Source organism: Brevibacterium sp. MGP-B1, assembly GCF_057766545.1.
The window spans coordinates 749,731-807,401 of sequence record NZ_CM173407.1; the positions used below are offsets into that span (position 1 = coordinate 749,731).

48 protein-coding genes (2 of these 48 only partly in view) are annotated in these 57,671 nt (G+C 65.6%); 31 read left to right on the forward strand and 17 right to left on the reverse strand.

Annotation, left to right across the window (positions count from 1 at the left end; genetic code table 11):
* Positions 1–41, reverse strand: the 5' end (the start) of a protein-coding gene (locus tag AC3CD9_RS03415) for a bifunctional acetate--CoA ligase family protein/GNAT family N-acetyltransferase (protein WP_488366299.1). 2,632 nt of this gene lie to the left of the window's left edge; the window shows 41 of its 2,673 coding nt (coding positions 1–41); it begins with the start codon at positions 39–41; its stop codon lies beyond the left edge, outside the window.
* Positions 42–121: 80 nt separating this feature from the next.
* Here AC3CD9_RS03415 and AC3CD9_RS03420 point away from each other — a divergent pair, with 80 nt between their 5' ends.
* The 9 genes from AC3CD9_RS03420 to manA all read left to right on the forward strand — a co-directional run bounded on the left by AC3CD9_RS03420 (position 122) and on the right by manA (position 12,761).
* Positions 122–709, forward strand: coding sequence for a DUF5998 family protein (locus AC3CD9_RS03420; RefSeq protein ID WP_101546592.1), 588 nt, complete (start codon positions 122–124; stop codon positions 707–709).
* A complete protein-coding gene (locus AC3CD9_RS03425; protein WP_488366300.1) occupies positions 709–1,899 on the forward strand; it encodes an alkaline phosphatase family protein in 1,191 nt (396 codons plus the stop codon). The genes AC3CD9_RS03420 and AC3CD9_RS03425 overlap by 1 nt, the downstream gene beginning before the upstream one ends.
* Positions 1,900–1,952: 53 nt before the next feature.
* Positions 1,953–3,224 carry a methyltransferase gene (locus AC3CD9_RS03430; protein WP_488366301.1) on the forward strand — a complete coding sequence of 424 codons (1,272 nt, stop codon included), beginning with the start codon at positions 1,953–1,955 and terminating at the stop codon, positions 3,222–3,224.
* Between the two features lie 66 nt (positions 3,225–3,290).
* A complete protein-coding gene (locus tag AC3CD9_RS03435) occupies positions 3,291–4,493 on the forward strand; it encodes a 5-(carboxyamino)imidazole ribonucleotide synthase (protein ID WP_488366302.1) in 1,203 nt (400 codons plus the stop codon).
* Positions 4,494–4,571: 78 nt separating this feature from the next.
* Positions 4,572–5,099 carry a 5-(carboxyamino)imidazole ribonucleotide mutase gene (gene purE, locus AC3CD9_RS03440; RefSeq protein WP_488366303.1) on the forward strand — a complete coding sequence of 176 codons (528 nt, stop codon included), beginning with the start codon at positions 4,572–4,574 and terminating at the stop codon, positions 5,097–5,099.
* A 35-nt stretch (positions 5,100–5,134) separates the two neighbouring features.
* Positions 5,135–6,286 carry an acyl-CoA dehydrogenase family protein gene (locus AC3CD9_RS03445; protein ID WP_488366304.1) on the forward strand — a complete coding sequence of 384 codons (1,152 nt, stop codon included), beginning with the start codon at positions 5,135–5,137 and terminating at the stop codon, positions 6,284–6,286.
* A gap of 344 nt (positions 6,287–6,630) precedes the next feature.
* On the forward strand, positions 6,631–8,151 hold the full coding sequence (locus tag AC3CD9_RS03450) for an LCP family protein (protein ID WP_488366305.1): 1,521 nt from the start codon (positions 6,631–6,633) through the stop codon (positions 8,149–8,151).
* A gap of 265 nt (positions 8,152–8,416) precedes the next feature.
* A complete protein-coding gene (locus AC3CD9_RS03455; protein ID WP_488366306.1) occupies positions 8,417–11,152 on the forward strand; it encodes an NlpC/P60 family protein in 2,736 nt (911 codons plus the stop codon).
* A 289-nt stretch (positions 11,153–11,441) separates the two neighbouring features.
* Complete coding sequence (manA, locus tag AC3CD9_RS03460; protein ID WP_488366307.1) at positions 11,442–12,761, forward strand: mannose-6-phosphate isomerase, class I; 1,320 nt, start codon at positions 11,442–11,444, stop codon at positions 12,759–12,761.
* A gap of 439 nt (positions 12,762–13,200) precedes the next feature.
* On the opposite strand, the gene AC3CD9_RS03465 is transcribed toward manA, so the two are convergent.
* The 4 genes from AC3CD9_RS03465 to AC3CD9_RS03480 are packed head-to-tail and all read right to left on the reverse strand — an operon-like array spanning position 13,201 to position 16,498.
* The gene (locus AC3CD9_RS03465; RefSeq protein WP_101546544.1) at positions 13,201–13,863 is read right to left on the reverse strand and encodes a CoA transferase subunit B; all 663 of its coding nucleotides are present in this window, start codon (positions 13,861–13,863) and stop codon (positions 13,201–13,203) included.
* Between the two features lie 12 nt (positions 13,864–13,875).
* Positions 13,876–14,646 carry a CoA transferase subunit A gene (locus AC3CD9_RS03470; RefSeq protein ID WP_488366309.1) on the reverse strand — a complete coding sequence of 257 codons (771 nt, stop codon included), beginning with the start codon at positions 14,644–14,646 and terminating at the stop codon, positions 13,876–13,878.
* Positions 14,634–15,326 carry a hypothetical protein gene (locus AC3CD9_RS03475; protein WP_488366310.1) on the reverse strand — a complete coding sequence of 231 codons (693 nt, stop codon included), beginning with the start codon at positions 15,324–15,326 and terminating at the stop codon, positions 14,634–14,636. The genes AC3CD9_RS03470 and AC3CD9_RS03475 overlap by 13 nt, the downstream gene beginning before the upstream one ends.
* Before the next feature lie 44 nt (positions 15,327–15,370).
* Positions 15,371–16,498 (reverse strand): coenzyme F420-0:L-glutamate ligase, encoded by a 1,128-nt coding sequence (locus AC3CD9_RS03480; protein ID WP_488366311.1) that lies wholly within the window; start codon positions 16,496–16,498, stop codon positions 15,371–15,373.
* Positions 16,499–16,847: 349 nt separating this feature from the next.
* Between AC3CD9_RS03480 and AC3CD9_RS03485 the strand changes: the two genes are divergently transcribed.
* Genes AC3CD9_RS03485 through AC3CD9_RS03495 form a run of 3 tightly spaced genes read left to right on the forward strand, consistent with a single transcriptional unit; the run spans position 16,848 to position 21,840 of the window.
* Entirely contained in the window at positions 16,848–17,288 is a 441-nt protein-coding gene (locus tag AC3CD9_RS03485) for a WhiB family transcriptional regulator (protein ID WP_488366313.1), read from the forward strand.
* A complete protein-coding gene (locus AC3CD9_RS03490) occupies positions 17,285–20,386 on the forward strand; it encodes a glycosyltransferase family protein (protein ID WP_488366314.1) in 3,102 nt (1,033 codons plus the stop codon). Before AC3CD9_RS03485 ends, AC3CD9_RS03490 begins: the two co-directional genes overlap by 4 nt.
* A complete protein-coding gene (locus AC3CD9_RS03495) occupies positions 20,383–21,840 on the forward strand; it encodes a DUF5719 family protein (protein ID WP_488366315.1) in 1,458 nt (485 codons plus the stop codon). Before AC3CD9_RS03490 ends, AC3CD9_RS03495 begins: the two co-directional genes overlap by 4 nt.
* Positions 21,841–21,877: 37 nt before the next feature.
* On the opposite strand, the gene AC3CD9_RS03500 is transcribed toward AC3CD9_RS03495, so the two are convergent.
* Positions 21,878–22,240, reverse strand: coding sequence for a metallopeptidase family protein (locus AC3CD9_RS03500; RefSeq protein WP_488366316.1), 363 nt, complete (start codon positions 22,238–22,240; stop codon positions 21,878–21,880).
* Positions 22,241–22,328: 88 nt separating this feature from the next.
* Between AC3CD9_RS03500 and AC3CD9_RS03505 the strand changes: the two genes are divergently transcribed.
* The 3 genes from AC3CD9_RS03505 to ahcY all read left to right on the forward strand — a co-directional run bounded on the left by AC3CD9_RS03505 (position 22,329) and on the right by ahcY (position 25,798).
* The gene (locus AC3CD9_RS03505) at positions 22,329–22,685 is read left to right on the forward strand and encodes a DUF3499 domain-containing protein (RefSeq protein ID WP_216656773.1); all 357 of its coding nucleotides are present in this window, start codon (positions 22,329–22,331) and stop codon (positions 22,683–22,685) included.
* A complete protein-coding gene (locus tag AC3CD9_RS03510; RefSeq protein ID WP_488366317.1) occupies positions 22,682–24,166 on the forward strand; it encodes a phosphohexomutase domain-containing protein in 1,485 nt (494 codons plus the stop codon). The genes AC3CD9_RS03505 and AC3CD9_RS03510 overlap by 4 nt, the downstream gene beginning before the upstream one ends.
* 171 nt (positions 24,167–24,337) lie before the next feature.
* A complete protein-coding gene (ahcY, locus tag AC3CD9_RS03515) occupies positions 24,338–25,798 on the forward strand; it encodes an adenosylhomocysteinase (RefSeq protein ID WP_488366318.1) in 1,461 nt (486 codons plus the stop codon).
* Between the two features lie 167 nt (positions 25,799–25,965).
* Here ahcY and AC3CD9_RS03520 read toward each other — a convergent pair whose 3' ends face one another.
* The gene (locus AC3CD9_RS03520) at positions 25,966–26,790 is read right to left on the reverse strand and encodes an RDD family protein (protein ID WP_488366319.1); all 825 of its coding nucleotides are present in this window, start codon (positions 26,788–26,790) and stop codon (positions 25,966–25,968) included.
* Between the two features lie 113 nt (positions 26,791–26,903).
* On the opposite strand from AC3CD9_RS03520, the gene AC3CD9_RS03525 reads away from it, so the two are divergent.
* Positions 26,904–27,902: a stage II sporulation protein M gene (locus tag AC3CD9_RS03525; RefSeq protein WP_488366321.1), complete on the forward strand. Its 999-nt coding sequence runs from the start codon at positions 26,904–26,906 to the stop codon at positions 27,900–27,902.
* Between the two features lie 12 nt (positions 27,903–27,914).
* On the opposite strand, the gene AC3CD9_RS03530 is transcribed toward AC3CD9_RS03525, so the two are convergent.
* Genes AC3CD9_RS03530 through AC3CD9_RS03550 form a run of 5 tightly spaced genes read right to left on the reverse strand, consistent with a single transcriptional unit; the run spans position 27,915 to position 33,305 of the window.
* Positions 27,915–29,201 carry a DUF58 domain-containing protein gene (locus tag AC3CD9_RS03530; RefSeq protein WP_488366322.1) on the reverse strand — a complete coding sequence of 429 codons (1,287 nt, stop codon included), beginning with the start codon at positions 29,199–29,201 and terminating at the stop codon, positions 27,915–27,917.
* Positions 29,202–30,278 carry an AAA family ATPase gene (locus AC3CD9_RS03535; RefSeq protein WP_488366323.1) on the reverse strand — a complete coding sequence of 359 codons (1,077 nt, stop codon included), beginning with the start codon at positions 30,276–30,278 and terminating at the stop codon, positions 29,202–29,204.
* Positions 30,275–31,534: a DUF4350 domain-containing protein gene (locus AC3CD9_RS03540; protein ID WP_488366324.1), complete on the reverse strand. Its 1,260-nt coding sequence runs from the start codon at positions 31,532–31,534 to the stop codon at positions 30,275–30,277. The genes AC3CD9_RS03535 and AC3CD9_RS03540 overlap by 4 nt, the downstream gene beginning before the upstream one ends.
* The gene (locus tag AC3CD9_RS03545; protein ID WP_488366325.1) at positions 31,531–32,259 is read right to left on the reverse strand and encodes a DUF4129 domain-containing protein; all 729 of its coding nucleotides are present in this window, start codon (positions 32,257–32,259) and stop codon (positions 31,531–31,533) included. Before AC3CD9_RS03545 ends, AC3CD9_RS03540 begins: the two co-directional genes overlap by 4 nt.
* A complete protein-coding gene (locus AC3CD9_RS03550) occupies positions 32,256–33,305 on the reverse strand; it encodes a DUF7847 domain-containing protein (RefSeq protein ID WP_488366326.1) in 1,050 nt (349 codons plus the stop codon). The genes AC3CD9_RS03545 and AC3CD9_RS03550 overlap by 4 nt, the downstream gene beginning before the upstream one ends.
* A gap of 332 nt (positions 33,306–33,637) precedes the next feature.
* Here AC3CD9_RS03550 and mtrA point away from each other — a divergent pair, with 332 nt between their 5' ends.
* The 7 genes from mtrA (at position 33,638) to secA (ending at position 43,648) form a co-directional block, all read left to right on the forward strand.
* Entirely contained in the window at positions 33,638–34,318 is a 681-nt protein-coding gene (mtrA, locus tag AC3CD9_RS03555) for an MtrAB system response regulator MtrA (protein ID WP_062861422.1), read from the forward strand.
* Positions 34,315–36,258 carry an MtrAB system histidine kinase MtrB gene (gene mtrB, locus AC3CD9_RS03560; RefSeq protein ID WP_488366327.1) on the forward strand — a complete coding sequence of 648 codons (1,944 nt, stop codon included), beginning with the start codon at positions 34,315–34,317 and terminating at the stop codon, positions 36,256–36,258. The genes mtrA and mtrB overlap by 4 nt, the downstream gene beginning before the upstream one ends.
* Positions 36,255–37,985 (forward strand): LpqB family beta-propeller domain-containing protein, encoded by a 1,731-nt coding sequence (locus AC3CD9_RS03565; protein ID WP_488366328.1) that lies wholly within the window; start codon positions 36,255–36,257, stop codon positions 37,983–37,985. Before mtrB ends, AC3CD9_RS03565 begins: the two co-directional genes overlap by 4 nt.
* A gap of 138 nt (positions 37,986–38,123) precedes the next feature.
* A complete protein-coding gene (locus AC3CD9_RS03570) occupies positions 38,124–38,846 on the forward strand; it encodes a ComF family protein (RefSeq protein WP_488366329.1) in 723 nt (240 codons plus the stop codon).
* Between the two features lie 66 nt (positions 38,847–38,912).
* Positions 38,913–39,575: a ribosome hibernation-promoting factor, HPF/YfiA family gene (gene hpf / locus AC3CD9_RS03575; protein ID WP_488366330.1), complete on the forward strand. Its 663-nt coding sequence runs from the start codon at positions 38,913–38,915 to the stop codon at positions 39,573–39,575.
* Between the two features lie 86 nt (positions 39,576–39,661).
* The gene (locus AC3CD9_RS03580) at positions 39,662–40,903 is read left to right on the forward strand and encodes a winged helix-turn-helix domain-containing protein (RefSeq protein WP_488366331.1); all 1,242 of its coding nucleotides are present in this window, start codon (positions 39,662–39,664) and stop codon (positions 40,901–40,903) included.
* A gap of 54 nt (positions 40,904–40,957) precedes the next feature.
* Positions 40,958–43,648 (forward strand): preprotein translocase subunit SecA, encoded by a 2,691-nt coding sequence (gene secA, locus AC3CD9_RS03585; protein ID WP_488366332.1) that lies wholly within the window; start codon positions 40,958–40,960, stop codon positions 43,646–43,648.
* Positions 43,649–43,666: 18 nt separating this feature from the next.
* Here secA and AC3CD9_RS03590 read toward each other — a convergent pair whose 3' ends face one another.
* Both AC3CD9_RS03590 and AC3CD9_RS03595 read right to left on the reverse strand, forming a co-directional pair.
* Positions 43,667–44,137 carry an Rv3235 family protein gene (locus tag AC3CD9_RS03590; protein ID WP_488366333.1) on the reverse strand — a complete coding sequence of 157 codons (471 nt, stop codon included), beginning with the start codon at positions 44,135–44,137 and terminating at the stop codon, positions 43,667–43,669.
* The gene (locus AC3CD9_RS03595; RefSeq protein ID WP_488366335.1) at positions 44,134–45,006 is read right to left on the reverse strand and encodes a LysM peptidoglycan-binding domain-containing protein; all 873 of its coding nucleotides are present in this window, start codon (positions 45,004–45,006) and stop codon (positions 44,134–44,136) included. Before AC3CD9_RS03595 ends, AC3CD9_RS03590 begins: the two co-directional genes overlap by 4 nt.
* 149 nt (positions 45,007–45,155) lie before the next feature.
* Between AC3CD9_RS03595 and AC3CD9_RS03600 the strand changes: the two genes are divergently transcribed.
* Positions 45,156–45,671: a hypothetical protein gene (locus tag AC3CD9_RS03600; protein WP_488366336.1), complete on the forward strand. Its 516-nt coding sequence runs from the start codon at positions 45,156–45,158 to the stop codon at positions 45,669–45,671.
* 37 nt (positions 45,672–45,708) lie between these two features.
* On the opposite strand, the gene AC3CD9_RS03605 is transcribed toward AC3CD9_RS03600, so the two are convergent.
* The gene (locus AC3CD9_RS03605) at positions 45,709–45,930 is read right to left on the reverse strand and encodes a helix-turn-helix domain-containing protein (RefSeq protein ID WP_025780784.1); all 222 of its coding nucleotides are present in this window, start codon (positions 45,928–45,930) and stop codon (positions 45,709–45,711) included.
* Between the two features lie 159 nt (positions 45,931–46,089).
* On the opposite strand from AC3CD9_RS03605, the gene AC3CD9_RS03610 reads away from it, so the two are divergent.
* The 3 genes from AC3CD9_RS03610 to AC3CD9_RS03620 are packed head-to-tail and all read left to right on the forward strand — an operon-like array spanning position 46,090 to position 48,501.
* Positions 46,090–46,737, forward strand: coding sequence for a hypothetical protein (locus AC3CD9_RS03610; protein ID WP_488366338.1), 648 nt, complete (start codon positions 46,090–46,092; stop codon positions 46,735–46,737).
* A complete protein-coding gene (locus AC3CD9_RS03615; RefSeq protein ID WP_488366339.1) occupies positions 46,737–48,014 on the forward strand; it encodes a CpaE/TadZ family protein in 1,278 nt (425 codons plus the stop codon). The genes AC3CD9_RS03610 and AC3CD9_RS03615 overlap by 1 nt, the downstream gene beginning before the upstream one ends.
* A 10-nt stretch (positions 48,015–48,024) precedes the next feature.
* On the forward strand, positions 48,025–48,501 hold the full coding sequence (locus AC3CD9_RS03620; RefSeq protein ID WP_488366341.1) for a DUF6912 family protein: 477 nt from the start codon (positions 48,025–48,027) through the stop codon (positions 48,499–48,501).
* A 17-nt stretch (positions 48,502–48,518) separates the two neighbouring features.
* On the opposite strand, the gene AC3CD9_RS03625 is transcribed toward AC3CD9_RS03620, so the two are convergent.
* On the reverse strand, positions 48,519–48,983 hold the full coding sequence (locus AC3CD9_RS03625; RefSeq protein ID WP_488366342.1) for a DUF2505 domain-containing protein: 465 nt from the start codon (positions 48,981–48,983) through the stop codon (positions 48,519–48,521).
* 141 nt (positions 48,984–49,124) lie between these two features.
* On the opposite strand from AC3CD9_RS03625, the gene AC3CD9_RS03630 reads away from it, so the two are divergent.
* Both AC3CD9_RS03630 and AC3CD9_RS03635 read left to right on the forward strand, forming a co-directional pair.
* Positions 49,125–54,005, forward strand: coding sequence for an NAD-glutamate dehydrogenase (locus tag AC3CD9_RS03630; RefSeq protein ID WP_488366343.1), 4,881 nt, complete (start codon positions 49,125–49,127; stop codon positions 54,003–54,005).
* A 234-nt stretch (positions 54,006–54,239) separates the two neighbouring features.
* On the forward strand, positions 54,240–55,757 hold the full coding sequence (locus AC3CD9_RS03635; RefSeq protein WP_488366344.1) for a sensor histidine kinase: 1,518 nt from the start codon (positions 54,240–54,242) through the stop codon (positions 55,755–55,757).
* Positions 55,758–55,987: 230 nt separating this feature from the next.
* Here the strand turns inward: AC3CD9_RS03635 and AC3CD9_RS03640 are convergent, their stop codons facing one another.
* Entirely contained in the window at positions 55,988–56,236 is a 249-nt protein-coding gene (locus tag AC3CD9_RS03640) for a WhiB family transcriptional regulator (RefSeq protein WP_009374875.1), read from the reverse strand.
* A gap of 283 nt (positions 56,237–56,519) precedes the next feature.
* On the opposite strand from AC3CD9_RS03640, the gene AC3CD9_RS03645 reads away from it, so the two are divergent.
* Both AC3CD9_RS03645 and AC3CD9_RS03650 read left to right on the forward strand, forming a co-directional pair.
* Complete coding sequence (locus AC3CD9_RS03645) at positions 56,520–57,071, forward strand: gamma carbonic anhydrase family protein (RefSeq protein ID WP_488366345.1); 552 nt, start codon at positions 56,520–56,522, stop codon at positions 57,069–57,071.
* Positions 57,072–57,197: 126 nt separating this feature from the next.
* Positions 57,198–57,671: the 5' end (the start) of an NAD(P)H-quinone dehydrogenase gene (locus AC3CD9_RS03650; RefSeq protein WP_488366346.1), read on the forward strand. Its footprint extends 951 nt past the window's final position; the window shows 474 of its 1,425 coding nt (coding positions 1–474); it begins with the start codon at positions 57,198–57,200; its stop codon lies beyond the right edge, outside the window.

The following is a 57,671-nucleotide window of genomic DNA, read 5'->3' on the forward strand; positions in this document are numbered from 1 at the left end:
AGGACGACATCGGCTTCCCACCCGGCAGGATAGTCTTCCATGGTCCCAGCATATGCGTCGGGCGTCCGGATATGGCCGACCTCGCTGGGACAAGTCAGAGGAGTGGGGCACAATGGTGGGCATGGCATTACCCGAAGTTCTCGTTCACGATCTGCAGTCGGCCGGCTACTATCCCCAGCTCACTCAGGGCATCCTCGCCGACTCGCTCTACGACGAACCGGTCTTGGCCCACTTCGTCCACATCGACACACATGTCGACATCGAATCCATCCACCGGCATGTCACCGCCTTCGTCCTCACCGAGACCCGGCTCCTGCTGGCTCACGTCGATGACGATCCGAACGCGGAACCCGGCGCCAAACCCCGCGCCGTCACGAGCAGCGAGGACATCGAACTCGATCGCCTGGGCACCGTGATGGTCGGCCGCACCTTCGCCGATCCCGCCGCCTACAAGCCCGGCGACAAGCCCGTCGAGGTCTCGCTGACCATGTCCTGGGGCGCGTCGAAGCGCATCGAGGCCTTCCCCGAGACCTGCGGAGATCCGAACTGCATGGGCGATCACGGATACGGTGGATCGATCTTCGCCGAGGATGTCATGCTCCGGGTCTCGGCCGAGGCCGAAGGGCAGGCCGCCGTCGACCGAATGGCCGACTTCGCCGGGAAGCTGCGTGCCGCAGTCTTCCACGCCCGGCTGCGGTCGCGCCGCTGATGAGCGAGGACTCGACGAGTCAAAGGCAGCAGTTCCCATCCGGTGCTGGGCCCCTGGGGCCCCCGGACTATGCGGGTCCCATGCTCTCCGATGTCGTTCCCGCCGCAGCGCTGAGCCTCGGTGCGGCCGACGCACTCGATGTGCCGATGTCCGATCGTGCGCGAACGCTCGGACTCGACCGGGAGTCCCGGGCGACGATCGTCGTGCTCATCGACGGTCTCGGGGAGCAGCAGCTGCGTCGCTACAGCGGATACACTCCCTTCTTCCGGGCACAGGCCGGAACACGCCGCACCCTGTCCGCCGGATTCCCGTCGACGACGGCGAACTCTCTGTCGTCGTTGGCCACGGGCCGCCTGCCCGGCGCCCACGGCGTGGTCGGCTACCGCGTCCTCGACCCGGAGAAGGATGCGGTGTTCAACCAGCTGACGTGGAACCTCGACGTCGACCCCGTCGCCTGGGTCCCCGATGCGACGCTCTTCGAACGCCTCACCGACGCCGGAATCGATGTGGTCAGCCTCGGAGAGAAGAAGTTCGCCGGACGCGGCCTCAACCGGGCCTCGCTGCGCGGCGGCAGATTCCGGGACTCGAAGACCCTGGAGGAGCGCTGTGCCCAGGCCCTGGCCGAGGCGAAGGCTCCGGGCCGCCGCCTCGTCTACCTCTATTGGGGCAATCTCGACAAGACCGGTCATGTGCACGGTGCGGACTCCGCGGCTTGGACCGAAGAGCTCGAACGCGTCGATCTCGCCCTGTCCCGACTCGCCTCCGACCTGCCGCAGGACGCGACCATGCTCATCACCGCCGACCACGGGATGGTCGACGTCGACCACGAACGCCGTTTCGACCTCGCTGAGCTCCCCGAGCTCAAGGCCGGCCTGCGACATGTCGGCGGAGAGCCGCGCGCACTGCATCTCTACGCCGCCGAGGGCGCGGAGGCGGACGTGCTCGCGGTCTGGCAGGAGACGCTCGGCGACCGCGGACTCATCCTGCCGAAGGCCTCGGCGATCGACCGCGGCTATTTCGGTCCTGTCGCCCCGCACGTCCATCCGCGGATCGGGGATTTCCTCGTCATCTGCACCGATGGCTTCGCCGTGGTCGATTCGGACGTGGAATCCGCCTCGGCGCTGGCTCTCATCGGTCACCACGGTTCCACCACGGAGCAGGAGCTGCAGATCCCGCTGCTCGTCGTGTGAGCGGTGCCGACTGCAGCCGAGATGACTCACCACCGACCTTCTGGGAGCACCCGTTGACGACGATCCGCTGGACCGAGGACGGCATCGGCCGCGCAGCCGACTGGCATTCGGAGAACGGGGCGCCGCCTCCCGCGACTGTGCAGATCATCGGAGACGAGACAACCGCCGACGAAGCCTGCCGGTTGGCACGTGCCGGAGTGGGACTGCTGTGGCGCGGAGACTTCCACAACGGCCGTCAACTCGTCCAGGCGATGAGCCGTCGGCTCAGAGGCGACCGAGGCGGAAACCGTGAAACCCCAGGGGGTCGACGTTCCGGCGGCCGTCGCGGCGGCCGGGGTCGAGCCCGCGACAGACGGGGCAGAGACCAATTCGTGGGATCCGGGGACAGCGATGGCCCTGCTCTCGACCCCGCTCTGTCATTCTTCGCGGAACGTGACGCCATCGAGCAGCGGGCCCGGCTGCTCGGCAGAGTCGTCGTCGAGCTCGGCCCGGACTTCGACCTCGCCCTGCGCCGTGCCCCCGACGTCGCCGCCGCCTGCCGCGCCGCCTACGGCCCGGCCGACGGACCGGTCTGCGTGTCGCTCACCGAACTCGGCGGAGTGCTCAGCGCTTATGAATGGCAGCTGCGAGGAGTCGAGATCCCGGCTCTGGGCGATTCCGTCCATCCGCGCTACGGCGTCTTCTCGCCTGTGCGGGGAGAGTACCTCGATCTCGTCGCGCAGACGCCCCTGCCGTGGGGAAGGAATGCCGGTTCGGTGTCGATCGGCACGGATTCCGCGCGGACGACCGGCACCGCATTCGACCTCGGAACGGGGACCGGAGTCCTCGCCGCGATCCTGCTGCGGCGCGGCGCTGCGACAGTGGTGGCCACCGACATCAACCCGCGCGCCGTCGCCTGCGCCAGTGAGAACCTCGACCGTCTCTGTCCTGGTGCCGATGTGAGCGTGATCGAGGGCGACCTGTTTCCGCCTGGTCGTGCCGACCTCATCGTGTGCAATCCGCCGTGGCTGCCGGCCCAGCCGACCTCGGCACTCGAGATCGGCATCTACGATCCGGACTCCGCTGTCCTCCATCGCTTCGTCGAGAGGCTGACCGACCACCTCACACCGGCTGGGGAGGGATGGCTGATCATCTCCGACCTCGCCGAACGATTGGGCCTCAGGCCCTCAGGTGAACTCCGCGAACGCATCGAGGCGGCAGGACTGCGCGTGCTCGAACGCATCGACACGGTGCCCCGCCATCCCCGCGCCGCTGATACCGCCGACGCGCTCCACGCTGCCCGCAGCGCCGAAGTGACCTCACTGTGGCGACTGGGACTGAGATGAGCTGCCGACCGCTCGGCCGATCCACGATATGACCGCAGTCGATCCGCGACAGGCGCGGAAGATAGGATGGAACACGTGACTTTTCCTCGAATCGGTGTCATTGGCGGCGGACAACTGGCACGCATGCTCGCCCCCGCCGCAGAAGCCCTCGGCGTCCGCTTCTCCGTTCTCGCGGAGACCGCCGACGCCCCCGCCACACAGGTCATCAACGAGGTGACCGTCGGTGACTATACGGACTATTCGACGCTCAAGGCCTTCGCCGAGACCGTCGACGTCATCACCTTCGACCACGAACACGTCCCACCGGAGCACCTGCAGGCTCTCGTCGAGGCCGGACACGCAGTGCGCCCCGGACCCGATGCCCTTATCTTCGCCCAGGACAAGATCCGGATGCGCACGAAGATGGACGAGCTCGGTCTGCCCAACCCCGCATGGGCGGAGATCACCTCGGCCGCCGATGTCGAAGCGTTCGCCGCTCGCGTCGGATACCCCTTCATCCTCAAGACGCCCCGCGGAGGCTATGACGGCAAGGGTGTGCGCGTCATCGACAGCCTCGACGAGGCCGTCGAGTGGCTGAACGAGGTTCCCCAGCTGCTCGCCGAGGAGAAGGTCGACTTCACCCGGGAGCTCGCCGTCATGGTTGGAAGGTCGCCGATGGGACAGACCGCAGTGTGGCCGGTCGTCGAGACCTGGCAGCAGAACGGGGTGTGCAAGGAGGCCATCGCCCCGGCTCCCGATCTGCGTGATGAGAAGGCGCGGGCCATCACCGAAGCGATCCTCACTGTCGCCGGCACCCTCGAGGTCACCGGCGTTATGGCGATGGAGATGTTCGAGACTGCCGAGGGCTTCCTCATCAACGAATTCGCGATGCGTCCGCACAATACCGGGCACTGGACCCAGGACGGAGCGGTGACGAGCCAGTTCGAGCAGCACCTCCGCGCGGTTCTCGATCTTCCCCTCGGCAGCCCCGCGGCACGGGAGGACGTGTCCGTGATGGTCAACATCCTCGGCGCCGATCACGAGGACCTCTATCTGCCGTACCTGCACGTCATGGCTCACGACCCGGCGGTCAAGGTCCACCTCTACGGCAAGGGGGTGCGCCCGGGTCGGAAGGTCGGCCACGTGAATGCCTACGGCGAAGATCGGCAGCTCGTGCTCGCCCGAGCGCGGCATGCCGCCGATTTCATCGCCGGCGTCGACGTCGATCCGCATCCGCAGATGCCCACTCCGGAGAACCTCCGGGCCGAGAGCGAATCCGGCGCACGCTGAACCCCTGCGCCGACTGCACCCCGGACCCATCCGACACCCATCCGCGGGTATCAATCGCCTGCAACGAAGGAAGCACAGATGACCACAGCGAATGAAGACTCCACTCCGACGGCGGCTCAGGTCGGCATCGTGATGGGTTCGGACTCGGATTGGCCGACGATGAAAGCCGCCGCCGACGCGCTCGACGAACTCGGCATCGAATCGAGCGCCGAGGTGGTCTCGGCCCACCGCATGCCCGAGGACATGGTCGACTGGGCGAAGTCAGCGGCCGCTCGCGGCGTCCGAGTGATCATCGCCGGAGCCGGGGGAGCGGCCCATCTGCCCGGAATGATCGCGTCGATGACCTCGCTTCCGGTCATCGGAGTCCCCGTGCCCCTGAAGTACCTCGACGGAATGGACTCGCTGCTGTCCATCGTGCAGATGCCCGGAGGGGTTCCCGTGGCCACCGTTTCGATCGGCGGCGCCAAGAACGCCGGCCTGCTGGCGGCGCGCATCCTCGGGGCCGGGCAGGGCGCCGAAGCCGAGGCTGTGCGCACGCGTCTCGACGACTATCGGAGCCAGCTGCGGCAGGTCGCTCTCGACAAAGGCCGGGCACTGCAGGAATAATAGGGCTTGCTGAACGTTTGATAAGTTTGAGGAGAATGATGTTCGACCTGTACCAGCCCAGCGAAGAGCACGAAGAGATCCGCGCCGCGGTCCGCAATGTCGTCGAGAAGAAGATCGCGCCGTTCGCGGCCGAGGTCGACGCGGACTCCCGCTACCCGCAGGAGGCGCACGACGCCCTCGTCGAGACGGATTTCTTCGCCGCGCACATCCCCGAAGAGTACGGGGGCATGGGCGCTGATGCGCTGGCAGTGGCGATCATCATCGAAGAGGTCGCACGCGGCTGCGTCTCGTCCTCGCTCATTCCGGCTGTGAACAAACTCGGCAGCATGCCCGTCCAGCTCGGAGGCAGCGAAGAGATCAAGAAGAAGTACTTCCCGTCCGTGGCCGCTGGAGAAGCAGGATTCTCCTACGGACTGTCCGAGCGCGAAGCCGGATCCGACACCGCATCGATGAAGACCCGCGCCGAACGTGACGGCGACGACTGGATCCTCAATGGTGTCAAGACCTGGATCACGAACGCCGGGGAGTCCGAGTACTACACGGTCATGGCCGTGACCGACCCCGACGGAGCGCGTGGACGCAACATCTCCGCCTTCGTCGTCGAGAAGTCCGATGAGGGCTTCACCTTCGGTGAGAAGGAGCGCAAGCTCGGCATCAAGGGCTCGCCCACCCGCGAGCTCCTCTTCGACAATGTCCGCCTGCCCGGCGACCGCATCGTCGGTGAGCCCGGGGAGGGTCTGAAGATCGCCCTGCGCACACTCGACCACACTCGAGTCACGATCGCTGCGCAGGCCGTCGGCGTCGCTCAGGGCGCGCTCGACTACGCCCTGGCCTACGTCAAGGATCGGCAGCAGTTCGGCAAGTCGATCGCCGATAATCAGGCGGTCCAGTTCATGCTCGCCGATATGGGCATGAAGCTCGAGGCTGCACGCCAGCTCACCTACACCGCTGCCGCCAAGAGCGAACGCGGCGACGACGACCTCACGTACTTCGGCGCCGCGGCGAAGGCCTTCGCCTCAGATGCCGCGATGGAGATCACCACGGACGCCGTGCAGCTGCTCGGTGGTGCCGGCTACGTCGTCGACCACCCGGTCGAGCGGATGATGCGCGATGCGAAGATCACGCAGATCTACGAAGGCACCAATCAGATCCAGCGCATGGTGATGGGGCGCAAGCTCCTCGCCTGAGCCGGGTTCGGACTCTCTGCGGCAGGCCGCACCTGGTCAAAGCTGCACGGTGCCGGCCGGTCCGTGTCGAACGGGCGCCGCGGGTTCCCCAGGCGGGAGTCTGCGGCGCCCGTTCTTCTGTCTGTGAAGAATCGCACACGCGACGAATCCGACATGCGCGGCGCGGATGTGCCAGAATCGATGGTTCTCACGCGACACAATAGGTGAACACAGTGGACTCTGAAGTGTCTTTGGCACAGTTGTCTGCTGTGGACACCCGATGGGGCGATACGGCCTCTGTGGCCACCCGCGGATGTCGATGCCGGTAGCAGTCCGTGAGCAGGGCCCGAAGCGAAGGGAAGTCAGTGGCCGAAACGAGATATGTGGACCCGATCCGCCACCCGTCGTATGCTTCGCAGCCGACGCGTGATGTGCGGGCGTGGCTTCTGCTGCTCGTCACGGCTCTCGTGCCCGGGGGAGTGCAGCTTCTCTTCGGCCACCGCCGTTGGGCGAAGATCTCTCTGTCGATCACCGCCATCAGTTGGATCCTTGCTCTGATCGCCGGAGTGATCGTCCTCATCAGCCGGACGTTCCTCTTCACCATCGGCACGAATCCCTTCATTCTCACGTTTCTGACCATCTGGGTGCCCGTCATCGCGATCAACTGGGCGGTGTGCCTGTTCGACACCCTGCGTCGCATCCGGATCGTCACAATCTCCCGGAGGGCCCGCAAACGCTTTGTGGCGGCCTTCTGTGCCCTCCTGCTCATCGTCGTCGGCCCCTTGGCTTGGGGGACGACGATTCTCAACTCGCAGCGCGGACTGATGAGCGACCTGTTCGCCTCGGGCAAGGCACTCAAACCTGTCGACGGCCGATACAACATCCTGCTGCTGGGCTCGGATGCCGGAAAGGGGCGGACGGGAATCCGTCCGGACTCGCTGTCGCTGGTCTCGATCGATGCGAAGACCGGCAAATCCGTCATCATCGGCCTGCCTCGCAATATGGAGAACGTGCCGTTCCCGGACGACTCTCCGCTGCACAAGCACTACCCGCAGGGATACAACTGCGGTGACGAATGTCTGCTCAACGCCGTCTTCCAGCAGGGCGAACGGCACAAGGACGAGTTCGAGGACCCGAAGACCGCCGGCGAGCAGGCGACGATGGACGCCGTTTCGGGCGCCACCGGTCTCGAGGTCCAGTACTACGCGATGATCAATCTCAAGGGATTCGAGAACCTCATCGACTCCCTCGGCGGAATCACCCTCGTCTCCGGCAAGCGAGTGCCGATCTCGTCGAAGGTCGATCCGACCACGGGCGAGCACGGGCCGGTCAAGGGATGGATCGAACCGGGCAAACAGAAGCTCGACGGCTTCCACGCGCTGTGGTTCGCCCGCTCCCGAGAGTTCTCCAGCGACTACGAGCGGATGGTCCGCCAACGCTGCGTGCAGACGGCGATGGTCAAACAGCTCGACCCGGCCACTGTTCTCACCCGCTACCAGTCGATCGCGAAAGCCACTCCTGGGGCCGTGTCGACGGACATTCCCTCGTCGCAGGTGGACTCGTTCGTCGACCTCGCGCTCAAGGTGAAGTCGCAGAAGATCGAATCCGTCGACCTCACCCCGCCGCGCATCACTCCGTCACAGCCCGACTTCGATGTGGCACATCAGCTGGTAGCCGATAAGATCGAGGAGTCGTCGAAGTCCTCCGATGAGGACAAAGGCGCGTTCTCGGTTCCCGGAGGCGACCTGTCAGCCGCTGCCGGAGTCGATGCGGGACTCGATCCGAACCCCGGGTCAGGGCCGCAGCTGCTGGCACAGGGTGCCGGCGACAACTCTGCTGACAACGGCGAAGACGCCGACGCGAAGGCGATCTGCTACGTGCCGTGAGGCGCCGCTGTGGGGTCGGTCGTGATGAGACCAATGACCGAATCGGTCGATCCCATGACGATTCCGGGAAAATCTTTTGCTCGGTGTGTCCCTTGCCAATGCTGGGAACCACACTCGTGTAATTAGAATATTCTGCTCTGTGGCTAGTCTGACACGCCGAAAATGTGTAACAATTTTGAGATGTTGGGGTTGCCCACCGTTCTGCCAACGGTGAAGGGGACCTCGAGGCCTGAACTTCCCTGTCTTCCTCGAAAAGGCTGTAACGATGAAATATCTATTGCCCACTGTTGCGGGCTGCGCTTCTATTGCGCTGGTCGGCACCTTAGCGGTCACGGCACCGTCGGCTTCCGCAGCCACGACGTCGCCTGATGTGTCCAAAGAGGCGCTGAACGTCAGCAAAGAGGGACTCAACGTCCCCGGTGCCCGCGATTCCAGTGATTCCACCGCCACTGCCGCCAACCAGAGCGCCACGAGCAATCTGCCGAATATCTTCAAGTCGCAGACTGCCCTGGCCTCGGCCAAAGTGCCCGATATCGTCAACGCCTCGGCGTCGGCGTCTGCAGGTTCGGTCAACAACGTCTCCGCCGGACTGACCTCCGGAGCAGACGAGGCCGCGCCGTCCGAGGGATCGGCTCCGTCCGAGACCGAGCAGGCTCCTGCCGAGGGCGCGGAGACCGAGACCCCGAAGTCCGAGGACGAAGGCGCAAAGGATGCGTCCGACGAGTCGAAGGCCGAGGGCGAAGACGACATCTCCGGTTCGGTCCGTCAGAAGACCGAAGACGGAGTGAACATCGCGCTCATCTCCGATGTCCTCGACGTTCCCGCGAACAATCCGAGCCTTGTCGGCTTCACCTTCTCCGAGTCGAAGTCCAATATCCGCATCCAGGTCCGCACCAAGCAGGGCTCGGAATGGGGCAATTGGGACACCCTGGACGAAGAGCAGCAGGAAGAAGCCCAGAACAAGGGTTCGGAGCCGATGACGGTGTCGAACGCTTCCGCTGTGCAGATGCGCATCCTCGGTGACTCCGCCCCGAGCGAGGCCGAACTCGTCCTCGTCGATCCGAAGCGGGACGCCGGAGACGCTCAGGCCGTCGCCGAGAACGATCCCGTCGAGCTCGACGATCAGGTCGGCGGCGACTCCGCGGGCACTGACAGTGCGCCGGAACAGTCGACCGAAGACTCGACCGACGCCGAGGCGGCATCCGCAGAGAACGTCGACGCGACCGCCGGTGCGACGGTGACCAACCAGAACTACGTACCCGGATCGTCGACGGTGGACACCGTGGCGAAGAAGGTGTCGAAGCCGAAGATCGGCTCGCGCAGCTCGTGGGGTGCCAAGGCCTACCGCGGCAGCCCCGACTACGCCAGCGGCATCAAGCAGGCCGTCGTTCACCACACCTCCGGGTCGAACAGCTACTCGGCTGCCGACGTTCCCGGAATCATCCGCGGTATCCAGGCCTACCACCAGCAGGGCCGCGGCTGGAACGACATCGGATACAACGTCGTCGCAGACAAGTACGGCCGTCTCTGGCAAGCCCGCGGCGGTGACGTCTCGAAGGCCGTTATCGGCGCTCACGTCGCCGGACACAACACCGGAACCTTCGGCATCTCCGTGCTGGGTACCTACAACAGCGCGGCCCCGCCGAAGAAGACACGCGACGCCGTCGCCTCGGCGATCGCCTGGAAGTTCTCGATCAACGGAATCTCCAAGGCGACGAAGTCGAACCTGGTCGGCCACCGCGATCTGGGACAGACCGACTGCCCGGGTGACGCCTTCTACGCCAAGCTGGGTGAGATGCGCTCGACGGTCAACTCGATCCTGAAGACCGGCGAACAGCCCAGCGACAGCAAGGACGATTCGGACGACAAGTCCAAGGATGACTCCAAGAAGGACGACGACAAGAAGACCGAGAAGCCGAAGGCGAAGACCTCGATCGAGAAGTACGCCGAGAAGAACAAGCTCGGCAAGGCTCTCGGCAAGGAATACGACGTCAAGGGCGTCGCTGGTGCCAAGGCACAGAAGTTCGAGAAGGGCACGGTCTACTGGTCCAAGAAGACCGGCGCCTACCACCTGTCCGGAGCGATCGCTTCGGCGTACAAGGGCAATGCAGTCACCGACTTGGGGCTGCCCACCTCTGCGGAGAAGGGCGGCCTCAAGGGCGGGGGCGTCGCGCAGCGCTTCGAAAAGGGCTCGTTCTACTGGTCGAAGAACACCGGCGCTCACTACACCTCCGGCACAATCATGAAGTACTGGGGTGACAAGGGGACCGTCAAGGGTCACCTCGGTTACCCCAAGTCGGACGTGGTCTACAAGAAGGGCCGCGGTGAGCAGCTCTTCGAAGGCGCACGTCTGGTCTGGGCCGAAGGCTACGGAACCACCGAGTTCTCTCCCAAGGGTTCGATCGCAGGCGGAGTCAGCGACGACAATGCTCCGGGCGGCACGACGCCACCGGGAGACGATTCCACCGATGACAAGTCGCCTGCAGGCTCCGGGGAAGGTTCTGCAGACGACAAGGACTCGAAGGACGATAAGTCCAAGGACGATTCCAAGAAGGACGACTCCAAGAAGGATGACAAGTCCAAGGACGATAAGAAGAAGGACGACGACAAGAAGAAGGACAAGCCGTCCAAGGCCGAGAAGATCGCGGCCCAGCGTGCGTCCATCATCAAGGATGCGAAGGCCAACCTCGGCGTCAAGTACGTCTGGGGCGGCACCTCGCCGAAGTCCGGTTGGGACTGCTCGGGCTACACCCAGTACGTCTATGGCAAGAACGGCATCAAACTGCCGCGCACAACCAGTCAGCAGCGTTACGCCGGCAAGGAGATCTCGCTCAAGGACGCCAAGGCCGGCGATCTGATCTGGATCCCCGGTCATATCGGAATCATCTCCGAGACCAAGGGCCAGATGTACGATGCCGGCTCGACGCGGACAAACACCACGAAGCGCAGCTACAGTTGGATGCTGAACCGTGGAGCCAAGGTCATCCGCGTAGTCGGCTGACACCAGGCATCGAGGACAGGGCGTACAGCGCCTGCCGGCCAGTGCCCCGAGGACGATCCCATTGTGGATCTCCCTCGGGGCACTGTCTGGTTTCCCAGACGATTCAGGACGCGGCAGTGACCGGGCCATATGTATCTGCGCAGGTGACAAGCGGTGAATAGATTGTGACTTCGGCTGAACAGTGAGTGAAGTGCCGACCCCGGCCACGACGGCGGGGCTAGGCTGGACTGAGCACAACCGAAAATCACCGGATGTGAATCCGACTCGATCCTGTCAAAGGGGGCCCGCAGTGCATCGTCTGCACAACACGGTCAAGAAGTTCGAATGGGGCAGCACCGACGCGATTCCCGCGATCCTCGGCACAGTCCCGGACGGCACCCCCTGCGCGGAACTCTGGCTCGGAGCCCACCCGGTCAGCCCCTCTCGACTCGATGTCGGGCACACGCGGGCTCAGGCTCCGCTGGAACAGCAGAACCGCCTCGGCGGGCAGCAGACGACGGGCGGCGTGGCGACCGAGGCCGAGCCTCGGCTCGGACCCAACCTCATCGAGTACCTGGCGGGGGACCCTGAAGGTCTGCTCGGCCATGACTCCCTCGAGTCCTTCGGAGCGCGACTGCCGTTCCTGCTCAAAGTGCTCTCGGCGAGCAAGGCCCTGTCGATCCAGGTGCACCCGAACCGCGAACAGGCCCGGGCCGGATTCGCCGCCGAGGAAGCGGCCGGACCGGCACTGGACGCTCCCGACCGGAACTTCAAAGACGCCTCGGCGAAACCGGAGCTCATCTACGCCCTCACCGACTTCCACGCGCTCACGGGATTCCGCCCGCGCAAGGCAGTGCGAGCGACGTTCGAACGGATGCTCTCCCAGCCGCTGACTCCGCCGTCCTTGGACGTGCTCGGAGCGATCATCGCAGCGCTGAAGTCCTTCAGCGAGTCCAAGGCGCTGTCTCGAGCAGTCGAAATCATCCTCAGCGATCCGCGGACACCCGGGCTCGTCGACGAGGTGGCCGCCCACGGAATCGACGAACTGCCGGTCGGACACATCAGCAGGTCAGGCAGTGCGGTCGATCCGGCGCAGACGTTCTGCGAACTCGTTACCGACTATCCCCATGACCCCGGTGCGCTGGTCGGACTCATGCTCAACCGGGTTCACCTGCAGCCGGGTGAAGCGCTGACCATGGACGCCGGAGTGCTGCATGCCTACCTCTTCGGCACAGGCATCGAGATCATGGCCTCGAGCGACAACGTCGTGCGCGGCGGGCTGACCTCGAAGCACATCGACATCGAACAGCTGTCGAAGATCACGGACTTCCACGCCGGTGCACCTAGGATGGTCGAACCCGATCACTCGGGAATGCTGCTGGGGCCCACCGATGATTTCGCACTGCAGGCACTGCGGTGCCCACGCATGACGACGGTGGAACGGCGCGGTGCTGCGATAGTGCTGTGCACCGCGGGAACTGTCACACTCAGCTCGCTCGGCTCGACGCTCACCCTCGAACGTGGGCAGAGCGCGTTCATCGCGGCCAACGAACCGACGGTGACGGCCGATGGCCACGGCGACTTGTTCGTGGCGACCACCGGACTGAACTCCGGAGCTGCCGGGCGCTGAGCACGCGCTGTCCGCCACCACCGGCGGCTGAGCTCGTCTGCTCAACTCACCCCTGCGAATCTTACCCACCCCTGCGAACCGGTGTGCAGGGCCGCTGCAGAGTGATTGTTGGGTCGATCCGCGGTGATTTCTTCAACGTCACCACCGTGGATCGACCAGACAATCTGCGTTTCCAACGGTGTCGAGCAACGTCCGACGCCTCGGGTGGGCGAATCCGGTGTTCGGAGTCGGTCGACGCCAGCGCGTGGGCGGTCAAGACTGCGGTCGACGCCAGCGCGTGGGCGGTCAAGACTGCGGTGCGCCGGCGGCAGAACACAGAACAGTGGTCACGTTCGGATACTTCTGAGCGATCAGAGCATCCGAACGTGACCACTGTTCGATCACCGAGTGTCCTCGTTCGGACACTTCACGCGTGGGGCCCGGGCTGGTCGCCTGGAACTCAGGCGGCGACCTCGATGGTGGGGACGTCCTCGGGGACGATCACCTCGGCGCCGGTCTTCTCCTTGACTTCGTCGACGGTCACGCCCGGGGCGAGTTCGACGAGGGTGAACGCGTCACCGCTGACGTCGAGGACGGCGATATCGGTGATGATGCGCTCGACGACGCCCTTTCCGGTCAGCGGCAGTTCGCACGACTTCAGCAGTTTGTGCGAACCGTCCTTGGCGACGTGGTCCATGATGACGATGACGCGCTGGGCACCGTGCACGAGGTCCATCGCGCCGCCCATGCCCTTGACCATCTTGCCCGGGATCATCCAGTTCGCGATGTCTCCGTTCGTGGCCACCTGCATGGCGCCGAGGATCGCGGCGTTGATCTTGCCGCCGCGGATCATCCCGAAGCTCGCCGCAGAGTCGAAGTACGCGGCGCCCGGGTTCATCGTGACGATCTCCTTGCCCGCGTTGATGAGGTCGGGGTCGATCTCATCCTCGGTCGGGTACGGGCCGACGCCGAGCAGGCCGTTCTCCGACTGGAGCACGAGGTGGACACCCTCGGGCAGGAAGTTCGGCACCAGGGTCGGCATGCCGATGCCGAGGTTGACGTAGCTGCCGTCTTCGAGTTCCTGGGCGGCACGGGCCGCCATCTGATTGCGTGTCAATGACATTTCTGTGTCTCCTCAGGCTTCTCGTACGGTGCGCTTCTCGATGGGCTTGTCTGCCACCTGTTCGGGCGTCAGCGGCACCACGCGGTGAACGAAGACGCCTGGCACGTGGACCATGTCCGGATCGATCTCGCCGGGTTCGACGAGCTTTTCGACTTCGGCGATGGTGATGCGAGCCGACTGTGCGGCCGGGGGATTGAAGTTCCGCGCCGAGGAGTGGAAGACGAGGTTGCCGTGCCGGTCACCCATCGCGGCACGCACAAGTGCGTAGTCGGGAGCCAAGGACTTCTCGAGGACGTATTCCTTCTCTTCTCCGAAGGTGTCGAAGACCTTCGTCTCCTTGGCCGGAGATTCCTTGACGACGTTGCCGTCCGCGTCGTACTTCCAGGGCATGCCGCCCTCGGCGACCTGCGTCCCAGCGCCCGTGATGGTGAAGAAGCCCGGGATGCCGGCGCCTCCTGCCCGCAGCTTCTCCGCCAGGGTGCCCTGCGGGGTGAGTTCAACCTCGAGTTCACCGGAGAGGTACTGACGGGCGAATTCCTTGTTCTCGCCGACATACGAGGCGATGATGCGGCGGAGTCGTCCGTCGGCGAGCAGGATGCCCAGTCCGCGGCCGTCGACGCCGGCGTTGTTCGAGATCACCTCGAGGTCTTTGGCTCCCTGGTCCTGGAGGGCCCGAATGAGGAATTCGGGCACGCCCACGACACCGAAGCCGCCCACGGCGATCGATGATCCATCTGCAATGTCGGCCACCGCTGCTGCGGGGGTATCAACTACTTTGTCCATGTGCCCAGTGTGCCATGGACCACTCCCAGCCCGGCGGCCAGGTCCGTGATGCGAGCGTCGTCGACTCTGCTGGTGAGCAGGACCTCACCACCGCCGAGGAGGTGCTGCAGAAAGCGCGGCCATTCGCCCGGCAGCGGGGTCGAGTTCGAGGCGAGCAGTCCCTGCGGACGGGCGGCGTCGGTCGACTCGGAACTCGTCCAGTCGATGGCCTGACCGTCCACTTCGAGGATTCCCGAAGCGTCGAGGCGGCGTGCAGTGACATCGGGGTAGGCGCGGATGGCGGAATTGACGTCGATGAAGTCGGTATCGACCGGGGTGCTCAGTGCCAGGGCCGGGGGATTGAAGACGAAGACCTCGTCGGCGTCGGCCACCTGGTCATCATCCTCGTGGCCGAAGGGAACGAGGGCCATGAAGTCCTCGTCCGGTGCCGCGTTCGCGATGACGACGCGGCCCCCGGCCAGCAGGACGCTGAGGACAGCGACGAGTTCGCGCCAGTGCAGCCCCTCCGGCAGGGGAGCGAAGAGAGTGAAGTCCGGTCCGAGGTCGTAGTCGCCGAAGAGCCCGACTCCCTTATTCACCCAGTTCGAGACGACCGGGCCGGTGAGGTCGAGTCGTTCGAAATCGGGTCCGCGCCAGATGAGGACGGGCCCACCGGTGCGCGCGATGACTGAGAGATCCATATCCGCTTCCATGTTCGTGTTTCGAGGGCAGTCTGCCGGGAGGGTCAGGGAACGATGAGGCCGATGTCGATCGTCACCCCGCGGGGGAAGGCCCCGAGCTCACCATCGACCCAGTGATAGCGCGTTGAGGCGCTGAGATCCTCGGCGAAGAGGGCTGTATGGAGGCGTTCGACGAGCGATCCGAGCCCGACCATCGCCTCGAGCAGGGGCGGTCCGCCCGACTGAGCGGTCGCCGGCGAGTCAGAGGGGCTGAGCGTGATCCGCGATCCCGACCCCTCGATGCGCATCCGCCATGCCGCATGGCCGGGAGTCCGCGACTGCCCGGCGCGGACGACGCGGATCGCCCGAGACACCCTTTCGAGGATGTCGTCGCTGTTGTCGCCGGCAGGGGCGCTGCCGGGCAGGTCGGTGACTCCCAGACCGCGCTGAATGGCTTCGACATGGCCGTGTCGGAACCAGTCCTCGCCGAGGTCGCGGGAGAGTGCACGGGCGCCTTCGCGGCCGTTGTCGAGGTATCCGCCGGCTCCGCGGACCAACGCCATGGGCAGTCCGCGGGAGGAGCCCTTGACCAAGTCGGCGGCCGCTGCGATCTCATCGGCGATCGCGCGCACCGTCACGGTCTGGACGCGCCCGTCGTCGTCGGGGCGACCGCGCTGGTCGTCGAGACCGGAGAAGCCGGACAGGCCGATGGCGATATCGCCGACCCCGACCCGCCACGGCCGTGAACTCGTATCCGAGATGACCAGACCGATGCGCACCTCGAAAGCCTGCTCGACCCGTCGGCGCAGGCCGTCGGCGGACCGATCGCTGTCGAGCGGGTGGAGGATGACGGCACCGCCGGAGTTCGACTGGTCGAGACCCGCTGCTGCCTGAACGGTGCCCGCCGGGGTGCGCACGATCTGCACGGTGGTGCCGGAGCGATAGGAGCGTTCAGCGACCAGGTGGGTGCCGGTCTCCGCGACGAGCTCCTCGAATTCGGCACGATCCGACACCGCGCGCAGGCGTCCCTCGGCCTTGGAGACGACTTTCGAGGCGACGACGAGGATATCGCCGTCCTTGAGGTCGATGCGGTTGCGCCGGAGGGCGTTGATGAGGATCGCGGAGAGGTCGGAACCCGACGCGATCTCTTCCTCGACGGGAGGTGCGTAGACGGTGAGCAGACGGTCATTCATGCCAAGCCACCGGTGATTCCACTCTCATCTCTCCATAATCCCATTGTGGGTGCCCACTTTCTAAATTCTCCAGATTTGCTCAGGCGAATCCCACAGGTTGTGCCCTATGGCTGGGCCGTGACCTATATATGGGGTTCCGGGCGCGTGTGCATGTGAACGCGTGTTCGAATAGCGTCTCACGGGGTGTCTCGATACTCCATAAGGGCTTGACGGGGCGGTAATGACACGCGTGTAATTTATACCTAAGGGGAACGCGCCGAGCAGGGATCCTTCAGGATTCGACCGTACATCGGACTGATCGCCTCAGTCACGGTACTGGACCTGCTCGAGCGTGAGAAAGGGGAAAACCGTGCAAAGTGCACAGAGAGAATGGCGGGAGAGAGAAGATTTCACCGCCGGACCGGGAGTCACCTCCCGCCGTGCCGAAGACTGGTTCATCGAACCGGGAGCACGTACACCTGAGACGCTGCCGGATCCGCTGGCCGTCGATCCGAGTGATCTGACGCCGCTGCCGCCGGACAACTCCGCCGTCTCTCCGCTGTCCCTGCTCCTGGGAGCCGCAGACGACGGTGAACTGTCCTGGCAGGACCAGGCCCTCTGCGCTCAGACCGACCCCGAGGCGTTCTTCCCGGAGAAGGGCGGATCGACTCGTGAAGCCAAGCGGGTCTGCGCCTCCTGCGACGTCCGTTCCGAATGCCTCGAATATGCTCTCGCCAACGATGAGCGCTTCGGCATCTGGGGCGGAATGTCCGAACGCGAACGCCGCCGGCTCAAGAAAAAGGTCGTGTGAGTCAAGCCGTCACCATCGTCGTCGTCTCCGGCGACGATGCCAGCAAGGTCGAGCTCGAATCAGCTCTTCGTCCGCACTACCCCGAGATCCCCGTGGTGGATCTCGGGGGGCGGACGGTCCGCGAAGCCGGTGAGATGCCGGAGATCGCGGAGTCGGATTTCCTGTGGTTCCTCACCCCTGACTCCCGTCCCGAACCAGACTGCCTCGATGAGCTGCTCGACGCCATCGGGGAGACGGAATCCATCGCCGCCGTCGGGCCGAAGCTCATATGCTCCGGCCGCATCGTCTCCGCCGGAGTGAGCACCACCTCGGCGGGGGAGCGTTTCAACCCCGTCGGCTCCGGGGAGATCGACCAGGGCCAGCGCGACAGTCAGATCGAAACTCTGGGTCTCGATCTGCCGGGCCTGCTCATGGCCACCACCGAACTCGAGCGCATCGGGGCACCCTCCCGTGTGCTCGGTCCCGCCTACTCCGGTCTCGAATACTCCCGTCGTCTGCGCGACCTCGGCGCCCGCGTGCTGCTGGCCCCGCGTGCGCGGATGGAGATCTCAGCTCCGTCCGCTGCCCGGCTCGGCTCCTCGCCCCACCCACCGAGGTCGAAGACCCAGATCCGGACGGAGCAGCGCTACCGTCTCAGCCTCGCCGGTCAGGGGCTGGTCTCACTGTTCTGCCTCCTTGCTCTCGGCCACCTCGGCCGCATCATCGGCGGGCTGCTGTCGAATAGCTTCCGTCCTGCCGGGTGGCACCTCGGTGCGCTCATCGGCCTTCCCGCAGATGTGTCGACCACCGCCCCGCTGAGACGCGCCAACGCCCGTCGCAACCGTGTGGCCAGACGATCGAACACCGGACATGTCGCCGCGCTCTACGCCGATGACGAAGAACTCGCCGTTCAACGCCGGACGATGAGCGGCGAGAGCGACGGCTCTCGTCCGGCTGAGGTTCCCACCGGCGGCCCCGACGCCGATGCCGAACTCAACCCGGTCGGCGACACCGAAGAGGCCATCGACTCCTTCTCCCGTCTGGAGATCTCCGGCGGTTCCAGTCTGCTGCGTGCACCCCTGACCTATGTGATCCTCGCCGCCGTGGTGATGAGCGGGGTCATCAGCTTCCGACTCTTCGGCCCCGGCCACCTCGACGGCGGCGCCCTGGGCTCGACCGACATCGGCCTCGGTGAGATCGTCGACCGTCTCCTCGGACGTCACCTCGACGTCTCGACCGGTGCGGCGGTGCCGGCCGACCCCTACCACCTTGTCCTCGGTGTGCTCTCCCTCCTCTTCTTCGGCCATGTCGATGTCATGGTCCGCTCCCTGCTGTTGGCCGCACCGATCCTGGCCGCCATCACCGCCTACGCGGGCGCGGGGAGTGTGCTGGCGCGGCGGTGGGTGCGCGGCTTCGCCGCACTGCTGTGGATCGCTTCTCCGCTGTTCACGGCCGCATTGTCGGACGGCCGCCTCGGTGTGCTCCTCGTCTGGATCTGTGCCCCGCTGGCGGTGCTGACTCTGCGCCGCAGCCTGACGACCGGATCGATCGCTGCGGCAGCCGGCACCGGCCTGCTGCTGTTCGTCATCACCGCAGGCATTCCACTGCTCCTGCTGGTCACGGTCCTCGGCACAGCGGTGCTTCTCGTGGCAGGTCGCGGCCTGCGCCATCTGTGGCTGCTCGCCCCGACCGTGTTCCTGGGCTGGCCGTGGCTGTGGGCCGTCGTCCGCGAGCCGGGAACTCTTCTCACGATGCCCGGACAGACCACGGCCACCGAGTCCGCGCCGACCTATCTGCTTGCCGTCGGGTTCCCCGCTCCGCTCGACATGTCCTGGCTGACGAAGCTGATCTCTGATCTCGGCTTCGGCGGGGTCTCTGCCGGCACCCTCGAACTCTGGGCGCCGGTCCTGATGCTGCCGATGCTCATCCTGGCCTTCTTCACCCTCATCGAAGCCCGGCTCGAACTCTCCCGCCTGACCTGGGCGGTCGGACTTTACGTCGGCGGTCTCATCCTCGCCGCGATCCAGGTGCACCTGCCGGCGGAGACGGGACCGTTCCACCTCATCGCCTCATACCCCGCAGCGGGACTGACCCTGGTCAGCCTGGGGTCGATCCTGCTGCTATCCCTCGGCGCCGACCGCACCGTCGGTCGCCGCCCCGGGCGCAGCCGAGATGCCGGTTCGTCGTCTGCGAAGAGTGCGGCCAAGGGAGTCTCCGCGGCTTCCGGTCGGCTGCCGATGCGCGGCCTTGTCGGGCTCGTGACCGTAGCGGCTATCGGGCTCATCGCCATCGGCGCCGGCCGGGCCACGTCCTCGCCCGAGGCGGTCACCGCGACCTCCGACAGCAACGTCCCCGCGCTGGCCGCTGACCGCGCAGCGGGGGAGACCCAAGCGCGCACCCTCCGCTTGGACAATGTCGACGGAGAGGTTCTGGCCACCCTCATCGCCTCGGCCGACGGCACGGTGCTGGGCACCTCGACGGTGGCCTCGGCAGAAACCGTCGGAGGGTGGCCGTGGCAGCGCCGCCCGCTGCCGATCACCCCCGATCAGGTGCTCGTGGCTCAGGCCGCGTCCGCGCTCTCGGCCGATGACGCCGGTGACCTCGGCAGCATCCTCGGCGAACTCGGAGTCGATTTCGTCCTCGTCGGCCCCGAGGCCGGCAGCCTGACCAACTCGGTATCCGTCTCCGAGGGCCTCCTTCCTGTCGGACCCACCTCGTCGGGACAGCTGTGGCGCGTCGACAAACCCTACAGCGGCCGTTTCCTCATCCGCGACGCCGAAGGCCAGGTGTCCACGGCGGCGATGAAAGGCACCACGGCGACGGTGCCGGCCGGTCAGGAGGGGCGTACCTTGACCATCGCCGATGCCGCGCACGGCATCACCGCGAGCATCGACGGCGAGCCGCTGCCGCAGCCGAAGCCCGGCGAAGAGGCGCGGGCAAGCGAATTCGACCTCCCTGCAGCCGGGGGAACGGTCGAGATCTCGCTGAACTCACCCCTCTACCCGATCGGTGTCACCGTCGGATGGGTGCTCGGACTGCTCAGCCTCATCGTCGCCATCCCCTTCGGCCGGGCGGGAAATGTGACGCGGAAGACCGGCCGTGAGGAGCCGCAGGCATGAAGCACCAGCGCAGCATCGTCACCTTCACGGCCATCGCCGTGCCCGGGGTGCTCGTGGCCATGACCTCGTTCCTCACCCCGCTGACCCCCGGCACGCTGGACCGCAGTCCGGAACAGGTGCGCATGCCCACCGCGGACACCCGCGTCGTCTGTCCCGGCCCCCTGCTCACATCAGGAGAAGCCGAAGGCACCGACGCCGAATTCGTCGACGATTCTAAGGTCTCGACCCGTGTCGTCTCCGCCTCCGCACCGATCGGCGCCGCAGACGGATCGACCTCCTCGGCTCGTCTCCAGGTCGCCGATCTCGGCGGTTCGATCGACTTCGACAATCCCTCCGGCCAGGGCTTCGTCTCCGGCGACGACAGCATCGACTCGACGAAGCTCGTCACCGGTTTCGCCCGTCCTGGGGCTCCGGCCCTGACAACCGGCCTCGAAACCGTCGAAGGCAGCTCCGGTGACCTCACGGGCCTCGCCACCCTCACCTGCGCCCAGGCATCGAGCAGCTTCCGGATCGTCGCCGGATCCGGAGCCACCGGCTCGAACTCGCAGCTGCTGCTGAGCAACCCGGGAGACGTTCCCGTCCAGGCGAAGGTTGCGCTCATGACCCCGGGCGGCGAATCCGCTGAGCCGACCGAACTCAGCATCAAGGCCGGTCAGCAGCGTGCCGTCCCACTGGGCGGTCTGGCAGGAGGGGCCGAGGCCCTCGCCGTCGATGTCACCGTCGACGGCGGAGTCCTGGCCGGTTCCGTCCAGGAGACCGTTCTCGACGGACTCAAACCGCAGGGCATCGACCTCGCTGCCGGCGGGGCAGGGGCCGATCGCCAGCAGGTGCTCACCGGGCTCAGCGGCAAGGACGCGCGAGTCCGGGTCGCGAACCCGAGCAGCGACCTCGCCGAGGTATCGCTGAAAGCGTACGGGCCGGACGGAGAGATCGACATTCCCCGTTCCTCGATGACCGTTGTCGGTCGCGGTGTCGCCGAGGCCGATCTCGGGGACCTCGACGCCACGAGCCTCGTCGTCGAATCCTCTCAGCGCGTCCAGGCCGGAGCCTTCATCGGCAAAGACGGTGAGAAGGGAGCCGCCGACTTCGGCAGCATCCCGTCGACCGACTCCCTCGCGGAGACCCAGATTCTGGCGCTTCCTCGCACCGGCGAGTCCTCCCTGAACCTCTCTCCCGGTCAGGGACAGGTGCAGGTGCAGGGAATGCTCGACGACGGTTCGCTGACCGATCCTCAATCGATCGACCTCAACCCGACGGGAACGACCGTGCTCAATCCGAGCGACGTCTCCGAGGAGTCGGTGCGCGCACTCGTCCTCAAAGGATCCCAAGCCTCGGGCTCACAGGCCGATGGGGTGCATGCGACCCTCGTCGTGACCACCGAGGACGGAATCTCCACGGTCGTCCCGGCGCCTGCCCCGGCAGGTGTGGCCTATCGGGATATCCGGCTCGGCTGAGGTCTCACGAACCAGGTTCCTGCGGTGACTGCGGATCTCAGGTGTGACGGAGGATATCGACCTGGTCCGCCACCACCTCGGCGATGAGCGCATCCCGGGCGTCACTGCCGGCATGATCTTCAATCACCCGCCGATAGAGGACGATATGGGTGGGACGGTCCCCGGCCGCCGGGAACACACGGCCGAAGCTCGGTTCGGTCGAACTCGCCGGTGGGACGGAATCGACGGCCAGCACCACCTCGGCGAGGAGGACGGGTTCGTGCCTGCGCATGCGGGCGAACTCGGCGGCCGCGACCTTCGCAAAACTCTCCGCCCGACTCAGCCGCGCGGGCACCTCGGCCCGGTGCAGCGGAGACCGCAGACCCCGCCCATGTCGGTCGCGATGTCGCCTTGGTCTCATAGCACTTCATTCTACGTGCGGTGCCGCCGTGCCTGAGCGAAGCGGCGGGGTGCGGCGTGTAGAGTGTGGGACTGTGTCAGCCGTGAGAATGTGTTCAAAAGTCAGCTGTTCGCGCCCCGCCGCCGCCACCATGACGTACGTGCACGCCGACGCGACCGTCGTCATCGGACCTCTGGGCAGGCGCGCCGAACCGGGCGCTCATGACCTGTGCGCCGAACATGCGGCGAAGCTGACCCCGCCCGTGGATTGGCAGCTCATCCGCATCGACTCCGGGCAGGCCCCACCCGAACGCAGCCATGACGACCTGCTGGCGATCGCCGACGCCGTCCGCGAGGCCGCCGATCGCGCCGATCAGACCCCGGCCCGGAACGCACCGGGACCGGCCGACGATCCGGCCGCTTCGGGACGTCGACACGGTCACCTGCGCATCATCGGCGACTCATGAGCCACCGCGAGCCGGACCCGACCCGAATCGAACCCGCACAGCAGATCCTGATCGACTCCGAACTCGGACGAGCCCGGACGGCTGCCCTCGACGCCGCCGTCGGAGCCTATGACATCCGCGGTCGCATTCCCGACCAGCTCGACGAGGACATCCTGTTCGCCCTCGGTTGGGCGACGGCCCGCGCCATGGCAGAGATCCACACCGCCGCCGAGGTGGTCATCGGCCACGATATGCGCCCGAGCTCTCCCGGATTCGCCCACTCCTTCGCCGCGGGAGTCGAGGCTGCCGGCTCGACGGCCGTCCTGCTGGGGCTGTGCTCGACCGATCAGCTCTACTTCGCCTCAGGAATCTTCGATCTGCCCGGCGCCATGATCACGGCCAGCCACAACCCCGCCGACTACAACGGGATCAAGATCTGCGGACCTCGCGCCGCCGGAGTCAGCCTGGCCTCCGGACTCTCGCGAGTCAGCGAACTCGCGATCACCGCACCGCAGAGAGACGGCCGAACCATCGCCGAAGATGAGACTGCCGCATCCCGGATGCGTGAGCAGTACGCGGCACGGATCCGCGAACTCACCCACGTCGATGAGGTCACCGGACTGTCGATCGTGCTCGACGCCGGAAACGGCATGGCCGGGCGCCTCCTCGGGGAGGTCTTCGGCACGGACGCGGGAACCGCCTCGGTGCCCTTCGACGTCATCGGCCTCTTCACCGAACTCGACGGGACCTTCCCCAACCACGAGGCGAACCCGCTCAAACCCGAGAACCTCGTCGACGCGGCGCGCGCTGTCGTCGACAACGGCGCCGATCTCGGACTCGTCTTCGACGGGGATGCCGACCGCTGTTTCTTCATCGACGAGACGGGCGCGACGATGTCGGCCTCGGCCGTCGGCGCACTCGTCGCCGAACGCGAGATCGCACGGGCCCGGGCACTCGGCGACGACCGACCCACCGTCATCCACAATCTCATCACCTCCCGCAGCGTGGCCGAGACGATCACCGCCGCCGGGGGACACGCACTGCGGTCGAAGGTCGGCCATTCGGGAATCAAGACGCTCATGCGCGAAACCGGAGCCGTCTTCGCCTGCGAACACTCCGCGCACTTCTACTTCGACGAGTTCTTCGGGGCGGACTCGGGAATGCTCGCCGCCTGTCACCTCATCGCCGCTCTCGCCGAGTCACGCGCTCCCGCCTCCCGACTGGTCGCCGACTATGACCGGTTCGTGCAGTCGGGGGAGATCAACTTCACCGTCGCCGACCCCGACGCTGTGCTCGCCGACTTCGCCGCGCATGCCGGAGACTTCCCAGAGAACACCGTCGACGACCTCGACGGCATCGGCCTGCAGGGTGCGGACTGGTGGGTGAACCTGCGCAAGTCCAATACCGAACCCCTCGTCCGACTCAACGTCGAAGCCGCCGATTCGGCGCAGGTGGACGCGCTCACCCGCCGGGTCACGGACTTCGTCAACGATCACGCCTGAAGCCGGATCGACGGCAGCCGGTTCTCTGCTTCCGTTTCTCGGCAGTAGGGCAGTATGGATATGGCCTCTCGCTGACAGTCGTCGCTGTCCGCAGAACGAGCATGACGCGACAAGCCGCCTGCCCGGCAATAGACTCGAAGCCGATCAGACAGCCCGCCGTATGGAGGTACCGTGCTCGATTCCACTGACTTCAAGGTCGCCGATCTCAGCTTGGCCGAGGCCGGCCGACATCAGATCCGCCTCGCCGAAAGGGAGATGCCGGGCCTCATGGCGCTGCGTGAGGAATACGCCTCGACGGCACCGCTGGCCGGGGCCCGCATCGCCGGCAGCCTGCACATGACCGTGCAGACGGCTGTCCTCATCGAGACCCTCGTCGCACTCGGTGCAGACGTTCGGTGGGCCAGCTGCAATATCTTCTCCACTCAGGACGAGGCCGCAGCGGCCGTCGTCGTCGGCTCCGGCACTCCCGAGGCCCCGGCCGGCGTCCCCGTCTTCGCATGGAAGGGCGAGACCCTCGAAGAGTACTGGTGGGCCGCGGACAAGATCTTCGACTTCGCGGACGGACCGAACCTCATCCTCGACGATGGCGGTGACGCCACCATGTACGTGCTCAAGGGCACCGAATTCGAAGCCGCTGGGGGAGTGCCCACCGCCGGCGCCGAGGACTCGGAGGAGTTCAAGGTCCTGCTTAAGCAGATCGCCGCCTCCATCGAGTTGGCCCCTGGACGCTTCGCCCGTCTGGCCGCCGGAATCAAGGGCGTGAGCGAGGAGACGACGACGGGAGTCAACCGCCTCTACCGCCTCGCTGAACAGGGGACCCTGCCGTTCCCTGCCATCAACGTCAACGATTCGGTGACGAAATCGAAGTTCGACAATCGCTACGGCATCCGCCATTCGCTGCCCGATGGACTCAACCGTGCCACCGACGTCCTCATCGGCGGAAAGATCGCCGTCGTCATCGGCTACGGCGACGTCGGCAAGGGGGCCGCCGAGGCGCTGCGCGGGCAGGGTGCGCGCGTCATCGTGACCGAGGTCGATCCGATCTGTGCGCTGCAGGCGACGATGGACGGCTACCAGGTCGACCTCCTCGCCGAGGTGGCTCCCCAGGCCGACATCATCATCACCACGACCGGAAACACCCGGGTCCTCGACGTCGACGTGCTGCAGACGCTCAAACCCGGCGCAATCGTCGGCAACGTCGGCCACTTCGACGAGGAGATCGATCTGGCAGGGCTGTCCCGCCTGCCCGGAGTGGAGAAGATCGAGATCAAACCGCAGGTCCACGAGTGGAGCGTGCCCGTGCCCGCCGAGGCGGGACTCGGTCGCGACCGCACGGACTTCCTCGTCCTCTCCGAAGGGCGCCTGCTCAACCTGGGCAACGCCACCGGCCATCCGTCGTTCGTGATGAGTGCGTCATTCAGCAATCAGGTGCTCGCCCAGATCGAGCTGTGGCACGCTCATGATGACTACGGCAACTCGGTGCACCGGCTGGCGAAGGAACTCGACGAGAAGGTGGCGCGCCTCCATCTGCCGGCGCTCGGGGCGAAGCTGTCCGAACTGAGCAAGGAACAGGCCGAGTACATCGGCGTCGACGTGGCAGGACCGTTCAAACCCGAGCACTACCGGTACTGATCGAGCACTACCGGTACTGATCGAGCACTACCCGTCCGGTCCGGCGGCGGAGCGGGCGAACCCGGTCGAGGTCGAGCTCCGCTCCGCCGACCGAGGGCAGTCGAGCCGCGTCGTCAGCGGCGAACAGTCGAGCCGCGTCGCCGACCGCGGGCAGTCAGACTGCGTCGTCAGCGGCGGGTGAGGCTGAGGCCGTGCGGGAGCGTGTCGACTGCGGACCGGAAAGCGTCCGCACGGTCGCTCCGACGGCGCTGTTTCTCGACTTCGGCGATGCGCTGCCGATGGATGACCGCGGACAGGAACTGTTCGGGAAACGTTCCCTCCGGCGGGGCCGGAGCCACATAGGGATTGAGCTCGGTGGCGAGCTCGATCGCTCGCTGCCACCTCGACTCCGCACCGAGCTGGGGCGCCATGGCGAGGAAGGCGACGATGCGCCGATGCAGACCATCGGGGATCGCTGTCACGTCGGTGCTGTTCAACCATTCGTGCAGATGAGGGGCCACATGGTTATGCATGGGCGGCAGAGGTCGGCTGCGTTCGCTGACGGCGATGGTCCCTGCCAGATAGTCGCCGAGGCGCTTGGCCTGCGGTGAGAGCAGACCGGACAGAGCCGCGATGCCGCCGCCGCTGGACACGATCTCGAACGGCCACAGCAGAGCGCGGATGAAGGAATGGCGCAGCCGCACCGCACCGCCGTCGTCGCGAACCACGCGCAGTCCGAGGATGAGCTTGCCCAGCGAACGACCGTGGCTGAGCACTTCGACGAGCATCGGCAGCAGCACGAACACGAAGATCGTCATCACGGTCATGAGTGAGCCGAGGAGCAGTCCGTTGAGATCGAGCACCTTGAGCATGAGCCAGAACATGGCGATGAGCAGACCGATATTCACCAGCGAGTAGACGATGTAGTCGATGAGACAGCTCAATGCCCGCGCCGCGAGAGCGGCCGGTTGGACATTGAGTTCGACGGCTTCACCGGTGATCAGAGTACTCACCCGACCATCGTGTCATATTGCCGCGTTCGGAGGTGGTCGTTTCGCCGAGAGCTTGCCGTGTGCCTCTCGCTGAATCGGAGGTGCCGAGGCGTCGTCTCCGATAGGGTGGAGGGATGGATCCGAACCTGCTGGCCCAGCTGCACGGCGATGACTGGCTGGAGCTCTCGGCATTGGCGAAGAAGAACACGCTGACACCCGAGCAGACGACCCGTTTCCTCGAGCTCTACCGGACTGCGTCGAAGGATCTGTCGCGGATCACGACGGTGGCCCCCGACTCTCTCGAGGCCGCTCGGCTCTCGTCGATCGTCCACCGCTCCCGCAACCATCTCTCGTCCGTGCCCAGCGGAGGACTGTCGGGGCTCGCACGGTTCTTCGTCATCAGTCTGCCGCTGTCGCTGTACCGGCTGCGGTGGGACTTCGTCATCGTGGCTGCCGGATTCCTCGCCGTCGCCGTTCTGTCGGGCATCTGGGCGGGAACGCACCCGGAAGTGCTCGAGACCTTCGGGGATCGAGAGTTCCGACGGCAGTTCGCCGAACATGATTTCGTCGACTACTACAAAGAGAACCCGAACGGCTTCTTCGCCGTCGGCGTGTGGACGAACAACGCGTGGATCGCCGTCCAGTTCGTCCTCCTCGGCATCACCGGCGGATATGTCATCGTCGGACTGTTCTCGAATGCCGTCAACGTCGGCTTCTCCGGGGCGATGATGTTCGAGTTCGACCGGGCCTCCGACTTCTTCCTCTACATCCTTCCGCACGGGATCCCGGAGATCAGCTGCATCATCCTCGCCGCTGCCGCGGGTCTGCGTCTCTTCTTCGCCTGGGTGGTGCCGGGCCCCAGGCTGCGCCGTGACAAGCTCGCGGCCGAGGCTCGGTCGCTGCTCGTCGTCGCCGGTGGTCTCGTGCTGCTGCTGTTCGGTTCGGGGCTCATCGAGGGCTTCGTGACTCCGAATCCGATTCCGCCGGCGGTCAAGATCGCCATCGGAGTCGCCTATACCGCGGCGGTCGTCGTCTACGCGTGGTACTTCGGCAAGCGCGCCGCCGCAGCCGGACTCAGTGCCGATCTCGACGAGCATCAGGCCGGATACTCGGTCATCTCCACCGACCGCTGATCGGGGTCGCGGTCACAGTCCGCCGGTGACCTTGAGTCGGATGTAGAGATCGGCCAACGCTCCGGGAAGCTTCTCCGGCAGAGCCTGGACGGAGGAGATGCCGAGCCCGCGCAGCCGAGACTGCAGTGACGCCGTCGCGAGCCTCTCGGCCTCGGCGGCCGCCGCCGTATAGACGTCGTCGACGTCGCCGCGCCGGGCAGCCAGGTCCTCAAGTGCGGGATCTTCGACTCCGGCGACGACGACCCTGTGGTGAGTCGTGAGAGTCGGCAGCACGGGCAGGATGTCCTCGGCGATTGTCGCCTCGTCGAGCTGAGTGACCAAGACGACGAGCGCCTGCTGCCGGGAGGTCTGCAGAACCGCAGCGGCGATCGACTCCCAGTTCGCCTCGTAGAGCTCCGGGTACACGGGCGTCAGCGCCACCGACAGGTCATGGACCGGATCGTGAGCCCGATGGCTCGACGCGACGGCCCGCACCCGGGCATCGGCGACGATGACATCGACCCGATCGCCGGCACCTGTGGCCAGAGCCGTCAGCAGCAGCGACGCCTCGAGAGCGGCGTCGAAGACCGTTCCCTCACCACAGCGGCGAGCAGCGAACCGGGAGGAATCGACGACGATGACGACGCGACGATCTTTCTCCGGCCGCCAGGTCTTGACCACGAGGTTCTGCGCGCGGGCGCTGGCCCGCCAGTCGATCGACCGGACATCGTCACCGTCGACATAGTCGCGCAGCGAATCGAATTCCGTACCCATTCCGCGGATCATCACCGCCGACCGACCCTCGAGCTCCCGCAGCTTCTGCGTCTTCGACGGCAGCTCCCGCCGGGACACGAAAGGCGGCAGAACACGCACAGAGGCGGGAACATCGATGCTCTTCTGCCGATGGATCAGCCCGAGCCCGCTGCGACTGCGCACGGTCACCAGATCGCCGGGCAGTGCGCCTCGTCGCGACGGCTCCAGCTCGGTGATCACCTCTGTCTGCTCGCCCGGTTCCAGCACGTGACGAGAACGGGTCTCGACCGCCCCGGCACTCGGTGCCCAGGCGTCGCGGACGTGGAGGCGCAGCCGGCGGTTGGTCCCATTGACGAGAGTCAGCGTGCTGTGGGTGCTGTCGCCGAGGCGGACCATCGGTCCCGGTGTGCGCTGAACTTCCAAACCGTGGATCCGGGGGACGATAAAGAAGTCGAGGACCGCTGCCAGGACGATCACCCCGGCCACGATCAGGGCCGTCGGCCAGGTGGGCACCAGCATGACGGGCACGAGGCCGAGAAGGGTGAGCAGGAACAGTCGGGTGGTCATTCAGCGGGGCACTTCGGTCGTGGCGATGATCGAATCGAGGACCTGACCGACGTCCAGACCGTCCATCTGCGCCTCGGGGCGCAGGATGACCCGGTGTGACAGCGACATATGGGCCAGGGCCTTGACGTCATCGGGGGTGACATAGTGGCGACCGCTCAGCCAGGCATGAGCGCGGGCGGCTCCGAGCACCCTCGTCGCCCCGCGAGGTGAGACGCCCAGGGCCAGGGACGGGGTCTGGCGGGTGGCGCGGGCGAGGTCGACGATATAGGTGATGATCTGCGGGGCGATGTAGATCTTCGCGATGGCTTCGCGGGCCCGACCGATGAGTTCGGCATCGGCGACCGGACGCAGACCTGCCGCGGCCAGGGATCCGGCGTCGAAGCCCCGGGCATGACGGTCGAGGATCTCGAATTCGTGATCCCGCTCGGGCAGGTCGAGGACGAGCTTGAAGAGGAACCGGTCGAGCTGAGCCTCCGGGAGCGGATAGGTGCCTTCGTATTCGACGGGGTTCTGGGTGGCTGCGACGAGGAACGGTTCGGGCAGCTTCCGTGAGCGTCCCCCGACGGACACCTGATGCTCCTCCATCGCCTCGAGCAGGGCCGACTGGGTCTTCGGCGGGGTGCGGTTGATCTCATCGGCGATGAGGATGTTCGTGAACACCGGGCCGGGACGGAATGAGAAGTCCGAGGCGGACGCGTCGTAGACCAGCGAACCGGTGACATCGCTGGGCATGAGGTCGGGAGTGAACTGCACACGGGAGCTGTCCAGGCTGACCGCGGCGGCGAAGCTGCGCACGAGCAGAGTCTTCGCCACACCGGGAACCCCTTCGAGAAGCACGTGACCTTGGCACAGCAGTGCGATGAGCATTCCCGTCACTGCCTGGTCCTGGCCGACGACGGCCTTGGCGATCTCGGTGCGCACACCGGTGAACGCCTCCCGGAGCGGGTCCGGCTCAGCCTGCGCGCTGTCCGCGGCGGGGGTCTGCGGCGCGACCAGCTCCTGGGGTCGTGGTGCGGCCGGAGGCTGAGAGGCAACCGGTTCCTGAGGATTCGTGGGGCCCTGGGGCGGCTGGGTCATGGGATCTCACTTTCGATCTGGGTGAGCTGATGGACGAGTTCGGTGAGTTCGGCGTCGGTGTGCGCCGACGCGGAGACGAAGACATGGTGAAGTCGGCCCGGATCGGCCCCGGTGACTGCTGCGATGCGAGTGATGATGTCGGGGGTCCGGGCATCGGGGCTGAGACCAAGTCGTTTGGCGATGCGCAGCAGAGCTCCGGCCCGCAGAGTGTGCAGAGCCCCGTCGCGATCGTGGCTGCGTGAGCTCAGGGCCGCCCGGCCGTGCACGGTCTCGACAGCCGGCACGATGACCGGCAGACGTTCGAGAGCCAGCGGCCCGAACCGGCGCCCGATGACGAGCAGCAGGACGAGCACGCAGGGGGCCAGCCACAGGATTCCGGCGAGGAACCAGCCGGGCACGAAATCGATCGTCGACGGAGGCGACTGCTCCTGTCCCGAACCGTCGACGGTCGGATAGTAGACGACGAGGTTCTGCGTCTGGGACAGCTGCGAGAGCACGAGGGAGGCGTTGCCTTCTTCGTCGATGGTCTCATTGGTCACCCAGTCGGGGTTGCCGAGCACGGTCAGCGGCACGGAACCGCCCGAATCGGTGACGAACTGTCCGCGCGCAGACCCGGGGGCCACCTCGGTGCCGTCGATCTCAGCGACCCCGGGGCCGGTGAACGGGTAGCAGGCGGTGATCCCCTCGGTGCCCTTCTTCGCCTCCGCGTATTCGACCTCGCCGGTGGTCACGGCACCGGCGCTGCGGGCGATCGGTGAGTCGCAGGACGGTGCGGACGTGGCCTCCGGATCGGCCAATGGGCTGAGGTTGTCGTTGACGGTGATCCGGTCGGTGAACTCCGACACAGTCGGACCGGGATCGACGAGGACGAGCCGGTTGCCGTGGGTGCGCAGAGCGTACTCGAGGCCGGCGATGTCCCCGGGTGACAGAGCCGCGGTGTTCGCGGGAATGAGCAGGGTGGTGCCGGGTCGGGCGGCGGCCGAGCGGGCCTGCTCCTGATCCTCCGTGGTGGTGACATCGACGTCATGGGCGCGCAGGGTCTCGACGAGGGCCTTCGTGCCGGTGCGCTCCGTCGAGTCATAGTGCAGGGGCTCTGCGGACTCCTCGTCGCCGGTCAGCAGCACGAGCACGATCACGGTGACGAGGATGACGAAGGCCGCGACGATCCATACCGCAGCCGACCGCAGCCGAGCGCGCAGCGGAACCCGCGAGGTCGACCGGGTGCCGCGGGCGGCGACATCCAACTGTGCGCTCATACAGCTGCCTCCCGGCGGACCGGCAGTGCGCTCAGCGTCCGGTCGAGTGCGCACAGATCCGCATAGACCTCGCCGAGGCTGCGGTCGGCACGCGTCTTCGCCGCGGTCGCCTCCCCGTAGCGGAGGTCGTTGAAGACCTCGGCCACCCAGTGGACGGCGGGTCCGTGCTCGGGCAGGGCCGCCTCGGTGGAACGGGCGATCTCACTCGCAGTGGCCGAGGACTCGAGCGAGACGATCTGCTTGACGGACAGGACCGCGAAGATCGCACGGGATTCGTCGATGACCGCGGTCTCGAAGTCCCCGGCCTGCGCGGCCCGGGCCGCGCTCTCGCGCCACGGGCCCGGTTCGGGCTGGGAGACTACAGGATCGAATGCGGACAGCGGGACGCCGACACGGCGGAATCCGGCCCGACGCACGCGCCAGACGATGAAGGCGACGATCGCGGCGAGGCCGAGGACGACGACGATGAGCAGCCACGGGGAGTTCGCGCCCAAGGCGGCATTGACGAGCGAATCCCACAGGGAGGACAGCCACCGGCCGATCCGTTCCAAGGGGGTGAGGTCGTTGGCGGCGTATTCCGGTTTCGAGAGTTCGTGCTCGACCCATTCGCGGCCGGTGTCCCGGTCGATGTTCGCCGAGGCGACGCGAAGCTGTGCCGCGCCCGGCAGGGAGGATGCGGCGGTGTGGAGGTGGCCGGCCGCCTCGGTGATGGGGGAGAGGATCATCGGTCCTCCTCGGCGCGGATGAGGACGAGGTCGAGCCCCTCCGAGCGCATCTGCTGATCGAAGAAGCAGACCGTGACCAGGCAGGCGAAATAGGCGAAGAGGACGGCGGAGGAGATGAGCGTGAGCGCGAGCAGCAGACCCACTGAGACGATGGCGATGGCCGCCTGCGCCGTCGTCGACTCGGTGGTCGTCGTCATGCCGACGCCCAGGAGCACCGAGATGATGAAGACGATCGGGGTGATAATGAGCTGGACGAGCTGATTGGACAGGAAGTAGCCGAGCGCCAGCTGCCCGAGCATCCGCCAGAAGCCGCGTCCGGTCAGTTTCCAGGAACGACGGATTCCGGCACGGACGCCCAGGTCCTCGACCGCGATCGCCGAACCCAGGAACGCCAGGCGCAGGTTGACCCAGATGAGCGCGACGAACCACAGCAGGGCGGCCAATGCGGCCCAGACGAAGGCGAGGATCGCCGAATCGGCGCCCAGGAACAGCAGCGTCGGGGCGGTGAGGGCCAGCAGCAGGCCGAGGTTGATCCCACTCATCAGCAGGGTGGCCAGGACGAGGCGCCAGCGGCGACCGGACAGGGACTTCCACGCCATCGACAGGGTCGTCCTGCGGGCGCCGAAGGAGGCGCGGGTGCCGGTGGCGATGATGCCGGAGAGCAGATGGGCCAAACCGAGGCTGAGTAGGCTCAAGGCCACCGAACCCAGCTGGGCCAGGGCGATGAAACCGGAGGCGGCATCCTCATTGCCGCTGAGGTCGTTGAAGAACGGCAGGAACTGCACTGCGATGAGGGCGCCGATCGCGGCGAGCAGCAGGCTCCAGAGGGAGAAGACGATGAGAGAAGAGCCGATGGACAGAGTCGGGACGAAACGCAGCAGGCGGAATCCCGAATCCAGTGCCTCGATGAAAGTCAGCGGACGTTTGGGCAGGAGACCACGTGGGGGAGGCGGCTGCCAGCCGCGGGAGGGCGGGGACGGTGAACGCCGCTGCCACCGGCCGGTGTGCCAGTCGACCTCCGAGGTCCATGCATTCGTCTGTCCCATCACGCCAATCCTGCCATGATTCGCCGGCGAGTGCCGAGAGGCCTCCCTGTCGGATTCGGTGCGCGTCGGCTCTGTCGGTCCTTGCCGTCGGGGCACGGCCCGGGGGGAGGTTCGGGGGTGGTCTGAGGGACTGTCGGGAGGGAGGTCGGGAAGACCGTTCCGGCGGTCCGCCTCGAGTAGTGAATGGCCCGCTGCAGGGGGCCGTGCGGGGCTGCATCTGAACCGTCGGTCACCACTGTCGGCGGATCCGATGCATGAGGCAGTCGACAACGCCCGATAGGCTAGGAGTGTCGAGAACCGAAGAACACGCGAACATAAGGGACAATGGGAGCATGAACGCTCGAATCCTCGTAGTTGATGATGACACGGCTTTGGCCGAAATGATCGGAATTGTGCTCAAAAGCGAAGGCTTCGAGCCCTTCTTCTGCGCCACCGGAGACCAGGCCTTCGAAGAATTCCAGAAGGTCAATCCGGACCTCGTGCTCCTCGACCTCATGCTGCCCGGCAAGGACGGACTCGAAGTCTGCCGGGAGATCCGTGAGATCTCCTCGGTGCCGATCATCATGCTCACGGCGAAGTCCGACACCGTCGATGTCGTCCTCGGCCTCGAATCCGGTGCCGACGACTATGTGCCGAAGCCGTTCAAGCCCAAGGAGCTCATCGCCCGTGTCCGCGCTCGGCTGCGGATCTCCGAACCGCAGGCCCCCGAGCTGCTGACCGTCGGCGACGTCGTCGTCGACGTCGCCGGACACACAGTGACCAAGGGCGGATCACCGGTGTCGCTGACCCCTCTCGAATTCGACCTCCTCGTCGCCCTGGCCCGCAAGCCGTGGCAGGTGTTCTCCCGCGAGACCCTGCTCGAAGAGGTGTGGGGCTACCGTCATGCCGCCGACACCCGACTGGTCAATGTCCACGTGCAGCGTCTGCGGTCGAAGATCGAACGCGATCCGGAGAAGCCGGACATCATCGTCACCGTCCGCGGCGTCGGCTATAAGGCCGGCCGAGCCGCGTGACCTCCGAGTCAGCCGCGGACGGACCCGTCCGCACCGCGGCCTCGGCACTGAAGACGTTCTGGAACTTCATCCTCCGATCGTTCAGCCACTCCCTGCAGGTCCGCATCGTCGTGCTCACGATCGTGCTCACTTCGGTGGCGATCTTCGGCGTCGGAACCTATATGTCCCAGCAGATCGCCCGCGGTCTCTTCGACACCCGCCTGGATTCCCTGTCCTCTCAGACTCGGTCGATCCTGGCCGAGCTGCGCTCCCTGGCACCCGTCGACGGGCAGGCGGTCACCCAGGACACGCTGAGTTCGCAGCTGTCTTCGATCTACAACCGTTCGGCCGGGTCGGTGTATTCGCTGACCCTGCAGCCGAAGGACCCGAACTCATCGTTCTCGACGATCACCGCCGGTGGGTCGAACGAGGACGGTGAGGCCTCGCAGGTGCCCGTCTCCGATGAACTCCGCGAGGCCATCCGCAAGGCTCCGACCGACGACAAGCTCTACCAGTCGGTGAGCCTGCCCGACGGGACCGGACCGGGTCTGCTCATCACCCAGGAGCTGCAGATCCCGGGCGCCGGCCAGTTCCAGCTCTACTACCTCGGAGATCTCAGCGAACAGCAGGACACGCTCAACTTCGTGCAGCGCTCGATGTTCGTCGCCGCCCTCGTCCTCGTCGTCCTCGTCGGTGCCGTCGCCTGGATCGTCACCCGACTCGTCGTCACCCCGGTGCGCACCGGGGCCGAGGTGGCCCGGCTCATCGCCGATGGTGACCTCGACGAACGCATGCCCGTCCACGGCAACGATGAGATCGCCGTCCTCGGTGAGAGCTTCAACGATATGGCCGACACCCTCCAACACCAGATCGAGCAGATGGAACGGCTGTCGGTGCTGCAGCGGCAGTTCGTCTCCGACGTCTCCCACGAACTGCGGACACCGCTGACGACGATCCGTGCCGCTGCGGACCTCATCTACGATTCCCGTGACGACCTCGACGCCGTCACCGCGCGCAGTGCGGAACTGCTCAACTCGCAGGCAGAACGGTTCGACAACCTGCTCTCCGACCTGCTCGAGATCTCCCGCTACGATGCCGGTGCCGCGGCGCTGGTGCCCAAACCCGTCGATATCGGCGCGATCGTGACCTCGGTGATCGAGACCGTGTCGATGGTGGCCGAACAGATGTCGACAGCCATCGTCGTCCACGCTCCGTCCTCACCGGTCATGGCCGAGGTCGACCGGGTGCGGATCACGCGCATCGTGCGCAATCTCGTCGTCAACGCCATCGAGCACGGTGAGAACAACCCCGTCGACGTCTATGTCGCCTCCAACGCCGAGGCGGTGGCTGTGAGCGTGCGCGACCACGGAGTCGGCATGAACGAAGAGCAGGTCGAGCACGTCTTCGACCGGTTCTGGCGTGCCGATCCGGCTCGCAAGCGCACCCTCGGCGGGTCGGGTCTGGGCCTGGCGATCTCGCTCGAGGACGCGCACCTGCACAACGGCTGGCTGCAGGTCTGGGGCAAACTCGGCGAAGGGTCGTGCTTCCGGCTGACGATTCCCCGGCGCCCCGATCAGGAGATCACCTCCTCACCTCTGCCTCTGCCGCCTCGCGATGCGCAGATCCGCGGTTCCGCGCTCGTGGCGGGACCGCTGTCCTCGGACGGCTCCGTCCGCATCCAGACCGGATCGATCCCGATCGTCGTCGAAACCGAGCCGGAGATGCTCGAGGATGACCACGAATCCGTCGCCGAGGCGGCCCCGCAGTCGTCATCACCCGAGACGACCACGACTGCCTTTGAATCGGTCTCGGCCGGTGAGCCCGCCGCAGACGAGTCGGACAGCGCCGCTGCCGACGGCTCCGAGACAGGCACCGCCGAGGCTGGGCCGCGGTCCACGGACGTCGGCGATCCGGACCTGGACGGTGACGGCATGGACGACGGAGAAGGAGGACGGTCATGATGCGCACGAAACCCAGAGCGCTGCGAGTGAAGACCATGCTGGTCTCCGTGTTCACGGCCTTGGCCCTCGTCGGCTGCTCGTCGATCCCGACGTCATCACCTGTCGGCCATATCGAAGACGACTCGGGCGATGCGGGTGCGAACAACGCGCGGATCCCCGACGGTCCCGAACCCGGGGACAGCCCATCGGACATCGTGCGCGGGTTCCTCCGGGCAGGAGCGGGCGCCGGCAATAATTTCTCCGTGGCCCGGTCATTCCTCACCGAGGGTGAGGCACAGAAATGGAGCCCGCAGGAATCGGTGTCGGTGCTGCCCAACGGCACAGATCTCGATTCCTTGAACGTCGGAACCACCTCCGATCAGAAGACGATGAGCATCTCGCCGCCGGTCGTCGGTCTCGTCGACTCCTCCGGAGTGTACAACTCCACCGAACCGGGCACCCGGTCCACCATGGAATTCTCGCTGCGGCAAGAGAACGGGGAGTGGAGGATCTCCTCGGCGCCGGACGGGCTGCTCATCAGCCAGACCGACTTCCAGACGATCTTCCTCAACTATTCGCTGCAGTTCTTCACCTCCGACTATTCGTATCTCGTCCCTGACTCCCGTTGGTTCCTCCGGTCCTCCTCGACTCCGACGGTGCTGATGAATGAGCTGCTCAGCGGTCCCGCCCCCTACCTCTCGGGAGCGGTGATCACGTCGATTCCCGATGGTGCCAAGCTCAGCGATTCGGATTCGAACGTGGTGACGATCGAGAACGGCGTCGCTCATGTGGCGCTGGGACCGCAGAACCCGGCCCCGTCCGACCGCGAGAAGGGACTGATCCGTCAGCAGATCGCTACCACCTTGCAGGTCATTCCCTCGATCTCGGCGATCGATCTGAGCATCGGCGGGCAGGCGGTTCCGGCCAGTCTGCAGCCGAAGACCGATACGTCGGTCCAGGTGGACGGGCCACCCGTGGTTCTCGCCGACGATCACCTCTCTCGGGTTTCGGGCACCACCGTGGCCAAGGTCGAGAACAGTCCGAATCTGAAGAAGGCGAAGGCGAGCGATCCCGCGGTGTCATTGGATGACTCTCTCTACGTCTATCTGGCCGATGACGGCAAGCAGCTCATGCGGTTGAAATCCGACGCCGTCGACGCCACTCCGATCCTCAAAGGCAAGAAGCTCGTGCGCCCCAGCATCGATCGCTTCAACACGACATGGACGGGTGAGGCTGAGAACAAGGGCGAGCTCAAGGCCGTCGGTCGCGACGGCAAATCCTCCACCGTCGCCGCCGATTTCCTCAACGGTCGGCAGCTCATTGATATCGAGGTCTCCCGAGACGGCACTCGTGTCGCGCTGCTCAGTCGCCACAAAGGGGAACCGGATCGCGTCGATGTGGTCGGCATCCCCAGGGACAAGGCGGGCAATCCGTCCGGGCATGTCTCCGAAACACCGATCGAAGTGGGTGCGAACTTCCACGAGATCAAGGACGTCTCATGGGCAGGGTCGACGTCTCTCGTGGCTCTGGCCGCAGAAGAAGGCGAATCAGCGCAGCCGTTCCGCATCGGAGTCACCGGCCCTGCCGAACAGCTCGGCGAGGTCTCGGACGGAAGCCGCATCGCCGGTGGAGTGGACGGCCGCTCGATCCTGGTCACCGGTGCCGATGGAGCGCTGTACAGCTACAACTCGAACGCCTGGCAGAAACTCGTCGACGTCGAAGCGAAGGATCCCTCCTACCCCGGTTGACCCGCACAGCATTGCCTGTCCCAGCTGAACCACGGTGACTTTCCCGTCCCGGCTGAGCCGTCGGGCGGCGGTTGGCGGCTGTTCTGGAAGGCGGCTCATCGCCGGCACCCCGAGCTGGGCATGGAGTAGATTGCTCCCATGGGGCTGCTCGGGGAGTTCGGCGAACTGCTCCTGCCTCGCCGGTGCGCCGGCTGCGGGCGGGAGAACGTGTCCCTGTGCACCCGCTGCCTGCAGCTGCTCGGTGGGATCCCACGGGCGATGGAACCGCGCTACGGCACGATTCCGGTCGTCGGGGTCTGCGAATACAACTCGCAGATCTCGAAGATGGTCGTCGGCTTCAAGGACGACGGTCGCCGTGACATCCTCGATCCCTTGGCTTTGGCGCTGACCCGTTCGATCGTCGCCGCCCTCGATCTCATCGGCTACTCGGGTGGGGCGATTCGACTCTTTCCGGCGCCCAGTTCGGATCGGGCTAGACGTCGTCGAGGCGGATCGCATACGGCCGCCTTGGCGAATCGGGCGAAGGAACTGTCGCCGGAGCTGCCTCTGGAAGTCCACGATGTGCTCGCGGCGAAACGATCGCGTGACCAGGTCGGACTCGGGGCGATCGAGCGGGCTCAGAATGCTCAGCGGACCCAGTATCTCGACCGGAGGAGAATCGCTGAGATCTCGGAAGTCCGTCCCGTGTCGGGCACCGAATCCGCGCCGACGGACCTGCTCATCGATGACTTCTCCACCACCGGGGCAACCTTGGCAGAAAGCGCACGTCTGCTAGCATCGGTGCAGATCAGGCCCGCTGTAGGAGCTGTTCTCGGTCTCGGTCGCGGGGGCACTCGATTTGTCTCTCCCTTTACTGTATAACGGTGTTTACCCATCCAAGGGCATGGGATCGGATGAATCCGACGAGCGAGTCGCTAAGGACACATCATGGACATTGTTGTCAACGGCCGTCAACTGACCATCTCCGACAGCTTTCGAGCCCACATCGAGGACAAGATCGCCAAGGTCGAGCAGCTTGCCCCTCGCGCTCAGCGTGTCGAAGTGCATGTCACCCACGAGAAGAACTCCCGCCAGCCCGAGACGAGCGAGCGGGTCGAGCTCACGGTTGTGGCGAAGGGGCCGGCAATTCGGGCAGAGGCCATGGCAAGCGACAAATATGCGGCACTCGATCTGGCATGGGCGAAGCTCGTCGAACGACTGAGGCGAGCAAGAGACCGGCACAAGGTGCCGCGGTCGGGACATCACCGCAAGGAATCCACTGCCGAGGTGCTGGCGAAGATGCCGGTGGCCGAACCGATGGTTCCCGATGCGGACGCCGACGACGCGAAGTCTGCAGCGGACCACAGCGTCGATCAGACGAATGGTCGCATCAAGGCCGAAGGCGATTCGCCGGTGGTTCTGCGAGAGAAGACCTTCACCGCTTCACCGATCGGCATCGAAGAGGCGCTGAACAGAATGGAACTCGTCGGGCACGACTTCTACCTGTTCATCGACGAAGAGTCGAGCAAGCCGTCCGTCGTCTATCGCCGTAAGGGTTGGAGCTACGGAGTCATCGCTCTCGACCACGACCTCGAAGAAGCCATCGACTGACCAATTACTACCTGACGGCGGCCCAGCAACCTCGCGCGAGGTTGCTGGGCCGCCGTCAGGTAGTAATTGGGGTATAGCGTTGGGGTATGCAGAGGATGACACGGGCCGCGGCCCGCAGGACGGCGATCGCGGCTACGGGACTGGACCGACCGCGACCGGTGAAGGTCACCGCCCGACACCTCAAGAATGTCTTCGCCACTCTGGGACTGACCCAGATCGACTCAGTCGCCCGAGTCGTCCGCTCCCACTATCTGCCCTTCTACTCCCGTCTGGGGCCCTACCCGCGGGAGACCCTCGACCGTCTCTTCTACTCTTCGCCGCGCATGGGCGTCGAGTACTGGGCACACGCCGCGGCCTTCGTGCCGCCGCAGACATGGAAGCACTTCGCCCGCGCCCACAGCGAATGGTGGCGCAACGACTTCGGACAGCGCCACCCGGAGACCGGGGAGGAGTTCCGAAACCTCCAGGCCGGTGTCCTCACCGCCCTGTCCACCCGGCCGATGACGGCACGCGAAGTCGCCGAGGTGGTCGACCACGATCTGCCGGAAGTCCACCGTGGCCATTGGGGCTGGAATCCCAGTCAGGTGAAAGTCGCCCTCGAAGCGCTGTTCGCCGGTGGAATCATCAGCGCCTCCGGACGCAACGATCACTTCGAACGCATCTATGCTCTGGCTCGTGACGTCTCACCCGAGCTGCCGCAGCTGCCACTGAACTACGGGCCGCCGGAGGATCCTCGGCTGGGGCTGGACCCGAATGCGGAGCTTCCACGCGGAATATCCGGGGTCGAGAACAATGTCTACGAACTCACCCGTATCGCGGCACGTGCCCTGGGGATCTCCCGGTCCGAGGACATCGCCGACTACTTTCGGCAGCGGCGGGCACCGACCGACGCCGCCATCACCGAACTCATCGCCTCAGGAGAGCTGCGCGAAGTCGACGTCGAAGGTGTCCCCGCCTTGAAATGGCATGAGGCTCGGACCCCGCGCACCGTGAATGCTCGAGCGCTGCTGGCGCCGTTCGACCCCTTGGTCTTCTACCGGCCGCGCATCGAATGGCTCTTCGACTTCCACTACCGCATCGAGATCTACACCCCGGCGGCCAAGCGTGTACACGGCTACTACGTCACTCCGTTCCTCCTCGGTGATCGCCTTGTCGGGCGAGTCGACCTGCACAGGGATCGGGCGGCGGGCATCCTGCGTGCTCACCAGGTGACATGGGAGCCGGGGGAGGAGCACATCACCGAGCTGACGGAAGAGCTCATGACGATGGCTGCGTGGCTCGGCCTGACCGCCGTGGACCTCGAAGGTACTCACCTGCCATTAAGCTAGGGGCTATACAGTCGTTCGAGTCGTTGTCCGGCAGACATGCCGATTAGGAGAAAAGTGGCTAATTTCCTCGAGAAGCTTCTGCGCACAGGTGAAGGCAGAACTCTGAAGAAGCTCCGCCGATATACGGATGCCATCAATCAGCTTTCCGATGAGTTCAGCGAGATGACGGACACCGAACTGCGGGAGGAAACCGGCCGGTTCAAGGAGCGCTACAAGGACGGCGAGAGCCTCGATTCCCTGCTTCCCGAAGCCTTCGCCACCGTTCGCGAGGCATCGAGCCGGACCCTGGGTCTGCGGCACTTCGACGTCCAGCTCATGGGCGGCGCCGCCCTGCACCTGGGCAACATCGCCGAGATGAAGACCGGTGAGGGCAAGACCCTCGTCGCCACGGCTCCGGCCTACCTCAACGCGCTCACAGGCGATCCGGTCCACATCATCACGGTCAACGACTACTTGGCCACCTACCAGTCCGAACTGATGGGCCGCGTATTCCGCTTCCTCGGCATGGAGACCGGCTGCATCCAGGCGAATATGCCCTCGGACCTGCGCCGCAAACAGTACGCCGCAGACATCACATACGGCACGAACAACGAATTCGGCTTCGACTACCTGCGGGACAACATGGCCTGGTCGGCGGACGAGCTCGTCCAGCGCGGTCATGCCTTCGCCATCGTCGACGAGGTCGACTCGATCCTCATCGATGAGGCCCGCACCCCGCTCATCATCTCCGGCCCTGCCGAAGGCGATGCGAACCGGTGGTACGGCGAATTCGCGAAGGTCGTCAAGCGCCTGAAGACCGATCGCGACTACGAAGTTGATGAGAAGAAACGCACTGTCGGCGTCCTCGAACCCGGAATCGAACGCGTCGAGGACTACCTGGGCATCGGCAACCTCTACGATGCGGAGAACACCCCGCTCATCAGCTTCCTCAACAACGCCATCCGCGCCAAGGAGCTGTTCAAGAAAGACAAGGACTACGTCGTCCTCGACGGCGAAGTCCTCATCGTCGACGAGCACACGGGGCGTGTGCTCAAGGGCCGCCGCTACAACGAGGGCCTGCACCAGGCCATCGAGGCGAAGGAAGGGGTGAAGGTTCAGGCAGAGAACCAGACCCTGGCGACGATCACTCTGCAGAACTTCTTCCGCCTCTACGAAAAGCTCTCGGGAATGACCGGTACGGCCGAGACCGAAGCCGCGGAATTCATGTCGACCTACAAGCTCGGTGTCGTCCCGATTCCGACGAACAAGCCGATGCAACGTGTCGACCAGTCCGACTTCGTCTATAAGAACGAGGTCGCGAAGTTCGACGCCGTGGTCGACGACATCGTCGAACGCCACGAGACCGGGCAGCCCGTCCTCGTCGGCACGACGAGCGTCGAGAAGAGCGAATACCTGTCGAAGCATCTGGCCAAACGCGGCGTCAAGCATGAAGTCCTCAACGCGAAGAACCACGCTCGTGAGGCGTCGATTGTCGCGATGGCCGGGCGCAAGAACGCCGTCACTGTGGCCACGAACATGGCCGGACGCGGTACCGACATCATGCTCGGCGGAAATGCGGAGTTCCTCGCGGTCGCGGAAATGGAACGTCGAGGCCTCGACCCCGCCGAGAACGAGGACCAGTACGAGTCCGAATGGCCGGAGGTGCTCAAGGCCGCCGAAGACAAGGTCAAGGAAGAGGCCGAAGAGGTCGTCGAGCTCGGAGGACTCTATGTGCTCGGCACCGAACGCCACGAATCACGCCGCATCGACAATCAGCTGCGCGGACGCTCCGGCCGCCAGGGAGACCCCGGCGAATCCCGGTTCTACCTGTCCCTGACCGATGACCTCATGCGGCTCTTCGGCTCAGGGGCTGCCGAACGGATCATGGCCACAGCGAACGTGCCCGATGACGTGCCGCTGGAATCGAAGATGGTCTCCCGTGCCATCCTCTCGGCCCAGTCGCAGATCGAGCAGCGCAATGCCGAGCAGCGCAAGAACGTGCTCAAATACGACGATGTGCTCAACCGTCAGCGCACTGTGATCTACGATGAGCGCCGCCGAGTGCTCGACGGCGCCGACCTCGAAGATCAGGTCGCGAACTTCCGTGAAGAGGTCATCGACGCCTATGTCGCCCAAGCGACAACGGGACCGGTCGAGGAATGGCAGGTCGACGAGCTCTTCGAGGCTCTCGGAAAGATCTACTCACCGTCGATCACCCCCGACGACCTCGCCGAAGAACTCGGTGGCCTCGGCAACCTGACGAAGAACCGCCTCAATCAGGAGATCCAGTCCGATATCGCACTGTTCTACTCCCAGCGCGAAGAGGAACTCGGAGAGGACGCCACTCGCGAACTCGAGCGCCGCGTGGTGCTCTCTGTCATCGACAAACGCTGGCGTGAGCACCTCTACGAGATGGACTACCTCAAGAACGGCATCGGACTGCGGGCGATGGCCCAGCGTGATCCGCTGGTGGAGTACCAGCGCGAGGGATTCGAGATGTTCACCACCATGCAGGACGGGATCAAGGAGGACGTCGTCCGCCTGACCAATACTCTGCAGGTACAGGTGACCTCATCGTCCGGCTCCGAGGGTGACGAACCCGAGGTCGAGGTCGACGCTGAGGAGCTGCGTCACAAGACTCCCAAGATGCAGCTGTCGGCGCCGTCCGAGGGCGGTTCCGCCTCGGTTTCCGAAACCGAGGACGAGGATGAGCCGGCTCCGGCCAATCGCGCCGAACGTCGCGCGAAGAAGAAGGCCAAGAGCTGACTCCGAGCCGACAGCGGTTCACATCGTCTGCAGCGCAGTCAGCGTCCACCGGGTGGTGAGCAGTTCCAAGCGGACTGCCACCGCCCGGACGCGATTTGCGGCGGCGACAATGACCGTGACTTCGGCGATCTCGGGGCTGATCTGGCAGACGTGCGCCGTTCCCGGCCTCACCGTCCGTGCTCCCGGCACGGTCGCCCTGTGGGGTGCCACCTCGGCGCGCAGCTGACAGCGGTGGTCGATCTTCGCCAACAGATCCGGTTGGACCCATCGGGCGATCGTCTCGCTGCGTCTGGCTCCCGAGAGGACTTCGAGGCAGGCTACCGCCAACGAGGTGGCCGTGGCCGCGATCCGCGCCCGGTCGTCCGCGACTTCCTGACCCCGGACCTGCCCGTCGACCCGGCGAGTGGGCGGTGCCGTGGACGACGGTGTGGCCTCTCGCCGAGGCGGTTCCGACGCCTGCGGTCGGGTGAGGGTGAGTGGGGCGGTCATTTCTGGATCTCCAATCTCTGACCTGCGATGATGAGGCTCGGATCGGGTCCGATGGTGTCCTCGTTGGCGGCATAGACGTGCGCGACGAGCTGCGGGATCTCTTCAGGGGTCTCGGCCAGATCGGCCGCGATCGACCACAGGCTCTCGCCTTGAGCCACAATATGTGTGGAAGTTCCGGGATCCGCGGGCTCGGCGGCGTCGGCACTGTCGCCTGGGTCATTCGGCTCACTGCCGCGGTCGGACTCGCCTGACCCGTCCGACGACCGGTCGGTCGGTGGTGCCGAAGGCCCTCTGTCTGCGGGCGGCTCCGTGGGCCAACCGGGATCGGGCGGGTGGACTCGACCGGGTGGCTCGGATTCCTCACGCGGCTCGGAACCGTCTGGCGACTGCTCATCCTGAGACCGCCCCGCATCGTCGGAGGAGTCCGCAGAGCGTTGATCATCGCCGATCGTCGGCCAGCCGGGATCGGCTGGGGCGGACGGAGTACGCGCAGACGATGCAGGGGCGGATGGAGCTTGCGTGCACGATGCGGGGTCAGGACCCGGACCAGTGAGCGGTGCTGCTTGAGCGGAGTGGACCACGAGGCCGGCAGAGACGATGGCAAGAACACTCGACGCGAGTACCCGGGGCATTGCCTTGACGACCAATCCGGCGAGGACCGACCGGAAACGACCGGAGGGAATAACCTGCAGCAGCAGGGCCAGCAGAGAGACGAGTCCGATCCGTGCGAACAGGAGCACTCCGGTGCCGATGATGACGATGACGACGACGTCGCTGGTCGTCCACGGCTGAGGCACCCGCTCCCACGCAGCGGCGAACGAACCGAGCAGAACCAGCCACGAACTTGCACATGCGATCAAGAGATACATCTAGACATCCTCCATTGGATATTCAACATAATGATGCCGTTAGGTGCTATTTGGTGTCAACGGGTCAACTCTAACTACATGACTGTAGTTCGATGCATCTTCATTTCAAGTCTTGAAAGTGGACTACAGCTGGGGCAGGCTTGGCGATTATGGACGATCGCATCGATGCACTCCTGGCGGATATCGAAGCCGCCGACACGGCGGCACAGGCGCACGTCAGGAGAGGCGAATTCGGCGACGAGGTGGCCGGTCAGGCAGCCGAAAGGACACTGCTCGAACGGATGCGCGGGGCGCTGGGATCGACAGTGCAGGTGACGATGCCGGATCGGGACATCACGGGAACGGCGTGCTTCCTCGGTCGGGACATCGTCGTCCTCGCCGGAGCCGAAGTCTCCGTGATCGCGATCAGGGCTGTCCGCGGATTCAGGCTGACCACGAGAGTGCATCGGTTCGACGCCGGCGGGCTGGAGAGATTGGGTCTGGGATCGGCGCTGCGCCGCTGGTCAGCCGCCTATGAAGAGGTGTCGATCGATGTCGCCGACAGTGCAGGCAACATTCGGGGACGCTGCGCACTCGTTGCTTCCGACTATGTCGAGATCGCCGGCAGGATCATTCCCTTCGCGGCGATCAACGCCGTCCACGCTCGGACGAATCCCTTCGGATGACTCGTCCATGATGGGGATCAGAGCTGAATCGAGTGGGTCAGTCCTCGATGGAACCGGTCTTGATCTGGTACTCGGTGCGCTCGTACATGCGCTGGATATACGCTTCGATCTCGGACTTCTCGACCCGCCACTGGCCGCGCCCTCCGACTTTGATGGCGCGGAGATCGCCGGAGCGGACCAGGGCCCGAGCCTGTGCGATCGAGACATTGAGCAGCTCGGCCACATCGGTCAGCGGCAGGAAGCGACTTTCGACGGCCATGAGGTGACTTCTCCCATTCCAAATGTCCATCTGCCACCAGATGTCCATCTGCTTGTTGGTGCATTTGGCCAAAAACCTTGCTTTGGCATCATTTGATGCCCAATATTATCACTGAGAAGCGGTTTCTGTCAGCGAAACTTCTGCGAATCTGGAGATGCAATGGAGCTCTCGAAAAGAATCCGACGCCCCCGCTGGACCGATGCGCGCCTCCTCGTCGGTGCGATGCTCGTCGTCCTCACCGTCGTCGGAACCTACCTGCTCGTCGCCTCGGCGAACTCGACCACCCGGGTCTGGGCGAGCGCACGCGCACTCGTCCCCGGTGAGATCCTCGAACCGGCCGACCTCACCGTAGCCGAGGTCAATCTCGCCGATCTCGGCAAGAAGTATCTCTCTGCCGATTCCGATCTGCCGACGAATACGAGCGTGCGCAGCGTCGTGGCGGCGGGGGAACTGCTGGCCGCCTCTGCGGTGGCGCCTGTGTCCGAACTCGAGGGGCGGGTCGTGGCCATCGATATCGCCGGCTCAGTCCCGAGCGTCGTCGACTCGGGCAGTCTCGTCGACGTCTGGGCGCAGCCGGAGCAGAACGGGCTCGACGATGACGGAACGCCGCCGGAGCAGATCGTCGATTCGGCCCCGGTCGCTCACATCAATCGAGACGTCGGCAGCTTCGGGGCAGGTGACGGAGCCCGCATCGAAGTGTTCGTCGGCTCGGTGGACCTGCCCGGCGTGCTTGCCGCACTCGACGGACGCAGCGTGCTCTCCGTAGTCGGTGCCCCGTCCGTTCCTGCCGATGAAAGCGAGCAGTGATGACACAGGTCCTGCTGGCGGTCGACTTCGAATACGACCTCATCCTCTTCGAGCTGCTCAGCGAGATCGACGACGTCACGATCGTCGCCCGCCCTGCCGACGAGGTGGAGCTGCTGGCGCACTGCCGCACCGGCGGAGCCGATGTCGTCATCATCGGGCGCTACTTTCCCGGCCTCGACGCGGAGGTGGTTGCCGCGATCACGGCCGCCGGCGCGAAGGTGCTCGGCTTCGGGGACGACGCTCACGCCCTCGAAGCAGTTGGCATCAGCGCCGTCGTCGCAACGGACGCCGACGCGACGACGATGGCTGCGGCGATCGACGACCTCCGTGCCTCCACCGTGGTCCCGCCGCGTCCGATGTCGCCGCCGGGGCCGGTCGGGGGAGCGGGAATGATCATCACGGTCTGGGGGACCGGTTCGTCACCCGGACGCACTCTCACTGCCGTCAACCTCGCTGATCAGGCCTCCCGTCAGGGCAAGCGCAGCGTCGTCGTCGACGCTGACACGGTTTCCGGCATGGTCGCGTCCACCCTCGGGCTGACAGAGGAATCTTCGCATCTGGCCAGCCTCTGCCGGTCGCAGTCGGACCCGGCGGGGCGATTCGGCGCGCATGCGGTGCCGCATGCATCGATCCGCGAGAGCTTCCATGCGGTGACCGGGCTGACTCGGCCCGAGCGGTGGCCGGAGATCCGCGCCTCCGTCCTCGAGGCTGTGCTCAAACGTCTGGCCAAGGTCTATGACGTCGTCATCGTCGACGTCAGCGACCGCATCGATCCCGATGACGAGCTCGCCGACCCCTTCTACGACCGCCACTGCGCCACCCGTGCCGCGCTCGAGGCCGCCGATATCGTGCTCGTCCTCGCAGCAGGGGAGCCGATCGGCCTGCAGCGCCTGGTCAAACTCCTCGGCACACCCCGGGCCGAGGCGGTGCGCGAGAAGATGCGGCTGGTGATCACGAAGGTGCGTTCGAGTGCGGTCGGCCATCCCGCTGAGACGCGGATCAGCGAAGTCCTCGACCGATTCGTCCGGATCACTCCGGACTTCATTCTCAGGGATGACCGGCCCACGGCCGATGCGGCGATGCTCGCCGGCCACACCCTGCACGAGCAGAACCCCCGGTCCGTTCTTGTCGGGGACCTCTCGGCGATGATCGACGAGCTTCTGCCGGGTCGCCGCCGTTCCCGCAGATCCGTCGGAGGCCGTGACCGTCGCGGCACCGGTCGCCGCGGACGCCCACAGAAAGTCAGGGTGAGTCAGGGGAGCGGACCACAGGACTAGGATGAGGGGCATGGCCATTCGCTGCTACATTCCCACCACCCTGACCGCGCTGCGTTCGCCGCTGACCGACGTCCGCGCCGTCGCCCCTGACGCTCAGGGGCGCAGCCTGCGCAGTGAGGAGTTCGAATCCGCCGAATTCGACGCCATGTGCATCGCCGCGGCCCTGGCCGCGAACGCGGCGTTCGCTCCCGCTGAAACCGAGACCGGCACCGAGGCGGCTCCCGAGCGGCGTGTCATCGTGGCCTATGACGCCCCCGAGTCGAGCCCGGCCGCACCGCTGACCGAGGGATTCGAGCTCATCGGCCTTGCCGATGTCGACATGGCCCGGGTCGCGAGCTTCCACCTCGACGAGGACGTCGTCTGGGACGAGGCGGTGCAACTGGCCGAGGACACGGACTCCAGCGCGGCCGAGGACCACCTCGGCGCTTCCGATCTGCTGTGGTACGACTCTTCCGAACTCGAGCAGCTGCTCGGCGACCAGGACTGAGCCGACCCCAGGGGGTCTCAGGCGGATTCGAAGCGGCGCAGCCGGTCGCTCAGTCGCTTCTCCAGGATCGGGACCACAGCCTGTTCGATCATCGCCCCGAACATCGGGATCGACGAGCTGATCTCGGCATGAGCGGACAGCTTCGTCACTGACTCGGCCTCGCGCAGCTCGAGGACCGCATCGATCTCGACGGGGACGCCTGCGGCGCGTGCGGACATGCGGATCTCTGCCTCATCACCGAGGACATCTCCGGGAATCATGTACACCTCGACCAGCACGGTGTTGTCCGGAAGCCGAGAGGCCAGAGCCGATGGAAGCTCGGCCTTGGGCATCGGGGTCCGCACGGTCATCTCCGTGTCGGGGTCGATGTATTCGGCACTGGCCTCGGAACCGAGCTTCTCCCACACGCCGGGGTCGGCGAGTTTGGCCAAGAATGTCGACAGATCAACCGAATATTCATGATTGAGAGTCAGAGATCGCATAGCTCCAGTTTGCCAGCGAATGAACTGTACTTCACCGTAGGCCGCTCGGCGTGCCTTTCTCGATATTTGGGCATAGTGTGGGGAATGACGATTCGGCGTCGAATCGCATGACGAATGCTCGTTGATCATAGAGGTGAAGCAGTGACTCAGGTCTCAATTTCGAACGTTGCAGAAGAGTGGAGAAAGCAGCGGGGGCAATCGGCTCCCGACAACTTCCTCGATGCGTACTATCCCCGGTTCGAATCAGGGGCCACCGACCCCGAGGCCTACGCGGCCGCGGCGGCCCGTCACTTCGCGCTCGGCACCGAATACGACGGTGAGCGTCCGGCGATCGCGATCTACAATCCGAGCGTCGACTCGCCGGAGTTCAGCGACAACCACACGGTCATCGCCATCGTGCTCGCTGACATGCCCCATCTCGTGTCCTCGATCGTCAGCGACCTCGCTGCCAACGGCAGGGCGATCCGCCGCGTGCACCACCCGATCATCACAGTCACCGGCAACGGCCCGGACGAGAAGATCCTCTCCCCGGCAGAAGCCCCCGCACTCAGTGCGGACACGGCGAGCATTCCGACGGTCTCCGAAGATCCTGCCGACAGCGAAGACGGCGCCCCACAGCAGCAGTCCTGGATCCGCCTCGAGATCGACCGCATCTCGGAAAGCGACTTCGATGCGCTCGAAGAGCGGCTGCGCGGGGTCCTCGACTACGTGGCCGCGGCAGCGCGCGACGCCCAAGCGATGGCTGCGAAGGCCAAAGACATCGCGGCCGAGCTGAGCGCACACGCGCCGCGTCCGGAACTGGCCTCCGAAGCCGAATCCGCCGCCGCCCTGCTCACCTGGCTCGACGGACACTTCACCTTCCTCGGCTACCGCGAATACGACTACACCCACGACGCCGAGCACAGCAGCCTCGAACCGATCGAGGACACCTCGATGGGCATCTCGGCCCTGCGCCCCCTCGTGAAATCACCGCTCAGCCGGGCGGTCGCCGACAAAGCGCTGGAACCGCATGTGCTGGTGCTGACGAAGGCGAACTCCCGCTCCCGCGTCATCCGTTCCTCGTTCATGGATTACATCGGCGTGAAGACCTTCGACGCCGACGGTGAGATCGTCGGCGAGCGTCGCTTCGTCGGAGTGTTCAAACCCGAGTTCTACAACGACAGCGTCCTCAACATCCCGGTCATCGACCGGAAGGTCGCGAAGATCCTCTCGGCCAGCGGATTCCCCACCGGGTCCCACTCGGCCAACGAACTCCTCGGCGTCCTCGAGAACTATCCCCGCGAGGACCTGCTCCACGAGGACACCGAAGAGATCTATGACGTCGTCATGGAGATCGTCGACATGCAGGAGCGCCGGGAGTCCCGCGTGTTCGTCCGCACCGACCCGTACCAGCGCTTCGTCTCCGTCATCCTCTACCTCCCGCGTGACCTCTACAACACCGACGCCCGAGTGCGCGTGCAGGAAGTGCTGCGCAAGTTCTACAACGCCGACAGCGTCGACTTCGATGTGCTGCTGAGCGAGTCGGCGCTGGCCCGCATCCACTTCGTGGCCCGCGTCGCCCGTGACTGCGAACTGCCGCAGATCGGTGCCGACGAGGTCGAGGCCCGCATCGTCGGAGCCGTTCGCTCCTGGTCCGAAGACGTCCACGCGTTCCTCGTCCCCGCCGAGACCGGCGACTCCGGCGCCTCGCATGCCCGGGCCGACCTGTGGTCGAAGGCGTTCCCTCCCAGCTACGGCGAGCACCACACCCCCGCCGAGGCGGTCGCCGACGTCGGTCGGTTCGAAGCCCTCGACGCCGGTCACGGTCCGGCGGTGCGCCTCTACCGTCCCGAACAGAGCACCGATGCCTCCGTCCGTCTCGTCCTCTATCGTCACGACCGGGTCAGCCTGTCCGAGGTCCTGCCCTTCCTCACGGCTTTCGGTGCCGACGTCGTCGACGAACGTCCCCATGAACTCGACCTCGCCGACGGTTCGCACCGGTACATCTACGACTTCGGACTCAGCTTCTCCGAGGAGCTGGCCGATGACGACTACGACCGCATCGCCGAGGCCTTCATGGCCGGCTGGGACGGCAAGAAGGAGGCGGGGGTCTTCGACCGCCTCGTCGTCGCCGGACTCTCCTGGCAGCATGTGACGATCATCCGCGCACTGGGCAAATACCTGCGCCAGGCGGGCTTCACCTATTCCGACGCCTATGTCGGTGAGGTCTACAGCGACAACCCGCAGATCTCGAAGCTGCTCGTCGACTACTTCTCCGCCAAGTTCGATCCCGACGTCGACGACGCCGGACGCGAAGCGACGATCACCGAGATCGACGACGCGATCGAAGCCGCCCTCAGCGAAGTGGCCAGCCTCGACGCCGACCGTGTGCTGCGCTCCTCGCTGGAACTGCTGCGGGCGACCCTGCGCACGAACTACTACATCGACGAATCCGGTGCTCTGCCCACCGCACTGGTGCTCAAGATCCGACCCGACGAGCTCAGCTTCGTGCCGAAGCCGAAGCCGGCTCTGGAGATGTGGGTGTATTCCCCGCAGGTCGAAGGCGTGCACCTGCGCTTCGGCACCGTCGCTCGCGGAGGGCTGCGCTGGTCGGATCGTCGCGATGACTTCCGCACCGAGGTCCTCGGCCTCGTCAAGGCCCAGATGGTCAAGAACGCGCTCATCGTGCCCACCGGGGCGAAGGGCGGATTCTTCCCCAAGCAGCTGCCGCCGATGAGCGATCGGGACGCGTGGATGGCCACCGGTCAGGCCGCCTACGAGGTGTTCATCGAAAGCATGCTCGAGGTTGCGGACAACCTCACCTACGGCAGCGACGACTCCAGCGTCGTCGTCCACCCCGACCGCGTCGTCCGCCACGATGGAGACGACTACTATCTCGTCGTCGCCGCCGACAAGGGCACGGCACGGTTCTCCGATGTGGCCAACGCGATCGCCGAACGCCGTGGCTTCTGGCTCGGCGACGCCTTCGCATCCGGCGGATCGGTCGGCTACGACCACAAGGCGATGGCCATCACCTCCCGGGGCGCGTGGAAATCCGTCGAACGCCACTTCCGCGAACTCGGACTCAACACCGCTGCCGAGGACTTCACCGTCGTGGGCATCGGCGATATGAGCGGCGACGTCTTCGGCAACGGCATGCTGCGCAGCGAGCACATCCGCCTCGTCGCGGCCTTCGACCACCGGGACATCTTCCTCGATCCGAACCCCGACGCCGCTCGCAGCTTCGTCGAACGCCAACGGCTCTTCGACCTGCCGCGCTCGAGCTGGCAGGACTACGACCGGGACCTCATCTCCTCGGGCGGCGGAGTCTTCTCCCGGTCGGCGAAGTCGATCGACCTCAGCCCCGAAGCCGCCTCGGTGCTCGGAGTCGAACCCGGAAAGCGCAGCCCCGCCGACCTCATGTCGGAGATCCTCAAGGCACCGGTCGACCTCGTCTACAACGGCGGTATCGGCACCTATATCAAGGCTTCGAGCGAGAGCCACGCCGATGTCGGCGATAAGTCCAACGATGCCATCCGCATCGACGGCGCCGATGTGCGGGCGCGGGTGATCGGCGAGGGCGGCAATCTCGGTGTGACACAGCTGGGACGTGTCGAGGCCGCCCTGGGCGGCGTCGAGGTCAACACCGACGCCGTCGACAACTCGGCCGGCGTCGACAGCTCCGACCACGAGGTCAACATCAAGCTGCTCCTGCGAACGCTCTTGCACAAGGGAGCCTTCGCCGCGGAAGAGCGGGAGGCGGTCCTGCACTCGTTCACCGATCAGGTCGCCGATCGGGTGCTGGCGAACAACTACTCGCAGAACGTCGTCCTCGGCGAGGCTCGGGCCCAGACCGAATCGATGTCGGGCACCTACGGCCGGCTGCTGGGCTACCTGGAGAAGAATGCCGATCTCGACCGGGCGGTCGAATTCCTGCCCAACGCCGACGAACTGGCCAAACGCGAGTTCAGCTACTACGTGTCGCCCGAACTCGCCGTTCTGCTGGCCTATGTGAAGATGCACGCCGCCGATGAGGTCCTCGCCAGCACCGTGCCGGACGAGACGTGGATGCGTCGCGAACTCGTGTCCTACTTCCCGGACGCTCTGCAGGAGAAGTACGGTGAGCTCATCCCCGAACACCCGCTGCACCGGGAGATCGCGACGGCGAAGCTCGTCAACAGGCTCGTCGACCGCGGCGGACTGACCTACATCTACCGGATGTTGGAAGAGACGCCGGCGTCGGTGCCGCAGATCGCACGCGTGTTCGTCGTGGTCTCGGAGATCTTCGGACTCGATGACTTCTTCGACGCCGTGTGCGCACTCGACAACCAGGTGCCGACCGAGGTGCAGGTGAAACTCCAGCACGACTATGTGCGTGTCCTCGATCGTTCCTCGCGCTGGCTCGTGCAGCAGGCGCCGGACAGCCTCGACGTCGATTCCGGCATCGAGATGTACGGAAAGGTCGTCGAAGCCCTGCGCTCCCGGGTCCCGGACCTCGTCGACGGCTACGATGCCGAGACCATGCAGGCGAAGGCGCAGAGCTATATCGACGAAGGCGTGCCGAGCGAACTCGCGTGGCGCTCCGCCGCCCTGCTCGACGAGTTCGTGCTGCTCGACATCACCCAGCTGGCAGCTCGGGCGAACGAATCCGCCGAGGACGTCGCAGAGGTCTACTACGCAGTGAACGAACGCTTCTCCGGTTCGCAGATCCTCACCCTCATCGGTGAGCTCGATCGCAGCGACCGGTGGTCTGCGCTGGCCCGCGGATCCATGCGTGACGACTACTACGCTGCGATCCTGTCGGTGACCGGGACGGTTCTGGCCGCCACGGATTCGCCGATCTCCGGAACTCCGGACGAACGGGCGAAGCAGCGCCTGGCCGAATGGCTCGAACGCAACGAGACTGTCGTGGGGCGGGTGCTGGAGACGACGGAGACGATCCTCGGACTCGACTCCGTCACCCAGGCGCCGCTGTCTGTGCTGCTGCGCTCACTGCGGTCGATGGTCCGCTCCTCGGCCTGGGAGAGCGAACACAACGGCTGAGGCTGATTCCGGTCGCGGTCGACACCATGGTCGGCCGCGACCGGCCGGGCGCGGCTGATCGGTTCGGCGGCCGTGACCGGCAGAGCGACCACGACCGGCCGGTCGGTTGGGACCGCGCGGACACGGCCGCCTCGGCGGGGCCGAACACCGACCGATTAAGTGGTAGCGTCTGAACATCGACATCTCAGCAGATCCGCGCAATGCGGGTCTGCTGATCTCACCTTGGAGGAACGTATGGTGCTCAACGAACTGCTGGCGGCCGAGGGCATCACGGATGAGTCAGACGTCGAACACATCCATCTGCTCGTCGGGGACTGGCAGCTGTTGGCCGACCTCTCCTTCGCCGACCTCGTGCTGTGGGTGCCGTCGCCCAACGGTGCCTACACGGTCCTGGCGCATGCCCGATCGACGACCGGGGCGACACTGTTCAACCGGGACCTGATCGGAGCGCGTGCGACCGGCTTGGAGAAGGAGCTGCTCGATCAGGCCAGCAGCACCCGCAGCTCTGTCTCCCATGTCGCCGCGGCCCGAGAGATGGGAATCAGCGCCGGATCCTCCGACGTCGACATCCTCGCCGAGGCGGTTCCGATCATCCGCAGCGGCGAGGCCATCGCGCTCGTCGTCCGGTATTCGGAGGAGGTCCGACGCAGAGGTTCGTCTCGCCTGGAGAAGTACTACCGGGAAACGGCGATGGCCCTGATGCGGATGATCGTGCAGGGAACGTTCCCCGATCGCGATGCCCCGTCCGGGGCCCGGCACGGCGAACCGCGAGTCGGCGACGGCATCTTCATCCTCGACCGCGATTCGCATGTGCAGTATGCCTCCCCGAACGCCGTATCGCTCATGCACCGGCTCGGCTACGGGGGAGAGATCGAAGGCAGCTATCTCTCCGAGGTGGTCTCGAACCTCAGTGCAGAGCTGCGTCAGGTCGATGAGACCCTCCCGCTGGTGCTCACCGGGCGTGCCCCGTGGCGGACCGAACTCGAAGTCGGGCGCACGAGTGTGTCCCTGCGCGCGATTCCGCTGACGGACGAGGGAGAGCGGGTCGGCGCGATCGTCCTCGCCCGTGACGTCTCCGAGATCCGCCGTCGCAAACGTGAGCTGCTCTCCCGCGACGCGATGATCAAGGAGATGCACCACAGGGTGAAGAACAATCTGCAGACCGTGTCGGCTCTGCTGCGGCTGCAGACCCGCCGCATCGACAGCCCCGAGGCCAAGGGGGCGCTGACGGAGGCGATGCGCCGGGTCTCGATCATCGCCGTGGTCCACGATGTGCTCAGCCAGGGCGTCGAATCCGAAGTGGACTTCGACGAAGTCGTCGACAAGGGACTGCGTCTGACCCCCGAACTGACCAGCCCTCTGGTGCATATCGAACTCAAACGGTGCGGAAGCTTCGGGACCATCTCCTCCGCCGATGCCACCTCCCTGGCCCTGGCCATCACGGAGCTGATCACGAACGCGATCGAGCACGGATTCCCCACCGAGAACCTCGAGAGTCTGGAACCGGGGGAGTCGCTCAACGGCCATGTGTGGGTGACCCCGGAGCGCAACGGCGACCACCTGAGCGTGACGATCGCCGATGACGGCATCGGGTTGGGGGAGACGCAGAATCCGGGCAATGGTCTGGGCACGCAGATCGTGCGCACCCTGGTCTCGGCCGACCTTGCCGGTTCGATCCAATGGCAGGCGCGCGAGGGCGGCGGAACAGTCGCCGTCCTCGACGTTCCGCTGCGCCCGGACTCCTACGACTGAGCGAGGCCCGTCGGACCGAGCCGCAGAGCAGCCACGCTCCGGCGTCGGTCGACATTCGGCCGGGCGCCGGTGCGTGCACACGACCCCGTCCGCACACACGACTGAGTCCCTTGTTCCGACGACGATCTTTCGCCGTCGGAACAAGGGACTCAGTCTTCGGTGCAGGTGCTGCCGGTGATTCAGTGATGGCTTCGGCAGTCCGGATGACTGCCTTCTCGATGGCCGGCGACTCAGCCGGCGCGACGGGCGCGAGCGGCACGGCGCTTGAGTGCGCGACGCTCGTCCTCGCTCAGACCGCCCCAGACTCCGGCATCCTGACCGGATTCGAGGGCCCACTGAAGGCAGGTCTCTGCAACTTCACAACGGCGACAGACAGTCTTTGCTTCCTCAATCTGGAGCAGCGCGGGTCCGGTGTTGCCGATCGGGAAGAAGAGCTCCGGATCCTCATTGAGGCATGCTGCACGGTGTCGCCAATCCATGGTGACCTTTCGACGAATTCAGTGAACGCGGCTGACTACGCCCGAATTCCGGGCGTGCAACTCTCACAGTCAAGGTTCACATAACGCAATTGGGCGCACAAGGGTCCGGCAGTGTGAAATTTCTGACAAGAATTTTCCCCATTGTCCTGCTATGAGGGCGATCGCGCAAATCGGTCCGCAATTCGTCTTTTCGAGCCTGTCTGAGCGTCTCCGCCTAGACTGTCAGGCACATGCAGACAGCAGGTGAATGCACACAGACAGCACGTGAACCAATGGAGGACTCATGACCAACGATCTCGCCAGCCCCCGCATCGTCTCCGTCGGCGGCCACACACCGCAGATCGATCCGGAGGCGTTCGTCGCAGCCGGTGCCACGCTCGTCGGCGACGTGCACGTGAAGAAGGGCGCCAGCGTCTTCTACGGCTGTGTTCTGCGCGCCGAAGCCGCCCCGATCACGATCGGCGAGGACTCGAACGTGCAGGACAACACCGTCATGCACACCGATGCCGGGAAACCCGTCGTCATCGGCGCCCGCGTCTCCATCGGCCACCAAGCGCTCGTCCACGGTGCCGTCGTCGATGACGATGTGCTCATCGGAATGCACTCCACAGTGCTCAACGACGCCCATATCGGCAGCGAATCCCTCGTCGCCGCGGGCGCCGTCGTCCTCGAAGGCACGCAGATCCCCGCACGGTCGCTCGTCGCCGGTGTGCCCGCGAAGGTGCGCCGGGAGATGACCGACGAAGGAGTGGAGAAGGTCCGGCAGAACGCCCAGTCCTATGTGCGTCTGTCGACCCTGCACAAGGACACCGCCGAGGTGGTCGACCCGAGCTGATCGGACCGTAACCGGCCCGATTGCGGACCGGTCCAGGACCGACCTCCACCAGATCCCAAAGGAACCATTCGGTCGATGCCCAGGGGGCCGTTCGCAAGCATCGTGGCGATTTGAGACAATCTGTATGTGAACACTGAATTTGATTCCACTGCAGATCGCGTCGTCATCATCGGCGGCGGCCCCGGCGGCTACGAAGCCGCGCTCGTCGCGGCTCAGCTCGGTGCCGATGTCATGCTCATCGAGCAGAATCGGTGCGGTGGTTCCGCCGTGCTCACCGACGTCGTGCCATCGAAGTCGCTCATCGCCACCGCGGAGATGATGGACGAGATCGAGCGCTCCGACGGGCTCGGAATCCGGATCGAGAACACCGAGGACACCGAGGCCGTTGCGCGCCGGGTCACCGCCGACCTCGAAGCGGTCAACAAGCGGATCCTCTCGCTCGCCGACGCTCAGGCCAACGACATCTACGAAGGCCTCATCCGGGCCGGTGTCAAAGCCATCCAGGGCAAGGCGACCCTGGCCGGTCGCGACCAGGTCCATGTCGTCGAATCCGGCGGCACCGAGTACACCCTCGAGGCCTCGACGATCCTGCTCTCTGTC

Bases quoted from the DNA above. Each gene is read 5' to 3' on its own strand.
- AC3CD9_RS03420 (WP_101546592.1), top strand. From the start codon at position 122: ATGGCATTACCCGAAGTTCTCGTTCACGATCTGCAGTCGGCCGGCTAC.
- AC3CD9_RS03425 (WP_488366300.1), top strand. From the start codon at position 709: ATGAGCGAGGACTCGACGAGTCAAAGGCAGCAGTTCCCATCCGGTGCT.
- AC3CD9_RS03435 (WP_488366302.1), top strand. From the start codon at position 3,291: ATGGAACACGTGACTTTTCCTCGAATCGGTGTCATTGGCGGCGGACAA.
- purE (WP_488366303.1), top strand. From the start codon at position 4,572: ATGACCACAGCGAATGAAGACTCCACTCCGACGGCGGCTCAGGTCGGC.
- AC3CD9_RS03445 (WP_488366304.1), top strand. From the start codon at position 5,135: ATGATGTTCGACCTGTACCAGCCCAGCGAAGAGCACGAAGAGATCCGC.
- AC3CD9_RS03455 (WP_488366306.1), top strand. From the start codon at position 8,417: ATGAAATATCTATTGCCCACTGTTGCGGGCTGCGCTTCTATTGCGCTG.
- AC3CD9_RS03465 (WP_101546544.1), bottom strand. From the start codon at position 13,863: ATGTCATTGACACGCAATCAGATGGCGGCCCGTGCCGCCCAGGAACTC.
- AC3CD9_RS03470 (WP_488366309.1), bottom strand. From the start codon at position 14,646: ATGGACAAAGTAGTTGATACCCCCGCAGCAGCGGTGGCCGACATTGCA.
- AC3CD9_RS03475 (WP_488366310.1), bottom strand. From the start codon at position 15,326: ATGGATCTCTCAGTCATCGCGCGCACCGGTGGGCCCGTCCTCATCTGG.
- AC3CD9_RS03480 (WP_488366311.1), bottom strand. From the start codon at position 16,498: ATGAATGACCGTCTGCTCACCGTCTACGCACCTCCCGTCGAGGAAGAG.
- AC3CD9_RS03495 (WP_488366315.1), top strand. From the start codon at position 20,383: ATGAAGCACCAGCGCAGCATCGTCACCTTCACGGCCATCGCCGTGCCC.
- AC3CD9_RS03500 (WP_488366316.1), bottom strand. From the start codon at position 22,240: ATGAGACCAAGGCGACATCGCGACCGACATGGGCGGGGTCTGCGGTCT.
- AC3CD9_RS03505 (WP_216656773.1), top strand. From the start codon at position 22,329: ATGTGTTCAAAAGTCAGCTGTTCGCGCCCCGCCGCCGCCACCATGACG.
- AC3CD9_RS03510 (WP_488366317.1), top strand. From the start codon at position 22,682: ATGAGCCACCGCGAGCCGGACCCGACCCGAATCGAACCCGCACAGCAG.
- AC3CD9_RS03525 (WP_488366321.1), top strand. From the start codon at position 26,904: ATGGATCCGAACCTGCTGGCCCAGCTGCACGGCGATGACTGGCTGGAG.
- AC3CD9_RS03530 (WP_488366322.1), bottom strand. From the start codon at position 29,201: ATGACCACCCGACTGTTCCTGCTCACCCTTCTCGGCCTCGTGCCCGTC.
- AC3CD9_RS03535 (WP_488366323.1), bottom strand. From the start codon at position 30,278: ATGACCCAGCCGCCCCAGGGCCCCACGAATCCTCAGGAACCGGTTGCC.
- AC3CD9_RS03540 (WP_488366324.1), bottom strand. From the start codon at position 31,534: ATGAGCGCACAGTTGGATGTCGCCGCCCGCGGCACCCGGTCGACCTCG.
- AC3CD9_RS03545 (WP_488366325.1), bottom strand. From the start codon at position 32,259: ATGATCCTCTCCCCCATCACCGAGGCGGCCGGCCACCTCCACACCGCC.
- AC3CD9_RS03550 (WP_488366326.1), bottom strand. From the start codon at position 33,305: ATGGGACAGACGAATGCATGGACCTCGGAGGTCGACTGGCACACCGGC.
- mtrA (WP_062861422.1), top strand. From the start codon at position 33,638: ATGAACGCTCGAATCCTCGTAGTTGATGATGACACGGCTTTGGCCGAA.
- AC3CD9_RS03565 (WP_488366328.1), top strand. From the start codon at position 36,255: ATGATGCGCACGAAACCCAGAGCGCTGCGAGTGAAGACCATGCTGGTC.
- AC3CD9_RS03570 (WP_488366329.1), top strand. From the start codon at position 38,124: ATGGGGCTGCTCGGGGAGTTCGGCGAACTGCTCCTGCCTCGCCGGTGC.
- hpf (WP_488366330.1), top strand. From the start codon at position 38,913: ATGGACATTGTTGTCAACGGCCGTCAACTGACCATCTCCGACAGCTTT.
- AC3CD9_RS03580 (WP_488366331.1), top strand. From the start codon at position 39,662: ATGCAGAGGATGACACGGGCCGCGGCCCGCAGGACGGCGATCGCGGCT.
- AC3CD9_RS03590 (WP_488366333.1), bottom strand. From the start codon at position 44,137: ATGACCGCCCCACTCACCCTCACCCGACCGCAGGCGTCGGAACCGCCT.
- AC3CD9_RS03595 (WP_488366335.1), bottom strand. From the start codon at position 45,006: ATGTATCTCTTGATCGCATGTGCAAGTTCGTGGCTGGTTCTGCTCGGT.
- AC3CD9_RS03600 (WP_488366336.1), top strand. From the start codon at position 45,156: ATGGACGATCGCATCGATGCACTCCTGGCGGATATCGAAGCCGCCGAC.
- AC3CD9_RS03605 (WP_025780784.1), bottom strand. From the start codon at position 45,930: ATGGCCGTCGAAAGTCGCTTCCTGCCGCTGACCGATGTGGCCGAGCTG.
- AC3CD9_RS03610 (WP_488366338.1), top strand. From the start codon at position 46,090: ATGGAGCTCTCGAAAAGAATCCGACGCCCCCGCTGGACCGATGCGCGC.
- AC3CD9_RS03615 (WP_488366339.1), top strand. From the start codon at position 46,737: ATGACACAGGTCCTGCTGGCGGTCGACTTCGAATACGACCTCATCCTC.
- AC3CD9_RS03620 (WP_488366341.1), top strand. From the start codon at position 48,025: ATGGCCATTCGCTGCTACATTCCCACCACCCTGACCGCGCTGCGTTCG.
- AC3CD9_RS03625 (WP_488366342.1), bottom strand. From the start codon at position 48,983: ATGCGATCTCTGACTCTCAATCATGAATATTCGGTTGATCTGTCGACA.
- AC3CD9_RS03635 (WP_488366344.1), top strand. From the start codon at position 54,240: ATGGTGCTCAACGAACTGCTGGCGGCCGAGGGCATCACGGATGAGTCA.
- AC3CD9_RS03640 (WP_009374875.1), bottom strand. From the start codon at position 56,236: ATGGATTGGCGACACCGTGCAGCATGCCTCAATGAGGATCCGGAGCTC.
- AC3CD9_RS03645 (WP_488366345.1), top strand. From the start codon at position 56,520: ATGACCAACGATCTCGCCAGCCCCCGCATCGTCTCCGTCGGCGGCCAC.